The sequence below is a fragment of the Rhodoferax sp. U11-2br genome (genome assembly GCF_018619435.1).
In the GTDB taxonomy this organism is placed as follows: domain Bacteria; phylum Pseudomonadota; class Gammaproteobacteria; order Burkholderiales; family Burkholderiaceae_C; genus Rhodoferax.
Window position 1 is genome coordinate 1 of record NZ_JAHFZF010000008.1, and the last position, 57,671, is coordinate 57,671.

At 57.7% G+C, this 57,671-nt stretch carries 51 protein-coding genes and 3 pseudogenes (1 of these 54 running past the window's edge); 31 read left to right on the forward strand and 23 right to left on the reverse strand.

Annotated elements, in window-relative coordinates; all coding sequences use genetic code 11:
• Positions 1–308: pseudogene (locus KKO72_RS07110) on the forward strand (NDP-sugar synthase); the annotation flags it as partial.
• A 26-nt stretch (positions 309–334) separates the two neighbouring features.
• Here KKO72_RS07110 and KKO72_RS07115 read toward each other — a convergent pair.
• Both KKO72_RS07115 and KKO72_RS07120 read right to left on the reverse strand, forming a co-directional pair.
• Positions 335–1,243 (reverse strand): SPFH domain-containing protein, encoded by a 909-nt coding sequence (locus KKO72_RS07115; RefSeq protein WP_214936846.1) that lies wholly within the window; start codon positions 1,241–1,243, stop codon positions 335–337.
• 1 nt (position 1,244) lies between these two features.
• On the reverse strand, positions 1,245–1,691 hold the full coding sequence (locus KKO72_RS07120) for an NfeD family protein (RefSeq protein ID WP_214936848.1): 447 nt from the start codon (positions 1,689–1,691) through the stop codon (positions 1,245–1,247).
• A gap of 129 nt (positions 1,692–1,820) precedes the next feature.
• Here KKO72_RS07120 and KKO72_RS07125 point away from each other — a divergent pair, with 129 nt between their 5' ends.
• Positions 1,821–4,109 (forward strand): arginine/lysine/ornithine decarboxylase, encoded by a 2,289-nt coding sequence (locus KKO72_RS07125; protein ID WP_214936850.1) that lies wholly within the window; start codon positions 1,821–1,823, stop codon positions 4,107–4,109.
• Positions 4,110–4,181: 72 nt separating this feature from the next.
• Here the strand turns inward: KKO72_RS07125 and fabI are convergent, their stop codons facing one another.
• Positions 4,182–4,976, reverse strand: coding sequence for an enoyl-ACP reductase FabI (gene fabI / locus KKO72_RS07130; protein WP_078365611.1), 795 nt, complete (start codon positions 4,974–4,976; stop codon positions 4,182–4,184).
• A 99-nt stretch (positions 4,977–5,075) separates the two neighbouring features.
• Between fabI and KKO72_RS07135 the strand changes: the two genes are divergently transcribed.
• The 13 genes and pseudogenes from KKO72_RS07135 (at position 5,076) to KKO72_RS07190 (ending at position 21,433) form a co-directional block, all read left to right on the forward strand.
• The gene (locus KKO72_RS07135; RefSeq protein ID WP_251140512.1) at positions 5,076–6,875 is read left to right on the forward strand and encodes an extracellular solute-binding protein; all 1,800 of its coding nucleotides are present in this window, start codon (positions 5,076–5,078) and stop codon (positions 6,873–6,875) included.
• A 141-nt stretch (positions 6,876–7,016) separates the two neighbouring features.
• Entirely contained in the window at positions 7,017–8,051 is a 1,035-nt protein-coding gene (locus KKO72_RS07140) for a microcin C ABC transporter permease YejB (protein WP_214936851.1), read from the forward strand.
• Positions 8,052–8,192: 141 nt separating this feature from the next.
• A complete protein-coding gene (locus KKO72_RS07145) occupies positions 8,193–9,239 on the forward strand; it encodes an ABC transporter permease (RefSeq protein WP_371736838.1) in 1,047 nt (348 codons plus the stop codon).
• Entirely contained in the window at positions 9,236–10,849 is a 1,614-nt protein-coding gene (locus tag KKO72_RS07150) for an ABC transporter ATP-binding protein (protein ID WP_214936853.1), read from the forward strand. The genes KKO72_RS07145 and KKO72_RS07150 overlap by 4 nt, the downstream gene beginning before the upstream one ends.
• A 135-nt stretch (positions 10,850–10,984) precedes the next feature.
• Positions 10,985–11,620 carry a ribosome maturation factor RimP gene (gene rimP, locus KKO72_RS07155; protein WP_214936855.1) on the forward strand — a complete coding sequence of 212 codons (636 nt, stop codon included), beginning with the start codon at positions 10,985–10,987 and terminating at the stop codon, positions 11,618–11,620.
• Between the two features lie 17 nt (positions 11,621–11,637).
• Entirely contained in the window at positions 11,638–13,137 is a 1,500-nt protein-coding gene (nusA, locus tag KKO72_RS07160) for a transcription termination factor NusA (protein ID WP_078365617.1), read from the forward strand.
• A 79-nt stretch (positions 13,138–13,216) separates the two neighbouring features.
• Positions 13,217–13,517: pseudogene (locus KKO72_RS21360) on the forward strand (translation initiation factor IF-2 associated domain-containing protein); the annotation flags it as partial.
• Between the two features lie 68 nt (positions 13,518–13,585).
• Positions 13,586–16,144 (forward strand): annotated as a pseudogene (gene infB, locus KKO72_RS07165) (translation initiation factor IF-2); the annotation flags it as partial.
• A gap of 18 nt (positions 16,145–16,162) precedes the next feature.
• Entirely contained in the window at positions 16,163–16,531 is a 369-nt protein-coding gene (gene rbfA, locus KKO72_RS07170; RefSeq protein ID WP_078365619.1) for a 30S ribosome-binding factor RbfA, read from the forward strand.
• Positions 16,532–16,537: 6 nt separating this feature from the next.
• The gene (gene truB / locus KKO72_RS07175; RefSeq protein ID WP_214936859.1) at positions 16,538–17,485 is read left to right on the forward strand and encodes a tRNA pseudouridine(55) synthase TruB; all 948 of its coding nucleotides are present in this window, start codon (positions 16,538–16,540) and stop codon (positions 17,483–17,485) included.
• Between the two features lie 11 nt (positions 17,486–17,496).
• Positions 17,497–19,320: a translational GTPase TypA gene (gene typA, locus KKO72_RS07180; protein ID WP_180126927.1), complete on the forward strand. Its 1,824-nt coding sequence runs from the start codon at positions 17,497–17,499 to the stop codon at positions 19,318–19,320.
• Between the two features lie 134 nt (positions 19,321–19,454).
• Positions 19,455–20,330: a DMT family transporter gene (locus tag KKO72_RS07185; protein WP_256445073.1), complete on the forward strand. Its 876-nt coding sequence runs from the start codon at positions 19,455–19,457 to the stop codon at positions 20,328–20,330.
• On the forward strand, positions 20,327–21,433 hold the full coding sequence (locus tag KKO72_RS07190) for an enoyl-CoA hydratase/isomerase family protein (protein ID WP_214936861.1): 1,107 nt from the start codon (positions 20,327–20,329) through the stop codon (positions 21,431–21,433). Before KKO72_RS07185 ends, KKO72_RS07190 begins: the two co-directional genes overlap by 4 nt.
• 7 nt (positions 21,434–21,440) lie before the next feature.
• Here KKO72_RS07190 and KKO72_RS07195 read toward each other — a convergent pair whose 3' ends face one another.
• The 3 genes from KKO72_RS07195 to smpB all read right to left on the reverse strand — a co-directional run bounded on the left by KKO72_RS07195 (position 21,441) and on the right by smpB (position 23,078).
• Positions 21,441–21,866: an organic hydroperoxide resistance protein gene (locus KKO72_RS07195; protein WP_214936862.1), complete on the reverse strand. Its 426-nt coding sequence runs from the start codon at positions 21,864–21,866 to the stop codon at positions 21,441–21,443.
• Between the two features lie 133 nt (positions 21,867–21,999).
• On the reverse strand, positions 22,000–22,476 hold the full coding sequence (locus KKO72_RS07200; protein WP_251140513.1) for a MarR family winged helix-turn-helix transcriptional regulator: 477 nt from the start codon (positions 22,474–22,476) through the stop codon (positions 22,000–22,002).
• Between the two features lie 128 nt (positions 22,477–22,604).
• Positions 22,605–23,078 (reverse strand): SsrA-binding protein SmpB, encoded by a 474-nt coding sequence (smpB, locus tag KKO72_RS07205; protein WP_214936866.1) that lies wholly within the window; start codon positions 23,076–23,078, stop codon positions 22,605–22,607.
• 69 nt (positions 23,079–23,147) lie between these two features.
• On the opposite strand from smpB, the gene KKO72_RS07210 reads away from it, so the two are divergent.
• Together KKO72_RS07210 and KKO72_RS07215 are read left to right on the forward strand one after the other, a co-directional pair.
• Positions 23,148–23,585 (forward strand): type II toxin-antitoxin system RatA family toxin, encoded by a 438-nt coding sequence (locus KKO72_RS07210; protein WP_214936868.1) that lies wholly within the window; start codon positions 23,148–23,150, stop codon positions 23,583–23,585.
• A complete protein-coding gene (locus KKO72_RS07215) occupies positions 23,560–23,922 on the forward strand; it encodes an RnfH family protein (RefSeq protein ID WP_371736839.1) in 363 nt (120 codons plus the stop codon). The genes KKO72_RS07210 and KKO72_RS07215 overlap by 26 nt, the downstream gene beginning before the upstream one ends.
• A 24-nt stretch (positions 23,923–23,946) precedes the next feature.
• On the opposite strand, the gene KKO72_RS07220 is transcribed toward KKO72_RS07215, so the two are convergent.
• Positions 23,947–24,420 (reverse strand): DUF4124 domain-containing protein, encoded by a 474-nt coding sequence (locus KKO72_RS07220; protein WP_251140514.1) that lies wholly within the window; start codon positions 24,418–24,420, stop codon positions 23,947–23,949.
• A 188-nt stretch (positions 24,421–24,608) separates the two neighbouring features.
• Here KKO72_RS07220 and guaB point away from each other — a divergent pair, with 188 nt between their 5' ends.
• The 7 genes from guaB (at position 24,609) to KKO72_RS07255 (ending at position 32,572) form a co-directional block, all read left to right on the forward strand.
• A complete protein-coding gene (guaB, locus tag KKO72_RS07225; RefSeq protein ID WP_214936872.1) occupies positions 24,609–26,078 on the forward strand; it encodes an IMP dehydrogenase in 1,470 nt (489 codons plus the stop codon).
• Between the two features lie 150 nt (positions 26,079–26,228).
• Complete coding sequence (gene guaA / locus KKO72_RS07230) at positions 26,229–27,845, forward strand: glutamine-hydrolyzing GMP synthase (RefSeq protein WP_214936875.1); 1,617 nt, start codon at positions 26,229–26,231, stop codon at positions 27,843–27,845.
• 59 nt (positions 27,846–27,904) lie between these two features.
• Positions 27,905–28,540 carry an FMN-binding negative transcriptional regulator gene (locus KKO72_RS07235; protein WP_214936876.1) on the forward strand — a complete coding sequence of 212 codons (636 nt, stop codon included), beginning with the start codon at positions 27,905–27,907 and terminating at the stop codon, positions 28,538–28,540.
• Between the two features lie 73 nt (positions 28,541–28,613).
• Positions 28,614–29,684 (forward strand): tRNA adenosine(34) deaminase TadA, encoded by a 1,071-nt coding sequence (tadA, locus tag KKO72_RS07240; RefSeq protein ID WP_371736840.1) that lies wholly within the window; start codon positions 28,614–28,616, stop codon positions 29,682–29,684.
• On the forward strand, positions 29,681–30,640 hold the full coding sequence (locus KKO72_RS07245; RefSeq protein ID WP_214936879.1) for an LD-carboxypeptidase: 960 nt from the start codon (positions 29,681–29,683) through the stop codon (positions 30,638–30,640). Before tadA ends, KKO72_RS07245 begins: the two co-directional genes overlap by 4 nt.
• Positions 30,641–30,693: 53 nt before the next feature.
• Positions 30,694–31,608 (forward strand): adenylate/guanylate cyclase domain-containing protein, encoded by a 915-nt coding sequence (locus KKO72_RS07250; RefSeq protein ID WP_214936881.1) that lies wholly within the window; start codon positions 30,694–30,696, stop codon positions 31,606–31,608.
• A 115-nt stretch (positions 31,609–31,723) separates the two neighbouring features.
• Positions 31,724–32,572 (forward strand): plasmid replication/partition related protein, encoded by an 849-nt coding sequence (locus KKO72_RS07255; RefSeq protein ID WP_214936883.1) that lies wholly within the window; start codon positions 31,724–31,726, stop codon positions 32,570–32,572.
• 516 nt (positions 32,573–33,088) lie between these two features.
• Here the strand turns inward: KKO72_RS07255 and KKO72_RS07260 are convergent.
• A complete protein-coding gene (locus KKO72_RS07260) occupies positions 33,089–34,087 on the reverse strand; it encodes a DNA-binding protein (protein ID WP_214936885.1) in 999 nt (332 codons plus the stop codon).
• A 123-nt stretch (positions 34,088–34,210) separates the two neighbouring features.
• Here KKO72_RS07260 and KKO72_RS07265 point away from each other — a divergent pair, with 123 nt between their 5' ends.
• On the forward strand, positions 34,211–35,275 hold the full coding sequence (locus KKO72_RS07265; RefSeq protein ID WP_214936887.1) for a tyrosine-type recombinase/integrase: 1,065 nt from the start codon (positions 34,211–34,213) through the stop codon (positions 35,273–35,275).
• A gap of 97 nt (positions 35,276–35,372) precedes the next feature.
• Here the strand turns inward: KKO72_RS07265 and KKO72_RS07270 are convergent, their stop codons facing one another.
• Positions 35,373–35,963 carry a TetR/AcrR family transcriptional regulator gene (locus tag KKO72_RS07270; RefSeq protein ID WP_251140515.1) on the reverse strand — a complete coding sequence of 197 codons (591 nt, stop codon included), beginning with the start codon at positions 35,961–35,963 and terminating at the stop codon, positions 35,373–35,375.
• Between the two features lie 353 nt (positions 35,964–36,316).
• Here KKO72_RS07270 and KKO72_RS07275 point away from each other — a divergent pair, with 353 nt between their 5' ends.
• The 5 genes from KKO72_RS07275 (at position 36,317) to KKO72_RS07295 (ending at position 39,480) form a co-directional block, all read left to right on the forward strand.
• Positions 36,317–36,574, forward strand: a complete 258-nt coding sequence (locus KKO72_RS07275; RefSeq protein WP_214936891.1) for a DUF2000 family protein — start codon at positions 36,317–36,319, stop codon at positions 36,572–36,574.
• A 6-nt stretch (positions 36,575–36,580) separates the two neighbouring features.
• A complete protein-coding gene (locus KKO72_RS07280) occupies positions 36,581–37,555 on the forward strand; it encodes a DMT family transporter (protein WP_214936893.1) in 975 nt (324 codons plus the stop codon).
• Positions 37,556–37,760: 205 nt separating this feature from the next.
• Positions 37,761–38,090: a ferredoxin gene (locus KKO72_RS07285; protein WP_214936895.1), complete on the forward strand. Its 330-nt coding sequence runs from the start codon at positions 37,761–37,763 to the stop codon at positions 38,088–38,090.
• Between the two features lie 20 nt (positions 38,091–38,110).
• Positions 38,111–38,266, forward strand: coding sequence for a hypothetical protein (locus KKO72_RS07290; RefSeq protein WP_214936897.1), 156 nt, complete (start codon positions 38,111–38,113; stop codon positions 38,264–38,266).
• Between the two features lie 230 nt (positions 38,267–38,496).
• Positions 38,497–39,480 (forward strand): DUF4158 domain-containing protein, encoded by a 984-nt coding sequence (locus KKO72_RS07295; protein WP_214936899.1) that lies wholly within the window; start codon positions 38,497–38,499, stop codon positions 39,478–39,480.
• 768 nt (positions 39,481–40,248) lie between these two features.
• Here the strand turns inward: KKO72_RS07295 and KKO72_RS07300 are convergent.
• The 12 genes from KKO72_RS07300 to mltG form a co-directional block, all read right to left on the reverse strand.
• Positions 40,249–40,977 carry a hypothetical protein gene (locus KKO72_RS07300; protein ID WP_214936901.1) on the reverse strand — a complete coding sequence of 243 codons (729 nt, stop codon included), beginning with the start codon at positions 40,975–40,977 and terminating at the stop codon, positions 40,249–40,251.
• Positions 40,974–44,195: an N-6 DNA methylase gene (locus KKO72_RS07305; protein ID WP_214936903.1), complete on the reverse strand. Its 3,222-nt coding sequence runs from the start codon at positions 44,193–44,195 to the stop codon at positions 40,974–40,976. Before KKO72_RS07305 ends, KKO72_RS07300 begins: the two co-directional genes overlap by 4 nt.
• Before the next feature lie 2 nt (positions 44,196–44,197).
• Positions 44,198–44,830, reverse strand: a complete 633-nt coding sequence (gene lexA, locus KKO72_RS07310; RefSeq protein WP_214936905.1) for a transcriptional repressor LexA — start codon at positions 44,828–44,830, stop codon at positions 44,198–44,200.
• Between the two features lie 181 nt (positions 44,831–45,011).
• Positions 45,012–47,015, reverse strand: a complete 2,004-nt coding sequence (locus KKO72_RS07315) for a hypothetical protein (protein ID WP_214936907.1) — start codon at positions 47,013–47,015, stop codon at positions 45,012–45,014.
• Complete coding sequence (locus KKO72_RS07320) at positions 47,012–47,980, reverse strand: ATP-binding protein (RefSeq protein ID WP_371736845.1); 969 nt, start codon at positions 47,978–47,980, stop codon at positions 47,012–47,014. Before KKO72_RS07320 ends, KKO72_RS07315 begins: the two co-directional genes overlap by 4 nt.
• A gap of 59 nt (positions 47,981–48,039) precedes the next feature.
• Positions 48,040–49,950 (reverse strand): hypothetical protein, encoded by a 1,911-nt coding sequence (locus tag KKO72_RS07325; protein WP_214936911.1) that lies wholly within the window; start codon positions 49,948–49,950, stop codon positions 48,040–48,042.
• A gap of 302 nt (positions 49,951–50,252) precedes the next feature.
• Entirely contained in the window at positions 50,253–50,933 is a 681-nt protein-coding gene (locus KKO72_RS07330; RefSeq protein ID WP_214936913.1) for an ankyrin repeat domain-containing protein, read from the reverse strand.
• Positions 50,930–51,727, reverse strand: coding sequence for a TatD family hydrolase (locus KKO72_RS07335; RefSeq protein WP_214936915.1), 798 nt, complete (start codon positions 51,725–51,727; stop codon positions 50,930–50,932). The genes KKO72_RS07330 and KKO72_RS07335 overlap by 4 nt, the downstream gene beginning before the upstream one ends.
• A gap of 52 nt (positions 51,728–51,779) precedes the next feature.
• Positions 51,780–52,151 (reverse strand): PilZ domain-containing protein, encoded by a 372-nt coding sequence (locus tag KKO72_RS07340; RefSeq protein WP_214936917.1) that lies wholly within the window; start codon positions 52,149–52,151, stop codon positions 51,780–51,782.
• Positions 52,148–53,161 carry a DNA polymerase III subunit delta' gene (locus KKO72_RS07345; protein ID WP_214936919.1) on the reverse strand — a complete coding sequence of 338 codons (1,014 nt, stop codon included), beginning with the start codon at positions 53,159–53,161 and terminating at the stop codon, positions 52,148–52,150. The genes KKO72_RS07340 and KKO72_RS07345 overlap by 4 nt, the downstream gene beginning before the upstream one ends.
• A complete protein-coding gene (gene tmk / locus KKO72_RS07350) occupies positions 53,158–53,805 on the reverse strand; it encodes a dTMP kinase (RefSeq protein ID WP_214936920.1) in 648 nt (215 codons plus the stop codon). Before tmk ends, KKO72_RS07345 begins: the two co-directional genes overlap by 4 nt.
• 22 nt (positions 53,806–53,827) lie before the next feature.
• Positions 53,828–54,811, reverse strand: coding sequence for an endolytic transglycosylase MltG (mltG, locus tag KKO72_RS07355; RefSeq protein ID WP_371736841.1), 984 nt, complete (start codon positions 54,809–54,811; stop codon positions 53,828–53,830).
• 47 nt (positions 54,812–54,858) lie between these two features.
• Between mltG and KKO72_RS07360 the strand changes: the two genes are divergently transcribed.
• On the forward strand, positions 54,859–55,788 hold the full coding sequence (locus KKO72_RS07360) for a folate-binding protein YgfZ (RefSeq protein ID WP_214936922.1): 930 nt from the start codon (positions 54,859–54,861) through the stop codon (positions 55,786–55,788).
• On the opposite strand, the gene KKO72_RS07365 is transcribed toward KKO72_RS07360, so the two are convergent.
• The gene (locus KKO72_RS07365) at positions 55,764–57,092 is read right to left on the reverse strand and encodes a HAMP domain-containing sensor histidine kinase (RefSeq protein WP_214936924.1); all 1,329 of its coding nucleotides are present in this window, start codon (positions 57,090–57,092) and stop codon (positions 55,764–55,766) included. The genes KKO72_RS07360 and KKO72_RS07365 overlap by 25 nt on opposite strands.
• Positions 57,080–57,671, reverse strand: the 3' portion of a protein-coding gene (locus tag KKO72_RS07370; RefSeq protein ID WP_214936926.1) for a response regulator. Its footprint extends 86 nt past the window's final position; 592 of the gene's 678 nt are visible here — the last part of the coding sequence; its start codon lies beyond the right edge, outside the window; the stop codon is at positions 57,080–57,082. The genes KKO72_RS07365 and KKO72_RS07370 overlap by 13 nt, the downstream gene beginning before the upstream one ends.

The following is a 57,671-nucleotide window of genomic DNA, read 5'->3' on the forward strand; positions in this document are numbered from 1 at the left end:
GGGTGGGTTTGAACACCTCTATCCCGTGGGACCAGGTGACGATCCAGGGGCCGGTGTACATCGGCTCGGGGGTGCGTATCGAGCCGGGTGCCAGCATTGTGGGCCCGGCCTGGATTGGCCACGGCAGCCACCTGCGCACCGGTGCCAAGGTGGTGCGCAGTGTCTTGTTTGGCTACACACGCATTGCCGCCGACATGCGCTTTTACGAGATGATTGTGTCGCCCGACTACTGCGTAGACCGCCATGGCGACACCCTGTACCGCGGCGACGAGACTGCCCAACTGCGTTGGGGTGACGCCCGGGCCTGAGGGGCCGGGCTGCGCTTGGCTCTGAATTATTTGTTGGTCTGGATCATCTTCATGGCAGAGGCCACCAGTGCAGACACTTCGGTCATGTTGCTGGGGATGATCAGTGTGGTGGTGGCGTCGGTGGCCACTTTGCCGTAGGCGTCAACCGCTTTTTCTGCCACTTTGAGCTGCACCGCCTGTTCACCGCCGGGCAGGCGGATGGCCGCGGCCACGCGTTCAATGGCCTGGGCATTGGCCTCTGCCACGGCCAGAATGGCGGCAGCCTCACCTTGGGCGTTGTTGATGGCGGCCTGTTTTTCACCCTCGGACCGGGCAATGAAGGCCTCACGCTCACCGGTAGCGATGTTGATCTGCTCTTGGCGGCGGCCTTCTGAGGCAGCGATCAGCGCGCGTTTTTCACGCTCGGCGGTGATTTGCTGCTGCATGGCGTGCAGGATCTCCTTGGGCGGGGTCAGGTCCTTGATTTCGTAACGCAACACCTTCACGCCCCAATTGAGGGCGGCTTCGTCAATGGCCTGCACCACTTGCGCGTTGATGATGTCGCGTTCCTCAAAGGTTTTGTCGAGTTCGAGCTTGCCAATCACCGAGCGCAGGGTGGTTTGGGCCAGTTGCGAAATGGCAGTGATGTAGTTGCTGGAGCCATAACTGGCGCGCATGGCGTCGGTCACCTGAAAGTACAGGATGCCGTCCACCTGCAATTGGGTGTTGTCGCGGGTGATACAGACCTGGCTGGGGATGTCGAGCGGGATTTCCTTGAGCACGTGTTTGTAGGCCACCTTGTCGATGAAAGGCATCAGAAAGTTGAGCCCCGGTGTGAGGGTGCCGTTGTATTTGCCCAGGCGTTCCACCACCCAGGCATGCTGCTGCGGCACCACTTTGATGGATTGCCAGACAAAGATGGCGGCGATGACAAACAAGATAACAGCGATTTCCATATCAGGCTCCAGAGGTAGATGTTCGGGTTGTTTTGAGGATCAGTCGACTGCCCACCACTTCAACAATGGTGTAGCGGCCTGGGGTGGTGGCCTCACCCGGTGCAAGGGTGGCGTCCCAGCGGGCGCCACGGTAGATCACGCTGCAGCTGCCGTCGTTGTGGAAGCTGTCCACCTGCACCGTTTCGCCGATGTCGAGGTTGACATCGTGGTTGGCGTTGGCCGGGGCGGCGGCGGGCTGTGACTTCTTGAGCAGCCGCCAGATCAGGACGGAGCCACCACCGGCCAGCGCGGCCGTGACCCATTGCCCGGTGAGGGCCAGACCAAGGTGGGCGGACAGGGCCGCTGCGGCCAGGCCCAGTGCCATCATCAACAAATAAAACGTGCCTGTGACCAGCTCCAAGGCGATGAGTCCGCCTGCAGCCAGCCACCAAAGCGTCGAATCAGCCATCTGGGTTTCCTGTAGTGTTGTGACCACGCCATTTTCAGTTGAAAGCGTGGGTGGGTCATCAAATCCTGGGTTTTAGTCCTTACACTTCGCGCCAATTTGTTCAATTACGCCAGTCGCTGGAGCCCCGCCATGAAGTTTCGCTTTCCCATCGTCATCATCGACGAAGACTACCGCTCAGAAAACACCTCCGGTCTGGGGATTCGGGCGCTGGCTCAGGCAATTGAGTCTGAAGGCTCCGAGGTGCTGGGTGTCACCAGTTATGGCGACCTGAGCCAGTTTGCCCAGCAGCAAAGCCGCGCCAGTGCATTCATCTTGTCGATTGACGACGAAGAGTTCACCCCGGGACCGGAGCTGGACCCGGCGGTGGTGAACCTGCGCCACTTCATTGAGGAGGTGCGCCGCAAAAACCTCGATGTGCCGATCTACATCTATGGCGAAACCAAGACCAGCCGCCATCTGCCCAACGACATCCTGCGTGAGTTGCATGGCTTTATCCACATGTTTGAGGACACGCCCGAGTTTGTGGCGCGCCACATCATCCGTGAGGCCAAAAGTTACCTCGAAGGGGTGCAGCCGCCGTTTTTCAAAGCCTTGCTCGATTACGCCGAAGATGGCTCGTACTCTTGGCATTGCCCAGGGCATTCGGGTGGGGTGGCCTTCCTGAAAAGCCCGGTGGGCCAGATGTACCACCAGTTTTATGGTGAAAACATGCTGCGTGCCGACGTTTGTAACGCGGTCGAAGAACTGGGCCAGCTGCTGGACCACGACGGCGCCATTGGCAAGAGCGAGCGCAACGCCGCGCGCATCTTCAATGCCGACCACTGCTTTTTTGTAACCAACGGCACCAGCACCAGTAACAAGATGGTCTGGCACCACACGGTGGCACCCAACGATGTGGTGGTGGTGGACCGCAATTGCCACAAGTCGATCCTGCACGCGATCATCATGACCGGGGCCATCCCGGTGTTTTTGAAGCCCACGCGCAACCACTTCGGCATCATCGGCCCGATCCCCAAGAGTGAGTTTGAGCCGGCCACCATCAAGGCCAAGATCAAGGCCAACCCGCTGGTCAAGGAACATCTGCCTGAGGTGGATGTGGACCAGATCAAGCCGCGTGTGTTGACGCTGACCCAATCCACCTACGACGGTGTGTTGTACAACACCCAGACCGTCAAAGGCATGCTCGATGGCTACGTGGAAAACATCCACTTTGACGAAGCCTGGCTGCCGCATGCGGCATTTCACCCGTTTTATGGCTCCTACCACGCCATGGGCAAACACCGGCCCCGGCCCAAACACGCGATGGTTTATGCCACGCAGTCGATCCACAAGCTGCTGGCGGGCATCAGCCAAGCCAGCCATGTGCTGGTGCAGGACTCACAAACCGTCAAGCTGGACAAACACCTGTTCAACGAGGCCTACCTGATGCACACCAGTACCAGCCCGCAGTACAGCATCATTGCCAGCTGCGACGTGGCCGCTGCCATGATGGAGCCACCGGGGGGCACCGCGTTGGTGGAGGAAAGTATTGCCGAGGCACTGGACTTCCGCCGCGCCATGCGCAAGATCGATGAAGAGTACGGTGACGACTGGTGGTTCAAGGTCTGGGGTCCGGACAAACTGACCGAAGAAGGTATTGGCCGCGCCGACGACTGGATCATCAAGGGTGAGTCACGCACTACCAAGAATGGCATCCACTGGCACGGCTTTGGCAAGATGGCACCGGGCTTCAACATGCTCGATCCGATCAAGTCGACAATCGTCACGCCGGGCATGGATCTGAACGGCAAGTTTGCCAAGACGGGTATTCCGGCCAGCATCGTCACCAAGTTTTTGGCGGAACATGGTGTGGTGGTGGAAAAAACCGGTCTCTACAGCTTCTTCATCATGTTCACCATCGGCATCACCAAGGGCCGCTGGAACAGTATGCTGACCGCGCTGCAGCAGTTCAAGGACGACTACGCCAAGAACCAGCCGATGTGGCGCATCCTGCCCGAGTTCTGCCAGAAACACCCCAAGTACGAAAACATGGGCTTGGCCGACCTGTGCCAGCACATCCACCAGCTGTATGCGAAGTACGACATCGCCCGCCTGACCACCGACATGTATTTGAGCGACCTGACGCCGGCCATGAAACCGAGCGATGCCTACGCCCACATTGCGCTGCGCAAGACCGAGCGGGTTGAGATTGACCACTTGGAAGGCCGCATCACCGTGGGCCTGGTGACACCGTACCCACCGGGCATTCCGCTGCTGATCCCGGGCGAGGTGTTCAACAAGAAGATCGTGGACTACCTGAAGTTCTCACGCGAGTTCAACGCGCAGTGCCCGGGTTTCGAGACCGACATCCACGGCTTGGTGGAAGAGCTGGGGGCGGATGGCCAGGTGCGCTACTTTGCGGACTGTGTGAAGTCCTGAGCTGCGGCCGAGAGAGTCTGAAATTGATAGCTGCTAGCCCTTATGACATAAGGGCTAGCGCCTGATTTGGCTTTAAGCGCCGGGGGTCTCGACCACGGCCACGGCGGTCTGGCTGACGCCACAGTCCACGTATGAGATCTGCCCGGTCATGCCTGAGGACAAGTCGCTGAGCAGGAAGGCGGCGACGTTGCCAACTTCGTCAATCGTCACATTGCGCTTGAGTGGCGAGGCCGAAGCCGAAATACCCAGCAGTTTGCCAAAGTCCTTGATGCCGCTGGCGGCCAGCGTCTTGATGGCGCCTGCGCTCAGGCCGTTGACACGGATGCCTTTGGCACCCACCGCATCGGCCAGGTAACGCACCGAGGATTCGAGCGAGGCTTTGGCCAGACCCATGGTGTTGTAGCTGGGCACCACACGCACACCCCCCAGGTAGGTCAGGGTCAGCAAAGACGAAGTGTCGTTCAGGTAGGGCAGGGCCGCCTTGGCCATGGCCGGGAAGCTGTAGGCGCTGATGTCGTGGGCAATGCGGAAATTCTCACGCGTCAGGCCATCGAGGAAGTTGCCTGCGATGGCTTCGCGCGGGGCGTAACCAATGCTGTGGACAAAACCGTCGAACTTGGGCCAGTGGACGGCCAGGTCGGTGAACAGCTTTTCGATTTGGGCATCGTCAGCCACATCGCAATCAAAAATCAGTTTGGAGTCAAAGTCTGCCGCAAACTCGGTGATGCGGTCTTTGAAACGTTCACCCACGTAGCTGAACGCCAGCTCGGCGCCTTGTGCGTGGCAGGCCTTGGCGATGCCATAGGCGATGGAGCGGTTGGACAACACACCGGTGATCAACAATTTTTTGCCTGTCAGGAATCCCATTTCGACCTCTTCAATTTTTCTTGCTGCTGGAAAACACTGCAAACCGCACCCTTGAATGGGCCGACGAAACTGCAGTGACAGATGATGCAGAATTGTCGCATGCGTTGCCTTCTGTTTTTTGTGTGCCTGACTTGGATCAACCCGCTGTGGGCCGCGCACGGATACGCCCTGTGGGGCGATCTGAAATATCCGGCGGGTTTTACCCACTTCGACTATGTCAACCCGGACGCGCCCAAAGGCGGAGAGCTGCGGCTGGTCAGCAACCTGCGCGTCTCCACCTTTGACAAGTACAACCCGTTCACCATCAAGGGCAATGCACCTGCCTATCTGTCAGACCTGATGTTTGACAGCCTGCTGTCCGGTTCGACCGACGAAACCGGGTCGGGTTATGGACTCCTGGCCCAGGACGTGTCGGTAGCAGCCGACGGCTTGAGTGCCACTTTCAAGCTACGCCCGCAGGCACGTTTTCACAATGGCGACCCGGTGTTGGCCCGGGATGTGGTCTTCAGTTTTGAGGCGCTGATGGGCCCCTACACCTCGCCCGCTTACAAAACGGTGTTGAGCGATGTGGCGGGTCTCGATGTGCTGGACGAGTCCACCGTGCGTTACCGCTTCAAGAAGCCCAACCGCGAATTGCCGCTGACGGTGGGCAGTCTGCCGGTGTTCAGCCGCGCCTGGGGCATGGCGGGCGGCAAGGCCAAACGCTTTGATGAGATCGTGACCGACATACCCATTGGCAGCGGCCCCTACAAAATTGGCCCGGTGCGTTTTGGCAAAGACATCACCTATGTGCGTGACCCCAACTACTGGGCCAAAGACCTGGCTGTGCGCCGGGGCACCGCCAACTTTGACCGCATCACCGTCAAGATTTACAAGGACAGCACGGCGCGGCTGGAGGCGCTCAAAGCGGGTGAGTTTGATTTGATGCGCTTTTTCTCGGCGGGCGACTGGGCGCGCCGTCTTTACGGCAAACGTTTTGATACCGGTGAACTGGTCAAGAAGGAATACGCGCACCACTTGCCCACCGGCTTTCAGAGTTATGTGCTCAACACCCGGCGCGATCTGTTCAAGGATGTGCGGGTGCGCCAGGCGCTGGGACTGGCGATGGACTTTGAATGGATGAGCCGACAGCTGTTTTACGGCGCTTACCAACGGGTCAACGGCCTGTTTGGCAACACCGACTGCGCCGCCAGCGGCCTGCCCAGCCCTGAGGAGCTGGCTTTGTTGACGCCCTGGCGCCAGCAGGTACCCGAAGCGGTGTTTGGCCCGATGGCTCTGCCACCCAACACCGACCCGCCATCTTCGTTGCGCGCCAACCTGCGCCAGGCGCAGGCCTTGTTACAGGCTGCTGGCTGGACCTACCGGGATGGTGCTTTGCGCAACGCCCAAGGACAGGCCTTTGAGATGGAGTTTCTGGACAGCAACGAAGGCAGTGTGCGGGTGGTGTCACCCTGGGCGCGAAACCTTGAAAAACTTGGCATCACACTCAAATTCCGGCCGGTGGACTTTGCGCTGTACCAGCAGCGGCTGCAGAAATTCGAGTTCGACATGAGCTCCATCGCTTATGCCGGCACCAACAACCCTGGACAGGAGTTTGCTGACATGTTTGGCTCCAAGGCGGCTGACCAGGAAGACTCTGGCAACATGACGGGCATGAAAAACCCCGCTGTAGATGCCCTGATCAGCCAGATGACCGCAGCCAAAACCAAGGCGCAGCTCTTGCCCGCCTGCCGCGCGCTGGAACGGGTGATCACCCACAGCCATGTCTTGATCCCCCAGTGGTCTGCCAACACCCACCGCATGGTGTTCAACAGTTGGCGGCTGGCTCAGCCCGCCACGATGCCGCCTTATGCCCAGGGTGAAGGTTGGGCGATTGACACCTGGTGGGCTAAAAGATGAACACCCCCGTTGCTTGCTCGCTGCGCGTAGCCGCATCCCCCCTCAAGGGGGCAACACCGGTGGCCCGGCTAAGCCGGTTCCACGGTGTTTCTGGCTTTTGCACTGTGGCTGTCCTGCACCAACTGATGGCACGGTACTGATATGTGGCTCTACATCCTCAAACGCCTGTTGTTGATGGTTCCCACGCTGTTGGGGGTGCTGTTGATCACTTTTGTGGTGATCCAGTTTGTGCCCGGTGGACCGGTGGAGCAGTACCTGGCCGAGGCGAAAGCTGGCGTGGGCAAAGGTGCTGTGGCCGAGGGCGGTGGCCTGAGTTACCGTGGCGCGCAGGGGGTGGACCCCAAACGTGTTGAGCAGATCAAGGCGTTGTACGGCTTTGACAAACCTGCACACGAGCGGTTTTTTCAGATGCTGGGCCAATTTGCCCGTTTTGATCTGGGGCGCAGCTTCTTCCAGAACAAAAGTGTGGCAGACCTGATCTGGGAGAAGCTGCCGGTGTCGATCAGCTTGGGGCTGTGGACGTTTTTTATCAGTTACCTGATTGCGGTGCCGCTGGGGGTGGCCAAGGCGGTGCGTGCCGGCTCCAAGTTTGACCTGGTAACCACCTTGCTGGTGCTGGTGGGCTACGCGATACCCGGCTTTGTGCTGGGGGTGGCGCTGCTGGTGATTTTTGGTGGCCAGTTGCAGTGGTTTCCGCTGCGCGGGCTAACCAGCAGCAATTGGGATGAACTGAGTTGGGGTGCCCGGGTGGTGGATTACCTGTGGCACATCGCGCTGCCGGTCACTGCGATGGTGCTGGGCAGTTTTGCGGTGACCACCATGCTGACCAAAAACGCGTTTCTGGAAGAAATCCGCAAGCAATACGTGATCACCGCCCGCGCCAAAGGCCTGAGCGAGCGCCAGGTGTTGTGGAAACACGTGTTTCGCAACGCGCTGATTCCGATCGTGACCGGCTTTCCAGCGGCCTTCATCGGTGCGTTTTTCACCGGCTCGCTGTTGATCGAAACCCTGTTTTCGCTCGACGGCCTGGGGCTGCTGAGTTACGAGAGTGTCATCCGGCGTGATTACCCGGTGGTGCTGGGTACGCTTTTTTTCTTCACGCTGATTGGTCTGGTGACCAAGCTGATTTCAGACCTGTCTTATGTTTGGGTGGACCCGCGTGTCAAGTTTGACTAAGCCCCCTGTTGCGGACTCACTTTGTGTAGCCGCCTCCCCCCCACCGGGGGGCAACACCAGCGGCCTGGCAAAGCCAGTTCCGCGGTGTTTCTGGCTTGATGCTGCTGGAGTTTCATCCATCGTCCGAAAGGGCAACTGCTCTTGAATACCCCTGTCTCAACCACTTCTCGAGGACCATCGGCGCGCGCCTGGTTGCGTTTCAAGCGCAACCGGCTGGGCTTCGGGAGCCTGATTGTGTTCTGTACGCTGGTGCTATTTAGCCTGATGGCCGAAGTGATCAGCAATGACCGACCGCTGCTGGTGTCTTACCAGGGCGAGTTCTATGTGCCGGTGCTCAAGGACTACTCCGAGAAGACCTTTGGGGGCGACTTTGAGGCCAGTACCGACTATCTGGACCCGTTTATCCGCGAGCGCCTGAGTTCCAACGGCAACTGGGCGTTGTTTGCCCTCAACCCGTATGGTCCCAAAACGCTGAACTATTTTGCCAAAGCGCCCAACCCGTCCGGGCCAACGCGCGAGAACTGGCTGGGCACCGATGACCGGGGTCGCGATCTGCTGGCGCAGCTGATCTACGGTTTTCGGGTCAGTGTGTTATTTGCGCTGGCCCTCACGGCGATTGGCACCGTGCTGGGCATCATCACCGGGGCGATCCAGGGGTTTTTTGGTGGCAAGACCGACCTGGCTTTTCAGCGTTTTATCGAGATCTGGGGATCGATGCCCGAGCTGTACCTGCTGATCATCTTCAGTGCGGTGTTTGCGCCCAGCCTGGCGCTGCTGCTGGTGCTGCTGAGCCTGTTTGGCTGGATGGGACTGTCAGACTATGTGCGCGCCGAGTTTTTGCGCAACCGCCAACTCGATTACGTGCGCGCTGCGCGTTCGCTGGGGGTGAGCAACTGGCACATCATCACCCGGCACCTGCTGCCCAACAGCATGACACCGGTGGTGACGTTTTTGCCGTTTCGCATGAGTGGCGCGATTTTGGCGCTGACCTCGCTCGACTTCCTGGGCCTGGGTGTGCCGCCGGGCACACCGTCTCTGGGGGAGTTGCTGTCCCAAGGCAAAAACAACATCGACGCCTGGTGGATTTCGCTGTTCACCTTTGCTGTGCTGGTGGTCACGCTGCTGCTGCTGACCTTCATGGGCGACGCACTGCGCGACGCGTTGGACCCGCGCAAGGCCGACGTATGAGCAGCAACACCACACCCTTGCTCAGCGTACACGACCTGTCGGTGTCGTTTGGCGACCACACGGTCGTGCACAACATCAGTTTTCACATCAACGCTGGTGAAAAGCTGGCCTTGGTGGGGGAGTCTGGCTCGGGCAAGACGGTGTCGGCGTTGAGCCTGCTACGCCTGGTGGCTAATGCCAAAATCACCGGACGGGCCTTGTTTAATGGGGGTGATTTGCTCTCATTACAAGAGCGCGAGTTGCGGATCATCCGGGGCCAGGACATCGCCATGATTTTTCAGGAGCCGATGACGGCGCTGAACCCGCTGATGAGCGTGGGCGACCAGATTGCCGAGGTCATTGCCCTCAAACAGGGGCTAGCCCAGGTGAAATGTGCGCAGCTAGCTATTGATTTGTTAGCGGAAACCGGCATTGAGGAGCCGCAGCGGCGCTACCAGGCCTACCCGCACCAGCTCAGCGGCGGGCAGCGTCAGCGCACCATGATTGCGATGGCGCTGGCCTGTCAGCCCAAATTGCTGTTGGCGGATGAGCCCACCACCGCGCTCGATGTGAGCCTGCGTGGCCAGATTCTGGACCTGCTGGACCGACTGCAGCGCGAGCGTGGCATGGCGGTGCTCATGATCACGCATGATCTGAACCTGGTGCGCCGGTTTTCCGACCGTGTGGTGGTGATGGAGCAGGGGCACATCGTGGAGCAGGGCGCTACAGCGGCCTTGTTTGCGCAGCCGCAACACCCTTACACGCAGCGTCTGATGGCGAGCCGCCCAGAGCGTGATCCGCTCGCCAACAAGGCGGTGGCCAGCGACGCTGCCCCCGTCATGGTGGCCCAAGGCCTGCGTGTGACTTACCCGACACACTTGCCGGGCCTGAGAGGCTGGTTCAGGCGCGGCGAGTTTGTGGCGGTGCAGGGGGCCGACTTCAGCTTGTTGCCTGGCCAGACACTGGGGGTGATGGGAGAGTCCGGCTCAGGCAAGTCCACCCTGGCCTTGGCGGTGCTGGGTTTGCTGCCTAGCCAGGGCCAGTTGAGTGTGGCGGGCGGCCATTGGGGCACCACCGGCGCGGGCGACAAAGCCTTGCGTCGGCAGATTCAGGTGGTGTTTCAGGACCCGTTTTCGTCCCTGTCTCCCCGCATGACGGTGGAAGACATCGTGGGTGAAGGTTTGGGTGTGTTTGAACCCCTGATGTCACCAGAGCAACGCCGTGCACGTGTTGTGCAGGCGCTACACGATGTGGGGCTGGATCGGGACACCACGGGCTCGCTCAGCACCTTGCTGGGGCGTTACCCGCATGAGTTCTCGGGTGGCCAGCGTCAGAGGCTGGCGATTGCGCGTGCGCTGATCATCCAGCCGCAGGTTCTGGTGCTGGATGAACCCACCAGTGCCCTCGATGTGACGGTGCAAAAACAGGTACTGCAACTGCTGCAGCGGCTGCAACGCGAACGTGGTTTGAGCTACCTATTGATCACCCACGATGTGGCGGTGATCCGCGCCATGGCACACACGGTGCTGGTCATGAAAACAGGGCAGGTGCTTGAATCGGGGCCGGTGGATGCCGTGCTGAGCCAGCCAAACCACGCATACACCCGGATTTTGGTGCGTGCTGCGGATTAAAGCGTTAAAAATCAAAGCTTTTCAGACATTTTTCAGGTACAATCCGTCGCTTCACGACCAAACGGGCGAGTCACTTCCGCCCGTTTTTTTTGGTCGATTGTTTTTGGGTGCATTGCGGCTTTATCTGGGGTTTTGGTGGCGCTAAAAGAAATCGTTGAACAAACTGTCATTGGCTTAGGTTATGACCTGGTTGAGATTGATCGCTCTGCCGGTGGTTTGCTGCGCGTCACGATCGATTTGCCCTGGGTACCGCCGGTTGATGGTGTGACTGCTTCGGAGCAGTTCGTCACGGTGGAAGATTGTGAAAAAGTCACCCGCCAGCTGCAGTTTGCGCTGGAGGTGGATGCCATTGAGTACAAGCGGCTGGAGGTCTCCTCGCCGGGGATTGACCGGCCTCTGCGGCATCAGCAGGATTTTGAGCGTTTTGTGGGGCAGGTGATTGACATCACCCTTAAGGCGCCCTTGGGTGTGGCTGCTGCTGGACAGGTGAGCGCCAATCGCAAAAAATTTCGGGGTGTGCTGGAGTTGGCTGAGCAGATGCTTGGTGCTGAGGTGCCTGGTGTGGGTTGCTGGCAGATTGTCTGGCGTGATGAGCCAGAGGTGAAGCCGGGAGTCAAAGTCAGCAAAAAGCGGCCATTGGCGCCGCTGCAAGCCCTGGGTTTTACGCTGGATGAGCTGCGGGATGCCCGTTTGGCGCCCATCGTCAGCTTCAAGGGTCGAGGACACGCTGGTGGTGCTGGGGTTGGTGGCGAAGAATTTGAATCGAATTGAAACAGGAGACTCATGGCATGAATCGCGAAATGTTAATGTTGGTGGACGCCATTTCACGTGAGAAAAACGTGGAGCGTGACGTGGTGTTTGGCGCGGTTGAGGCGGCGCTGGCCCAGGCCACAAAGAAGCTTTACGCGGGTGACGTGGATATTCGTGTGTCCCTGAATCGTGATACCGGTGTCTATGAGACGTTCCGGCGCTGGCACGTGGTGCCTGATGAGGCGGGTTTGCAATTGCCTGACCAGGAAATCCTGCTGTTTGAGGCGCTTGAGCAGATTCCTGACATCGAGGTGGATGAGTACATTGAAGAGACCATCGAGTCGGTGCCGATTGGCCGTATTGGCGCGATGGCTGCCAAGCAGGTCATTCTGCAGAAAATCCGTGATGCCGAGCGCGAAATGTTGCTCAATGACTTCATGTCGCGTGGCGATAAGATTTTTGTCGGCACGGTTAAACGCATGGATAAGGGTGACCTGATTGTGGAATCTGGTCGTGTGGAAGGCCGTTTGCGACGTGGCGAGATGATCCCCAAGGAAAATTTCCGCACCGGAGACCGCGTGCGCGCCATGATCATGGAAGTGGATCTGACCCTGCGCGGTGCGCCCATTGTGTTGTCCCGTTCGGCGCCTGAGTTCATGGTTGAACTGTTCCGCAATGAAGTGCCTGAGATTGAACAGGGTCTGCTGGAGATCAAGTCCTGCGCCCGTGACGCTGGTTCACGCGCCAAGATTGCGGTGCTCTCCCATGACAAACGTGTTGACCCCATTGGCACCTGTGTGGGTGTGCGTGGCACCCGTGTCAATGGCGTGACCAATGAGCTCGCTGGTGAACGTGTGGACATCGTGCTGTGGAGTGAAGACCCGGCCCAGTTTGTGATTGGTGCACTGGCACCCGCCAATGTGACTAGCATCGTAGTGGACGAAGAGCGTCACGCCATGGATGTGGTGGTGGACGAGGAAAACCTGGCGATTGCCATTGGCCGGGGTGGTCAGAACGTGCGCCTGGCGTCCGAGCTGACTGGCTGGAAGATCAATATCCTCGACGCCGCTGAATCGGCTGAAAAGCAGGCTCACGAAGTGGACGCCAGCCGTGCCTTGTTCATGGAGAAGCTTGATGTGGACGAGGAAATTGCCGACTTGCTGATTGCCGAAGGTTTCATCAGCCTGGAACAGGTGGCCTATGTGCCGCTTGAAGAAATGCTGGAAATTGAGAGCTTTGACGAAGACACCGTCAACGAGTTGCGGACCCGCGCCAAAGATGCTTTGTTGACGATGGAAATCGCCAACGAGGAAAATGTCGAGAAGGTGGCAACCGAGCTGGCTGATCTGGAAGGGCTCTCTGCGGAACACATCAGCAAGCTGGCCGACAATGGCATCCATACGCTGGATGACTTTGCCGACCTGGCGGTCGATGAACTCACTGACATCACGGGGCAATCTGAAGAGGCTGCGACCGCGATGATTATGAAAGCACGCGCGCACTGGTTCTCCGGTGATGCAGCGTCTCAAGCGTCTTGAATCATGAATACAAAGTTTCAGTAAAGGCTGGCTGCCGCCCTTCGGGTGGCTTCAGCCGAAACTAAAGGTTACCCCACAAATGTCCAGTATGACCGTCGCCGAGTTCGCAAACGAACTCAAAAAATCTCCCGACACCTTGCTCGAGCAACTGAAGTCGGCTGGCGTGGCTAAAGCAGCCCCGACTGACACCCTTTCAGAGGCTGACAAACAGCGCCTGTTGGGGTTTCTTCAAACCGCCCACGGGACAGCATCGGCTGAGCGCAAAAAGATTACCCTGGTCAAGAAATCGACCACCGAAATCAAGCAAGCTGATGCCACCGGCAAGGCGCGCACCATCCAGGTGGAGGTGCGCAAGAAGCGGACCTTTGTGCGTCGTGACGAGCCACTGGAGACGACGGGAGTCGCTGCGCCACGTGAGGAACAAGACGACACACCGGACAACACCGAACCATTGATTGATCAGGCCGAATTGGCCCGCCGCGAAGAAGAGGCACGCCGTCAGGCAGAACTGATTCGCCGCCAGGAAGAAGAGCTGGCAGAACGCCGTCGTCAACGTGAGGCGCAGGAAGCTGCTGCGCGTGAAGCGGCAGAAAAGGCGGCCGCACAAGCTGCTCTGGAACTGGCTGCTCGTCAGAAGGCGCAGGCTGAACAGGCCGCCAAGGCGGCTGCGCCCACGGCAACACCTGTTGAGGCCGCCAATGCGCAGTCCAAAGCTGTGGCCGTTGAAAAAGCCGCTGCCGAACAACAATTGCAAGCGCAGGCTCAGGCCAAAGAAAAAGCCGCTGCCGAGTCGCAGACCCGCGCTGCCGAAGAAGCCGCGCGTGCTGTTGATTTGAACGAACGTCGCCGCAAGGCCGAAGCCGAGGCTGCAGCCATCCGTTTGATGATGTCTCAGCCTGGCAAGAAGCTGCCACCCAAAAAGGAAGAACCACCCAAGCCTGCGCCCGAAGCGGCCAAAGCCGGCATCAAAGGTACCCTGCACAAACCTGCGGGCAGCCCTGCGGCCAAACCCGCCACACCGGCTGCGCCAGGCGCAGCTGCTGCTGGTGCAGGCAAAGAAGTGAAGTCGGCCAAGCTTTCGAGTAGCTGGGCTGGCGATCCGGCCAAGAAAAAAGGCATTCCGACCCGTGGAGATACCGGTGCTGGTGCTGGTCGCAGCAGCAACTGGCGCGGAGGCCCACGTGGCCGTCGCGGCATCAATGACCGTGATCGTGACGACCATCACACCCAGGCTGCCCCGGTCGAGGCGCGCGTGCTGGAAGTGCATGTGCCTGAAACCATCACCGTGGCCGAGTTGGCGCACAAGATGGCGGTCAAGGCCTCTGAGGTGATCAAACACCTGATGAAACTGGGCCAGATGGTCACCATCAACCAGCCGCTGGACCAGGACACCGCGATGATTTTGGTCGAAGAAATGGGTCACAAGGCCATTGTGGCGGCGCTAGATGATCCGGAAGCCTTCACCGATGATGAAGTCTCCCTGCAACAAGCCGAGTCCCTGCCGCGTGCACCTGTGGTAACCGTCATGGGCCACGTTGACCACGGCAAGACCTCCTTGCTGGATTACATTCGCCGCACCAAGGTGGCCTCGGGTGAAGCCGGTGGCATCACCCAGCACATTGGCGCCTACCATGTGCAAACCGCCCGTGGTGTGGTGTCCTTCCTGGATACCCCGGGGCACGAGGCGTTTACCGCCATGCGTGCCCGTGGTGCACAGGCCACCGACATCGTGATTCTGGTGGTGGCTGCGGACGACGGTGTCATGCCGCAAACCAAAGAAGCCATCAAACATGCCAAAGCGGCTGGTGTGCCAATTGTGGTGGCGATCACCAAGGCCGACAAACCCGATGCCAACCCGGAACGTGTCAAAAACGAGCTGGTGGTAGAAGATGTGATTCCCGAAGATTTTGGTGGTAGTTCGCCGTTTGTGGCGGTCTCGTCCAAGACGGGTCTCGGTATTGACGAGTTGCTGGAACAAGTGTTGTTGCAAGCCGAAGTGCTGGAATTGAAGGCCCCGGTGGATGCCATGGCCAAGGGCCTGGTCATCGAAGCACAGCTGGACAAGGGCCGCGGCCCGGTGGCCACTGTGTTGGTGCAAAGCGGTACGCTCAAAACCGGCGATGTGGTGCTGGCCGGCCAAACCTTTGGCCGCGTGCGGGCCATGCTGGACGAAAACGGCAAAACCATCAAAACGGCAGGCCCGTCGATCCCGGTTGAAATCCAGGGGCTGACCGAAGTGCCCCAAGCCGGTGATGAATTCATGGTGTTGTCGGACGAGCGCCGGGCCCGTGAAATCGCCACCTACCGTGCCGGCAAGTTCCGCCACACCAAACTGGCCAAACAACAAGCCGCCAAGTTGGAGAACATGTTCACCGACATGACAGCGGGCGAGGTCAAGATGGTGCCGATCATCGTCAAGGCCGACGTGCAGGGTTCGCAAGAAGCTTTGGCGCAGTCGCTGCTCAAGCTCTCCACCGACGAAATCAAGGTGCAACTGGTGTACGCCGCTGTGGGTGGCATCAGCGAGTCCGACGTCAATCTGGCGATTGCGGCCAAGGCGGTCATCATCGGCTTCAACACCCGTGCTGATGCCGGTGCGCGCAAACTGGCCGAAAACAACGGCGTGGACATCCGCTACTACGACATCATTTACGACGCCGTGGACGACCTGAAACTGGCCATGTCGGGCATGCTGACACCGGACAAGAAGGAAGAAATCATTGGTACCGCCGAAATTCGTCAGATTTTCAAGGTCTCCAAGATTGGTTCCATCGCGGGTTGTATGGTCACCTCCGGTATTGTTCGCCGCAGCGCGCGTTTGCGCCTGTTGCGTCAAAACACGGTCATCTACACCGGCGAACTTGAATCGCTCAAGCGTTTCAAGGACGACGCCAAGGAAGTGCGCGAAGGCTTCGATTGCGGCTTGAACATCAAGAACTACAACGACATCCAAGAGGGTGACGTGCTGGAGTTCTTCGAGATCCGCGAAGTGGCGCGTACGCTGTAAAACTGACAAGAGATCAACGTGCGTCAAAAAGCAGCTGCTCCCAACCGCGCCTTCAAGGTGGCCGACCAGATCCAGCGGGATCTGACCGAACTGATCGCGCGCGAGTTGAAAGACCCACGTGTGGGCATGGTGACCTTGCAAGGTGTGGAGGTCACTCCCGACTACGCCCACGCCAAGGTGTTTTTCAGCCTGCTGGCGGGCGACGTGAAAGCGTGCACAGAAGGTTTGAACCAGGCGGCGGGTTTTCTGCGCGCCGGCCTGTTCAAGCGCCTGCATATCCACACGGTGCCCACGCTGCACTTTGTTTATGACCAGACCCCTGAGCGTGCTGCGGACATGAACGCGCTGATTGCGCGCGCAGTGGCTTCCCGGGTCAAGGACGACTGACCTCATATGAATGCGCCACGAGCACGGGTTGCCAGGCGCCCCGTGCATGGGGTGCTACTGCTGGACAAGCCATTGGGCTGGTCCAGCAACGATATTTTGCAGAAGGTGAAATGGCTGTTGCGCGCCGAAAAGGCGGGCCACACCGGCACGCTGGACCCTTTGGCCAGCGGGGTGTTGCCCCTGTGTTTTGGCGCAGCCACCAAGTTCAGCCAATTGCAGCTGGATGCGGACAAGACCTATGAAGCGGTGATGTGCCTGGGTGTCAAAACCAGCACGGCCGATGCGGAAGGGGATGTGATCGAAACCCGACCTGTGGCGGTGTCGCCAGAGGATGTGGTGCGGGTCGCGGCGCAGTTCACCGGCCCCATCAGCCAGGTGCCGCCGATGCACAGTGCGTTAAAGAAAGATGGCAAGGCGCTGTACGAGTATGCCCGCGCCGGGATCGAGATTGAACGGGCGCCGCGCCAGGTGCAGATTTATAAGCTAAACATGGCTCTAGCCCTTTCAGATAAAGGGCAGAGTGCTATTGATCTGGAAGTGAAATGCAGCAAAGGCACCTATATCCGGACCCTGGGTGAAGACCTGGGTGAGGCCCTGGGTTGTGGTGCACATCTGAGCGCCTTGCGCCGGGTGGCAACCGGTGGCTACACCGCTGCCCAGTGTGTCACGCTGGCGGCGCTGGAAGCCATGACTGAGGAAGATCGGCTGGCCTGCTTGTTGCCGGTGTCGTCCTTGTTGCCGGATCACACCGTGGTCATGTTGGACAACGAGAATGCCGCCAGGTTTTCAAGCGGTTTGCGGCGCCGGGGCTCTTGGCCGGATGCAGCGCAGGTAGCGGTTTATGCAGAAAATGGCCAGGTGTTGCTGGGGACAGCACAGGTGGTGGCCGGTGAATTGGTCCCCGGGCGCTTGTTGAGCCCGATTGAAATTGAACAGATGACTCAAGCTATTTAAGAAAGTGAACCATGGCTCATAAACAAATCCGAAACATTGCGATCATCGCCCACGTTGACCATGGCAAAACCACCATGGTTGACCAGTTGCTGCGCCAAAGCGGCACCTTTGCCGAGCACGAAAAAGTGGTCGACACGGTGATGGACAACAACGCGATTGAAAAAGAGCGTGGCATCACAATTCTGGCCAAAAACTGCGCGGTGACCTGGCAAGGCACCCACATCAACATCGTTGACACCCCCGGACACGCCGACTTCGGTGGTGAAGTGGAACGTGCTCTCTCCATGGTGGACGGTGTGGTGCTGCTGATTGATGCCCAGGAAGGCCCGATGCCACAGACCCGTTTTGTGACCAAAAAGGCACTGGCCCTGGGTTTGAAGCCGATTCTGGTGGTGAACAAGGTGGACAAACCCGGTGCGCGTCCGCAGTATGTGGTGAATGCCGCGTTTGACTTGTTTGACAAATTGGGTGCCACCGATGAGCAACTCGATTTCCCGGTGGTGTACGCCTCGGGTATCAACGGCTGGTCCTCGCTAGAAGAGGGCGGCCAGGGTGAGCAGTGGGGCCCCGACATGTCGGCCCTGTTCGACACCATCCTCAAACACGTGCCGCACCAGCAGGGTGACCCAGCGGCACCACTGCAGTTGCAAATTTCTGCGCTCGATTTCTCGACCTTTGTCGGTCGTATTGGCGTGGGCCGCATCAGCCAGGGAACGATCAAGCCGATGATGGACGTGGTGGTCATGGAAGGCCCGGACGGCAAGGCTGTCAAGGGCCGTGTCAATCAGGTGCTGACCTTCCAGGGCCTGGAGCGCGTGCAAGCCACCGACGCCGGTCCTGGCGAGATCGTGCTGATTAACGGTATCAATGACATTGGTATCGGCGTGACCATTACCGACCCGGCCACCCCGGCGCCGCTTCCCATGCTCAAGGTCGATGAACCGACGTTGACGATGAACTTCTGCGTCAACACCAGCCCATTGGCGGGTCGTGAAGGCAAATACGTCACCAGCCGCCAGATCTGGGATCGCCTGCAAAAAGAGTTGCAACACAACGTGGCCTTGCGCGTCAAGGAAACCGACGAGGAAGGTATTTTTGAAGTCATGGGCCGCGGCGAACTGCACTTGACGATTCTGTTGGAAAACATGCGCCGCGAAGGTTTTGAGATGGCTGTCTCCAAGCCACGCGTGGTGATGAAGATGGTTGATGGTGAAAAATACGAGCCCATTGAGCTGGTAACCGCCGACATCGAAGAGCAGCACCAGGGTGGCGTGATGCAGGCCTTGGGCGAGCGCAAGGGCGATCTGGTCAATATGGAGCCAGACGGCCGTGGTCGCGTGCGCCTGGAATACCGCATTCCGGCGCGTGGCCTGATTGGTTTTACCAATGAGTTCCTGAACTTGACGCGTGGCTCTGGCCTGATCTCGAACATCTTCGACAGCTACGAGCCGCATAAAGGCGACATCGGCGGCCGCAAAAACGGTGTCCTGATTTCCATGGATGCGGGTGAAATTTTCACTTACGCGCTTGGCAAACTCGATGACCGTGGCCGCATGTTCGTCAAGCCTAACGATCCGGTTTACGAGGGCATGATTGTTGGTATCCACAGCCGCGACAACGATCTGGTCGTCAATGCCACGCGTACCAAGCAGCTGACCAACTTCCGTGTGTCGGGCAAGGAAGATGTTGCCAAGATCACGCCGCCAATTGAATGCACGCTGGAATACGGTGTGGAGTTCATCGAGGACGATGAGCTGGTCGAAATCACGCCCAAGTCAATTCGACTGCGTAAGCGTTATCTGACCGAGGGCGAGCGCAAGCGCGCCGGGCGCTAAAGCTTGTAGGCAATCGCAAGGTCGTTGTTCTTTGTGCTTGCGGGAATACGAGGGCGTTGTCAGTCCCGCTTCGGCGGTGATGGCAGCGCCTTTTTTACGTTTGAGGCGTCTCTTCTGATGTAGGAAGGCGATTTTTGAAACTCTCGCATAACCGTGCAGTGCTGCTGATGGTTGCGGTGACCCTGATGTGGTCTATCGCAGGTGTGGTCACACGCCATCTGGAGCACGCCCAGAAATTTGAAGTCACTTTCTGGCGCAGCCTGTTCACAGCGCTGTGCCTGCTGGTGTTGCTGCCCTTGCTGCAAGGGCGTGCTGTGTTTGCACGCATGCGCCATGGCGGCACTGCGTTGTGGGTGTCAGGGCTGTGCTGGTGCGGCATGTTCACCTTCTTCATGCTGGCCATCATGCTCACCACGGTGGCCAATGTGCTGGTGACGATGTCGCTGACACCGCTGCTGACCGCGCTGGCTGCGCGTCTGTTCATCGGGCACCGCATCCCGGCGCGGACCTGGTTGGCCATTGCTGTGGCGGGTTTTGGCATTGCCTACATGTACGCCAGCCAGTTGGGGCAGGGCATGAGTCTGGCGGGCACGCTGGTGGCGCTGTGTGTGCCGATCTCGGGTGCGGCCAACTGGACCGTCACCCAACATTCCCACGCCCAGGGGCATGATGTGGACCTGATTCCTGCGGTGCTGATTGGCGCGGCGTTGTCGGCGCTGATCACGCTGCCGCTGGCTTGGCCGTTTCAGGCCTCGGCCCATGACCTGGGTTTGCTGGCCGGACTTGGTCTGGTGCAACTGGCGATCCCGTGTACGCTGGCGGTGGTCTGCACCAAGGTGTTAAAAGCCCCTGAGGTGGCGCTGCTGGGTTTGCTGGAGGTGATTTTTGGCATCTTGCTGGCCTGGTTTGGCGCGGGCGAGGTGCCAGGGCATGATGTGTTTGTCGGCGGCGCACTGGTGATTGGGGCCCTGGTGGCCAATGAAATAGTGGCTTGGCGGGGCAGGGCATGAGTGCGCTTGCCAGCGAGGTTCTGGCAGAAGTGCGTGGCCAGGTGGGGTTCATCACACTGAACCGACCCGCCGCACTCAATGCCTTGACGCTGCAGATGATCCGAGAATTGACCGTCTGCCTGCTGGCCTGGCGCGACAACGATCAGGTGCAAGCCGTGGCGATTCGCGGCAGCAACAAGGCCGGGCCGTTTGGTGCCTTTTGCGCGGGCGGTGACATCCGCTTCTTTCACCAGGCGCTATTGTCGGGCGACCCCAGTCCTGAGGATTTTTTCACCGAGGAGTACACCCTCAACCACCTGATCCACACCTACCCCAAGCCCTACATCGCGTTCATGGACGGTGTGGTCATGGGTGGTGGCATGGGCATAAGCCAAGGCGCTTCACATCGTCTGGTGACCCCGCGAACAAAAATGACCATGCCCGAGACCACCATAGGCCTGTTTCCGGATGTGGCGGGCGGTTATTTCTTGAGCCGTTGCCCTGGGCATGTGGGCGAATGGCTGGCCCTCACCGGCAACACGCTGACAGCGGACGAGGCCGTGGCGCTGGGCTTGGCCGACCACAACATTGGGGAGGCGCAGCAGGCCGATGTTTGGCACGCGTTGGCCCAGCTTGAGTCGCTGGATCATGCGAGTCTGGGTGCTTTGATTGCTACATATTCAGTAGCTACTAGCCCTTTTGATGCAAGGGACAGAGGCCAAATCGACCACTTTTTTGGTAAGGATTCTGTGTGCGGCATCGTGCAAGCGCTGGAGGCTGACCCTGGCGACTGGGCACAACACACAGCCCAGCAGCTGCGCCAGCGTTCACCCTTGATGCTGCATGTGACGCTGGAACAGATCCGCCGGGCCCGTCAGATGGCGCTGGCTGACGAGTTGCGCATGGAGCGCGACATGGTGCGCCATTGTTTCTTCCCGGCGCACCTGGGCCGCTCTGCGGCCCAGACCGAGACCGCCGAGGGTGTGCGCGCCCTGGTGATTGACAAGGACAAACACCCCAAGTGGCATCCCGAGCACATTGAAGATGTCACGCCCGACATGGTGCTGCCTTTTTTTGACAGCCCCTGGGCGCGACACAGCCATCCGCTGCGGGATTTGACCTGAACTGGGCTCAGGCCAGGGTCAGACGAACGTCGATATTGCCGCGCGTTGCGTTGGAGTAGGGGCAAACGATGTGGGCTTTGTCGACCAGCGCCTGGGCGGCGTCGCGCGGCATGCCTGGCAATGAAATCTTCAGGTCAACCTCGATACCAAAACCATTGGGAATAGCCCCAATACCAACGCTGCTCTCGATCGACACATCGGCGGGCAGGGCAATCTTGTCACGTGCGGCGACGAACTTGATGGCACCGATAAAACACGCGCTGTAGCCTGCAGCAAACAACTGTTCAGGATTGGCGCCTTCACCACCCGCACCACCCAATTCCTTGGGTGTGGTCAGTTTGAGATCCAGCTTGGCATCAGGAACAACGGTTCGGCCATCACGACCTCCGGTGGACGTGGCATGTGCGCGATAGAGAACTTGTGCGATGGACATGGTGAAACTCCAGTAAAAATTTAACAACTTGGCGACTTTGTGGTCTGTTGATGCGCCACGTCAACAGAAATAGATAGCTATTAAATAGCGTGCTATATATAAACTTTAAAAACTTGGTTCTTTGTTGTGTTGCTCACTGTGAGCATGCATTTTTGAACAGCCTCTTTCGCAAGATCAGCAAACTGTCTCGCAAGGCCATCAGTTCATCAGGGGTGCTTTCGGTGGCACAGAACACACCCAAAGCCATTGTTTTGGCGGGCTCCTGGAGCTCACGACCTTTTGACGTCAGGCTGATGATCACCTGGCGTTCGTCGGCTTTGGCACGAACCCGTTGCAACAGCTCCTGCTTTTCCATGCGTTTGAGCAGCGGTGTCAAAGTCGCCGAATCCAGGAAAAGGCGCTCACCAATTTCGGAGACCGTCATGGCATCACGCTCCCACAACACCATCAGTACCAAGTACTGTGGATAGGTGATGCCCAAGGGTTGCAAGGACTTGCGATAGACCTTGTTCATCCCCAACATCGTCGAATACAAGGCAAAACACAACTGCTCACTCAGAAGCAGCGACGGCTCAGGCTGAATTGGCAAAGGCGGTGTGTGTGAAGGCATGGCTGAATTATACATAGCGCACGATTTATTAGCAAGCGACTTCATCAAAATAATGAAAATGAACACCGCTGATCCAACAGCAGATCTTCGATGGCTCAGCGACGGTTAAAACCATCGCTCACCCGCGTTCAGCGCTGGCGTGACTTCATGGCGCGTTCCACTTCACGCTTACCTTCGCGATCCTTGATAGTGTCGCGTTTGTCATGCTCGGCCTTGCCCTTGGCCAGCGCCACTTCACACTTGATCTTGCCGGTTTTCCAGTGCAGGTTGATCGGCACCAGCGTGTAACCTTTTTGCTCCACTTTGCCAATCAGGCGTTTGATCTCTTCCCGGTGCATCAGCAGTTTGCGGGTGCGTTGTTTGTCCGGGGTGATGTGGGTGGAAGCGGTGCCCAGCGGCTGGATCTGCAGGCCGATGATGAACAACTCGCCATTGCGAATGACCACGTAGCCGTCGGTCAGCTGCACCTTGCCTTCACGCAGTGATTTAACCTCCCAGCCTTCGAGCACGATGCCGGCTTCAATCCGTTCCTCAAAAAAATAGTTGAACGCTGCTTTTTTATTGTCAGCAATGCGGGTTGCGGTGTCGGGTTTTTTGGCCATGAGGGGAGAGCTTGAGTGGGAGTGAATGCGAACCAGGCTTGACTACAATCCCGCGCAAACCTCCATTCTATGAAAACTGTTAAAAAGTCCGTTTTAATTTGGTACAGCCCCGCCGAAATGTACCGACTGGTGGTGGATGTGGACGCCTACCCCCAATTCTTGCCTTGGTGTGACAAGGCCCGGGTGGTCAACCACGAAGAAAACGGCATGCTGGCCGAAATTGGCATCGCGTTTGGCGGCATCCACCAGACCTTCACCACCAGAAACGCCCATGTGGCGGACCAGCAGGTGATCATCAAACTGGTCAATGGGCCATTCTCCAAGCTGGAAGGTGAGTGGAACTTTGTGCCCCTGGGCGTAGATCAGCGCGCCTGCCGGGTGGAGCTGGTCTTGCAATACGGTTTTGACAGCACCCTGGGCAAACTCATCAGCCCGGTGTTTGACAAGATTGCCAGCAACATGGTCGACGCCTTCATCAACCGTGCCAAACAGGTCTACGGCGAGTGAGCCAGTGATACGGGTGTGTGTGGTGTATGCGCCAGCGGCGCGTGAGGTCTACGAAGTGGCTCTTTGCCTGGCTGAAGCCAGCTGTGTAGGGGATGCCTTGCGGCACAGTGGACTGCTTCAGCACTTTTCAGAACGCGATCCACACAAGATGGTGCTGGGTGTATGGGGTCGCAGAGTCGGCTTAACACACGCTCTGCGTGACCAGGATCGCGTGGAGATCTACCGTCCGCTTCGGGTGGATCCCAAAGTGGCGCGTCGTGAACGTTTTGTGAAGCAGGGGGCACGCGCCGCAGGCCTGTTTGTCAAAAAACGCCCTGGCGCCAAAGCGGGTTATTAAATCCAGCGCTGTTGCGCTGCCAGATCACTTGCAATCGGCATCAATGATGGCCTGAATACGTTTTGACTCAGCCGCCCGGGTGGCATCGTCGATGATCTCGCGTTCACCCTGTTTGTTGACATGTGCGATGCGTACACCTGAGTCGTAGCTGGTCTTGGCCTGTTTGGCGCGGGTGCAGTTCTCGGTCTTGGCTTTGGCCAGTTTGTCTTCTTCGGCCTTGCGTTTGGCAGCTTCTTCCTGCTCGGCTTTTTTCTTCTTGTCAGCCAGCTCTTTGTCGACACCGCTGATTTTGGGTGCGCTGCTGGGAGTAGCTGCTGGCAAGCCAGCGGCGGCCTCCGGACTGTCTTGGTTGGCCAGCGTTGGCGCGACCCGCGCTCCCCCAGGGCGTTTGAGGATGTTTTTGTCAGGGATGCTGGGTGGTGGTGCGCGGTCGCTGAACACCTTGCGGCCATCCGCGTCCAGCCATTGCCATTGCGCGATGGCTGCTGTGGAGAGCATCAGTGCTGCAACAACTGTAAAAGATCTGGCGAATGGGTTCATGGTGCGCAAGTTTATGCCAGTCAGTAGCCTATGCCTGGTATTCACGCGTTTTATCGCAACACTGTGTTCTTCAGTCGGTGGCCGTAGAGGCAACCAGGGTCGCGCCCAATCAGGCCAGATACAATTGACGATTTGGAGCTTAAACCATGCGCCTGATTGGCAAAGCGCTCACCTTCGACGATGTTTTGTTGGTGCCTGCGTACTCCCAAGTCCTTCCCAAGGACACCTCGCTTTCCACCCTGTTTACCCGCAACATCGCTTTGAACCTGCCCCTGGTGTCGGCCGCCATGGACACGGTGACCGAGTCGCGTCTGGCGATTGCCATCGCACAAGAGGGTGGCATCGGTGTGGTGCACAAAAACATGACCGCCCAGCAACAGGCCGCCAAGGTGTCCAAGGTCAAACGGTACGAGTCCGGCGTGTTGCGCGACCCGGTGGTGATCACCCCTGACCACACGGTGCGTCAAGTCATGGCTTTGTCGGAGCAGCTGGGCGTGTCAGGCTTCCCGGTTATCGATGGTGGCAAGGTGGCTGGCATCGTCACAGGGCGTGACCTGCGCTTTGAGACACGATATGACCTGCCGGTTAGCCACATCATGACGCCGCGCGACAAACTGGTGACCGTGCCCGACGGCACCACGCTGGCACAGGCCAAAGTGCTGCTGAACCAACACAAGATCGAACGTTTGCTGGTTGTCAATGACGCATTTGAGCTCAAGGGGCTGATCACCGTCAAGGACATCACCAAACAAACCAGCTTCCCCAATGCTGCGCGTGACGCCCATGGCAAACTGCGTGTGGCCGCTGCTGTGGGCGTGGGTGAGGGCACCGAAGAACGCGTGGAGCTGCTGGCCCGTGCCGGGGTTGACGCGATTGTGGTGGACACCGCACACGGCCACAGCAAAGGCGTGATTGACCGGGTGCGCTGGGTCAAACAAAATTTCCCGCAAGTCGAGGTCATTGGCGGCAACATTGCGACCGGTGCCGCTGCGTTGGCGCTGGTTGAAGCCGGTGCCGATGCGGTCAAGGTCGGGATTGGCCCGGGCTCCATCTGCACCACCCGCATTGTGGCGGGTGTGGGTGTACCGCAGATCATGGCCATCGACAGTGTGGCTACCGCGCTCAAAGGCACCGGTGTGCCGCTGATTGCCGACGGTGGCATCCGTTTCAGTGGTGACATTGCCAAAGCCATCGCGGCTGGCGCCAGCACGGTGATGATGGGTGGCATGTTTGCCGGTACCGAAGAGGCACCCGGTGAAGTGATTCTGTTCCAAGGCCGCAGCTACAAGAGTTACCGCGGCATGGGCTCCATTGGTGCCATGCAGCAGGGCAGTGCTGATCGCTATTTCCAGGAGTCCAGCAGCGGCAATCCGAACGCTGACAAGTTGGTGCCCGAAGGTATTGAAGGCCGCGTGCCCTACAAGGGTTCGATGGTCGCCATCGTGTTCCAGATGGCCGGTGGTTTGCGTGCCAGCATGGGCTACTGTGGCTGTGCCACCATCGAAGACATGCAGAACAAGGCCGAGTTTGTCGAAATCACCTCGGCCGGTATCCGTGAAAGCCATGTGCACGATGTGCAGATCACCAAAGAAGCGCCTAACTACAGGGCGGACTAAGCTCACCCCCCGGCTTGCCCACTGCGTGTGGCCGCTTTCCCCCTTGCAGGGGGCAACACCAGTGGCCCGGCAGAGCCGGTTCCACGGTGTTTCTTGCTTGGGGCACGCGCACTGGACACATTTATTTCACTCTTTCGGCCTCTGATTGTTATGCACCAAAAAATTCTCATCCTTGACTTCGGCTCTCAAGTCACCCAGCTGATTGCGCGGCGCATCCGCGAAGCGCATGTGTTTTGTGAGGTCCACCCTTGTGATGTGAGTGACGAGTGGATTCGTGACTATGCGCGCGATGGCAGCCTCAAAGGCATTATCCTGTCGGGCAGCCATGCCAGCATCTACGAAGAAACCACTGACAAGGCACCCCAAGTGGTGTTTGAACTGGGTCTGCCAGTGCTGGGCATTTGTTATGGCATGCAAGCCATGGCGCACCAGCTCGGTGGTGTGGTGACCAGTGGTCACCAGCGCGAGTTTGGCCATGCCGATGTGCGGGCACATGGCCACACCGCCTTGCTCAACGGCATTCAGGATTACAGCACGCCCGAAGGCCATGGCATGTTGCAGGTATGGATGAGCCATGGCGACAAGGTCACCGAGCTGCCACCGGGCTTCAAGCTGATGGCCAGCACCGACAGTTGCCCGATTGCTGGCATGGCCGACGAGGAACGGCGTTTTTACGCGGTGCAATTCCATCCCGAAGTCACCCACACCAAGCGTGGTGCAGCGATTCTGGAGCGTTTTGTGCTGGACATCTGCGGCACCCGCGCCGACTGGATCATGGGTGACTACATCTCCGAGGCGGTGGAAAAGATCCGCGCGCAGGTCGGTGACGAAGAAGTGATTTTGGGCCTGTCCGGTGGTGTTGATTCTTCGGTGGCTGCTGCCCTGATCCACCGCGCGATTGGAGACCAACTCACCTGCGTGTTTGTCGATCACGGCTTGCTGCGCCTGAATGAGGGCGACATGGTGATGGACATGTTTGTCGGCAAGTTGCACGCCAAGGTAGTGCGTGTGGACGCTGCCGACCAGTTCCTGGGTCACCTGGCCGGGGTCAGCGAGCCGGAGGCCAAACGCAAGATCATCGGTCGCGAGTTTGTTGAGGTTTTTAAGGCGCAAGCCCTTGCACTAAAAGCATCAGATGCTTCAAAAAAAGGAGCGAAGTGGTTGGCCCAAGGCACCATCTATCCGGATGTGATTGAGTCCGGTGGCGCCAAGAACAAGAAGGCCGTGGTGATCAAGAGCCACCACAACGTGGGTGGCCTGCCCGAGCAACTGGGTCTGAAGCTGCTGGAGCCCCTGCGCGAGCTGTTCAAGGACGAAGTGCGCGAACTGGGTGTGGCGCTGGGCTTGCCCTACAACATGGTTTACCGCCATCCGTTCCCCGGCCCGGGCCTGGGTGTGCGGATTCTGGGCGAGGTCAAAAAAGAATATGCCGACCTGCTGCGCCGGGCTGATGCGATCTTCATCGAAGAGCTGCACAACTTTGTGGATGAGGCCACCGGCAAAACTTGGTACCAGCTCACCAGTCAGGCCTTCACCGTGTTCTTACCGGTGAAAAGCGTCGGTGTCATGGGTGACGGCCGCACCTATGACTATGTGGTGGCGCTGCGTGCGGTGCAAACCAGCGACTTCATGACCGCAGACTGGGCCGAGTTGCCCTACGCGCTGCTCAAAAAGGTGTCCAGCCGCATCATCAACGAAGTGCGTGGCATCAACCGCGTCACCTACGATGTGAGCAGCAAGCCACCGGCCACCATCGAGTGGGAATAAGCAGCCCGGCCTAGTGCATGTGGCGTGTTGCGGCGGGGGTGAGCTGCAATAATCGCTGCATGTATGTGCCACCGCAGTTCGCTTCCACCGACCCCTCGCATGCCAGCGAGCTGATCCGCAGTTACCCGTTCGCCAGCCTGATTTCGGTAGATGACAAGGGCCTGCCCTACATCACGCCGCTGCCATTGCATTTGCTTGAAGAGGAGGGGCGTTGGCTGTTGCTGGGCCATTGCGCCCGACCCAACCCGCACTGGCGTTACCTGCAGGCGCGCCCTCAAGCGGTGGTCAGCTTCATGGGGCCACAGGCCTACATGAGCCCGAGTGTCTACCCGGACCTCGCGCGGGTGCCCACCTGGAGTTACCTGACAGTGCAGTGCACCGTTCAGGCGCGACTGATCGAGCACTTTGATGACAAGGACCGCTTGCTCAAACACCTGATCCATGAACACGACCCCGCTTACGCGCAGCAATGGCGCGGCTTGGGTGAGGACTTCCAGCACAAGATGATGGCAGGCATGGTGGCGTTTGAGCTGGAGGTGATGGATTGGCAATGCAAGCTCAAACTCAACCAGCATCGGCCTGAATCACACCAGGCGCTCTACAGCACCTATGCCGCAGGCACAGCAGACCAGCGTGTGCTGGCGGACTGGATGGTGCGTCTGGGGCTGATGGGTGCGATCCGGGAGGAGACCTGATGGCTTGCATGCCCCTCTTGGGCGCAGGTGGACGCCGCCTATCCCTTGCGCCGTGATAACACCTGGATCAAACGTGTCTGAGACAGCCGACATGGCCTGGATGGAGGCTGCGCTGGCCCAGGCACAGGCCGCCGGGGCTGCGGGTGAAGTGCCGGTGGGTGCAGTGGTGGTGCGTGACGGCCACATCATTGGTGTGGGGCGCAATGCCCCGATCGCCTCGCACGACCCCACTGCCCATGCCGAGATCGCCGCCCTGCGTGCGGCCGCACAGCACCTGGGCAACTACCGACTCGATGACTGTGAGTTGTTTGTCACGCTGGAGCCTTGCACCATGTGCGCGGGTGCCATGTTGCACGCCCGCCTCAAGCGGGTGGTGTTTGGTGCCCCCGACCCCAAAACCGGTGCAGCGGGTTCGGTCAGCAATGTGTTCACCCAGCCCCAACTCAACCACCACACTCAGGTGCAAGGCGGTGTGCTGCAGGAGACTTGTGCCAAGCTGCTGCAAGATTTTTTCAAACACCAGCGCACCCGTCAGCAATTACAAGCCGCTCAGGCGGGCAGGGCCTTGCGTGAGGATGCCCTGCGCACACCAGAGCGTTGTTTTGCTTCACTGACGGCTTGTCCTGCACCTTCGTTCTATCTCAGCGACTTGCCCAGTCTGGCTGGCTTACGCTTGCATTTTCTGGACACGGGCGCTGCTCAGGCCAGTGGTACCCAGCTGTGCCTGCACGGGGTGCAGGAGTGGAGTTACGCCTGGTGCAGCCAGATTCAACAAGCCTCTGCTGCCGGGCAACGTGTCATCTGCCCGGACCTGATTGGTTTTGGCAAGAGTGACAAACCCAAAAAGAAGGCTTTTCACACCCTGGGTTGGCACGCCCAGGTGCTGTTGGAGTTGATCCAGCGGCTGGGTCTGCCCGCCGTGCAGTTGGTGGTGGCCGAGTCGGCCTTGTCGCTGGCGCACAAACTCCAGATGATGGCGCCCCAGAGTGTGGTGGGCATCGTGGTGGCACAAACCGATGCACTCGGAAATGAGGCTTTGTACGCACCTTATCCAGATAAAGGCCATCTCGCCGGTCCACAGGCGTTTTCTTCGCTGAAAATCCTGCCTAGCCCATGTGGGTCGAGCCCAAGCCACTCCGTATGAAAAAACACATCTATATTTACTCTCCCTCTGGCGCTGTGCGCGACAAGGCGGCCTTCAAACGTGGCATCAAACGGCTGCAGAGCCTGGGCCATGAGGTGGAGGTGGACGAGTCCGCCCTGGCCAGCCACCAGCGTTTTGCGGGCGACGACGCCACGCGCCTGGCCGCCATCCACCGTGCCGCAGACAGCGGTGCCGACGTGGCGTTGATGTCTCGCGGGGGTTATGGCTTGACGCGACTGCTGCCCGATATCCGCTACAAAAAGATTGCCAAAGCCATCGACAAAGGCATGCAGTTTGTGGGCATCAGCGACTTCACCGCGTTTCAGAGCGCGGTGCTGGCCAAAACCGGCGCTGTCACCTGGGCCGGCCCGGCACTCGGTGAGGGGTTTGGCGCGCAGGACGGGCCAGACGACATCATGGAAGCCTGTTTTGACGACCTATTGTGTGGCCAAGGGGAGGGCACCGGCTGGCGTCAGCTGCGTCAAGAGCCTCAGTCTGATACAGAAATGGTAGCTATCAGCCCTCATTCCAAAAGGGCCGGAGGCACATTTGACATAGAAGATGGGATGTTGTGGGGCGGCAATCTGACGATGCTGGCATCCTTGCTGGGCACGCCTTATTTTCCCAAGGTCAAAGGCGGCATCCTGTTTCTGGAGGATGTGGCGGAGCACCCCTACCGCATAGAACGCCTGTTGGCCCAACTGCTGTATGCGGGGGTGTTGAAGCGCCAAAAAGCCATTCTGTTGGGCCAGTTCACCGATTTCAAACTCACACCCCATGACCGAGGTTTCAAGCTCGCCAGTGTGGTGCAGTGGCTGTCGCAGCAGGTGAGTTGCCCGATCCTGACCAACTTGCCGTATGGGCATGTCCAGACCAAGGTGCTGTTGCCGGTGGGCGCCAAAGCCGATCTGAGTGTCGATGGGCGTGATGTGCTGCTGGTGTGGGGCCATGTTTGATCGGTCATGCACATGACCTAAACTCGCTGCCTAGCCACCGGAATTCAACAGGTATGAGTGTCCAATCCACCGTCGTTTTTGCTGACCTGTTTGGTAGCACAGGCGTTTTCGAGGCCTTGGGCAATGCCAAGGCCACCGAATTGGTCACGCAGGCCACCGCATGGGTGGCCCAGCGCTGCAGCGCCCAGGGGGGCAGGGTTGTCAAGTTTCTGGGTGATGGTGTGCTGATCATTTTCACCGACAGCACCAAGGCCGTTCTGGCAGTGATGGACCTGCAGCGCTCCTACCAGCAGTTGCTGGGTCGTATGCCACCCAAAGCCTACATGCCGCTGCGTATTGGTGTGGCCCGTGGTGGTGTGGAAATTGTGGACGACGACTGTTACGGCGACGCTGTCAACATTGCTGCGCGCTTGAGTGAGCTGACCGGTCCTCACCAGATCTGGGTCAACAGTGACGCCATCGAAGACGGTTTTGATGTGCCAGACGAGCGTTTTCGCATGCTCGGGCCCATCCACATCCGTGGTCGGGCCGAGTCCTGCAAGGTGTACCAGGTCGAGTGGCAAGAGAACCAGGGCTCGGAGTTGTTGACCATTGCCGCCGGTGAGGCCTTGTCCAGCCGCTTTGCTGGGCGGGATGCTCTGGGTGCGCACATCGAGTTGTTCTGGCTCGACAAAAAGAGGGTGTTCAACGCATTTGACCTGCCTATCCACATCGGACGAACCCACCAGGTGGAGTTTGTCGTGAGTGATGCACGTGTGTCCCGCACCCATGCACGCCTGGACTGGCGCAATGGCAATGTGGTGCTGGTGGACCTCAGTTCTTACGGCTGCTGGATCCGGTTTGCCGGTGGTGGCGCCGACCTGTTGCTGCGCCGCGAGGAGTGCGTCCTGCATGGCCGTGGTGAAGTGGCCTTGGGAACGCCGTTCAGCGACCCCAGTGCGCCAGTGATTGGTTTTCTGGTGATCTGAGGACGCCAACGCAGGGGTGTTTGCCGGGTTCGCGCAAACGGCTCAAAAAGCAGCGGGCACTGCCTACAATGCGCCCCCCTTATCCAACAAAGAACCTGGCCCAGACGCCCCACCCATGAACATCATCGTCAACGAAGAACTCAAAGCCTATATCGACCCCTTGACCCCGGAGGAATACAGCTCGCTGGAGCGCAGCATTCTGGCCGAGGGCTGCCGGGATGCCCTGGTGTTGTGGGGTGAGGTGCTGGTGGACGGCCACAACCGCTATGCCATTTGCCAGGCGCATGGCCTGCCGTTTCAGACCATCCAAAATACGCTGTTCAAAAGCATGGAAGACGTCCACCTCTGGATGATTGACCAGCATCTGGGGCGGCGCAGTGTGTCTGACTTCCAGCGTGGTGTTCTTGCACTGCGCAAACGTGAAATCATTGCGGAGCGACGTGCACGCACCCAAGCCCCCGCACCAGCAACGGCCGATTCGGAAGACACCAGCAGCCCGCCTTGGGACGACGCAGGATCTGGACAGGAACTTGCCACCGTGCCACCGCTGGCCAGCCGGGACGACATCGCCAAAGCGGCGCGCCTGAGCAGCAACCAGGTGGTGTTGATTGAAAAAATCCGCAACCAGGCCACACCCGAGGTGGTGGCCGCGCTGAAATCCGGCGCGATCTCTCTCAATGCGGCCGCCGCAGTGGCCAGTTTGCCTGCGCAAGAACAGGTGGCTGCAGCGGTGGGTGGTGCCGATGAACTCAAACAGGCCGCCAAACGCGTGCGCGAGGCCAAGCGCCCACCACGAGTGGTTTCAGCCGATGCAGGGGATCAGCCAGAGGGGGCCGCAATTGATGCAAGCCCAGGCGACGACGTGCCAGCGCTTAAAAAGCGTATCGCCCAGCTGGAAAAAGAAAACGATGCCTTGCGCAAGCAGGTGCTGAATCTACTGGAAAAAAGCAGTCGCAGCGCTTGATGGGTTGGAGCTCAGTCAGTCTCAAACACCTGGGACGGCTCAAGGGTTTGCGCCAACGAGCCGCTGGTGAGCTGTGAACAGGGTGGCCAAGAGTTTGTCTTCAGTCAAAACCTACCGAAAACCTTCGGTAGGTTTTGTTTACAAAATTAGAAGCAGTATTCATAACTTAACATAATGCACATCGTATCTACTACGGTGCCAAGAAAGTGAACCCCGCTATCAGGCGCCGCTCACACAAGTAAAAATGATGCCACTTTGCAAGTAAATCTGATGCTATCGGCCAAGCACCTAATAAGTGCTTTCTTGCACGACACGTATCAGGTAAACCTGCACTCATGACACGCCCATGTGACGTGCAGTTTTTATATACCCATTCTCATGAGAATTCAAGCTTATTCCGATGTCGTGCCGGGTGGCATTGTCCCCGACATTCGGTGATGTGGATGCAACATTCATTCAGTCTTCTCGTCGGGTCGAGGGTTGGCCTTGATCCCTGAGAATTTCGCAGAATCACACCTAACTGCTTGTTTTATTTGAATTTATCTGATCTTTGGTTTTGCTTTTGTTTCGGCGCTTGAACTGAGTTACAGCTGGTGGCCTAGTCTGAACTGCCATCATGGCTTGCAACTGCTTCAAGACATCGGCATTGGTATCTGCCTGGGCATTGAGTAAGGCCCGCAATTCTTCTGCACGTTCATTGGCAGCAGCCAAAGCTTGATGCGCGATGCGCAGTTCTTCATCTGTATTTCGTAACCTTTGCGTTAACTCGTTTGTCCTCGTCTCCAAAGCGTTGGTGGCGTCTAGGGCACGCTGCTGCAACTCAGTTGCCTGAGCCTTTGCCCGTTTTAGCTCCTGTCGTTCTCGGTCGATCTCCGCCATCAGACGACGCTCATTGGCCAGCGCTCGCTCGTCAGAACGCAAGCGTTCCTCTACGTGATGTTTGGATTTTTCGTCAAATGCCTGGCGCTCGGCTTCCCGTTGTTGCTCGACGGTCGACAGCCTGGCTTGAACTTCTGCGATCTTGTTGTCTCGCTCTGCAAGTATCGTTTGCAAATAGCGCAACTGGTTCTCCAACGCACTGATTTGCTTTTGAGAAACCTCGTGCGCCCGATCAGCAGCGGCTAGACGCTCTACAAGGACAGCCTCCTGTTGTGTGAGCGTTGAAGCCTGAAGTTCGACAGCGGCGCGTTCAGCCGCCAATGTCTCACGGTCCTTCGCAAATGAACTTTCCACGTCCTGGCGGGCCTGAGAGAGCGCTATTTCCCAGAGCTTGGCGGCACTGGACTGTACTGTCGCAGGCAACCCCGGCATGTCCTTTTCTGTCCCACTTACGCCAAGGCGTGGTCCCAAAGTTGCGAACCAAGCTTCCAGCATTGGGCTGACAGTGTTTGGAGAGCCACGTCCAAGGTGTTGTCGGACGCGCTCGATGGTCGGGCGCAGGCCCTGAGCGATCAAAGCATCTGCCGCTACCCACACGTCGTCTTGTTGAACACCTCGCGCACTTTTCAATTGCATCACCCTACTCCGGCTGTTATATTTACAAACGATAAGAGATTGTTATCGTGATCTATCATTGATTTGTGTAACACATCATACATAACATGTATGAATTAGTCATAACTCTGCCTGGATTCAACCATGCGTTTGCCTGTTCTTCAGAAAATTCCGGCTTTGCAGCCCACCGAGCTCAGCGACGTGACCGAGCGCGCCGTCGAAGAGTTGCTGCGCGAAGGTGAATCACAAAACACCCTAATGAGCTATCGCAGTGCATTGCGTTACTGGGCCGCCTGGTACGGCCTGCGTTATGGTGTGATGATTCAGTTGCCGGTGGCGACGCCATGCGTGCTGCAATTCATCGTTGACCATGCCGAACGAACCACCCTCAAAGGGTTGGTTTCGGAACTACCCGTTGAGTTTGACCAGGTGCTGGTCCAGGGCGGCTACAAGGGAAAGCTCGGTGCCATGGCACACAACACCTTGGTGCACCGCATTGCCGTGCTGTCAAAGGCCCATCAACTGCGACAACTCAAAAATCCATGCCATGACCCCAAGGTGCGCGAACTGCTGTCGCGTACTCGCAAGGCCTACGCCAAGCGTGGGGCTATGCCGCAGCGCAAAGATGCCCTGACAAAGGAGCCGTTACAGGCCATTCTGGCGACGTGCGACGATAGCTTGCGTGGCCAGCGTGACCGCGCCTTGCTGCTCTTCGCCTGGGCCAGCGGTGGACGCAGGCGCTCAGAGGTAACAAGTGCCGAAATTCAGTTTTTGAAGCGCGTGGGACCGACCGACTTCATCTACACCTTAGCCTACTCCAAGACCAATCAATCCGGTACAGATTTGCCGGAAAACAGCAAACCAATAGTTGGAGCTGCGGGCAAAGCGCTTGACGACTGGCTACAGACCAGCAAGATTGCAGAAGGACCTATTTTCAGGAGAATTCGAAAAGGTGGACACCTTGGTGAAGCGCTCTCCCCGGCTGCCGTGCGTGCCATCGTCAAGGATCGATGTGCCGTGGCAGGAATTGAAGGTAACTTTTCTGCCCACTCGTTGCGGTCTGGCTTTGTGACGGAAGCGGGACGCCAGAACATACCGCTGGCTGAAACCATGACGATGACAGGTCACCACAGTGTGGCCACCGTGTTGAGCTATTTCAGGGCACAGTCGACATTAATGAGCAATGTGGCCAACTTGCTTGATCTGTGACCAAACTGAGCAAATTGAGGATTGGCGGGGACACGTGTAAAACACGATGCGTGTTGTATACATGCCGCCTACTGTCGTTCCGATAGTAAAACCTTACCTATGGATTGTTTTGATGAAGGGGTTGCACAAGCAAGTCGATCAAGCTTTCACTTAGGTCATGAAGCCGTTTAGGTTCATGATAAATCCGCTCCATCACTGCAAGACCCCGAGTGAACGCAATGACCATCTTGGCGATTTCGTCGGGCGGGTCGGCAAGCGAAGAGTTTCGTCCGTCGCGCGACAGCGCTTCAGCAACCAAGGCTTCCAAGCTCTCCAGCAGGATGCGAACACGATTTTGCATCCTTTCTCCGATCGCGTCGCTCTCCACGGCGGTCTTCGTGGTGAAGCACCCGCGCGGCGGAGTATCGGCAGTCATGCTTGCAATTGAAACGTCGAAAAATTGTTTCAGAGCAAGACGGGCCGAAGGCGCATCAAGTGCAGCCCGAGACTCCGCAAGAACGCGCGTCGCGTACCGATCAAAGGCAAGTTCAAAGAGATGCTCCTTACCTCCGTATGCGTGGTACAGGGAGCCGCGCTGAACGTTTACAGCGGCGGCTAAGTCGGCCATTGAAGTTGCTTGCCAACCCCTGTTCCAAAACACCTCCAGAACCTTTTCCAGAACGGCATCTTCATCGAATTGTCTGACCATAACCATATAAGTAGCTACCCCTGCAAAAAATGGTTGACACGTTCGTCAACATTGACAACAATAACAACGTTGACTAATGTGTCAACGTTGACTTGGATGTCAATTGTAGTCTCGATCAGTGATTTTGCAATTGGACATAACTCGACTGTCCCGCGCCAAGATGCCTGCCGCTCCTTGCCAAAGTAGCGGTAACTAGGAATGTGGCAATGGGAAAGGCTTATGTTTTTGCCGTTTCACTGATGGGTCAATGGTGTTTTATTTCATTTTTTAGAAAGCGAAACTCATGATGAATGGTCAAACTATTACCTCAGAAGAAACGGCTCAAATCAGCCTGAACTCCCAGGCGGCATTCGATGCGCAGATACCCTTTCATCATTCTTGATGCCAAAAATAGCAATCAACTGCAGACGCTTGTTGCTGATGTGATCGAGAAATCAAGTGTGTCCTGTAACGTATTTACTACGTCGATGATCGGAACCTCTGCCGAAACTCAAATTAAAGAGACGCTCGAAGCCGTCGGTGAAGGGCTCAATTTTGTTGTCGTTGTCATATTTGGATCACGTGCGGATGTGGAACCGCTGACAAAGAAATTTTCACTGTCCAAGGAGTAGATCAACATGAAGCCCAACAATTTGAATCAGCGCCTGTCCGGTGAACATGCTGTCGCCAGAGCGACGAGAGAGGGTTGGGTATCAGTTCTGATCGCTGCAACTCTATGGGGGACCACTGGCGTAATATTTCACGCGTTGGGCACATCGTCGGACGGAGCAAATGCTGTTTCGATCAGCTTTCTTCGCCTTGCGTTGTCCGTTCCGTTCTTTCTTGTGATAGCCCGTTTGCACGTGGGTACGTGGCTAACTCCGTTGGCACCCCGTAGCCTGGTTGTGCTGATCGTACTTGGGCTCGCCATGGCGTTTTACCAACTGACATACGTGATGGCCATCGAGCGAGTCGGTGTAGCCATCTCCGTGCTAATTAGCATTTGTGGAGCCCCCATCTTCGTCGCTCTGATTTCAGTACTAGCTTTAGGTGAGCGACTCAAGGCGCAAACGATCATCGCGCTGGTCGTTTCAATCGTTGGGACTGTATTACTCGTTGGCCTACCAACCGAGATCAATTCGGATACCAGCCGATTCTGGATGGGAGTTGCAATCGCCATTGCGTGTGGCGTTTGCCAAGCGTTCTACGTCCTTGCTGCACGATCTGCGGTTGGAGTCTGTAGCCCTATGCATGCGGGTGGTATCAGTTTCGCGTTTGGCGCACTCGCATTGCTTCCCTTTGGGCTCTATGAAGGACTGCAACTTACCTATTCTGTCAGCGGGTGGGCCATGTTGCTATATGTTGCGGCAGTACCGACAGCTCTCGCGCAAACACTATTTCTCATAGGTATCAGAGGTACCGGGGCAGTTGGTGGTGCAATAGCAAGCCTGCTAGAGCCATTGGTAGCGACGGTGTTGGCCGTGATCTTGCTGCATGAGCGAATGACGTGGTTAGGGATGCTCGGCGCAGCAATTTTGTTGAGCGGAATTGTGCTTATCCAGTGGACACCTATCGAACGCACGAAGGAGTCAAAGCTAATCATGGAAGATTAAAACGCATGCGCATTTGCTTCTTTGTCCCGGTAAGAAATGAGGCACTCCCGCTGGTCAGACGACTAGGGCTGCGCTGAATAAGTGGTTGTTGCGGAAAATGGTTTCTTATAAATCAATGGCTTACAGATGTCGTTTTCAAAATTTGGGTGCTTATTCAGCATTGCCCTAGATGCAATTTAGAGCTTGAAATCAAGGAGGAACAGCAATGAGCATTTATGAAAGACATGTGTTCTTTTGCACAAACCATCGAGAAAACGGCGCCGCCTGCAACCACCACGGTGCAACAGATCTGTGCGCCTATGCAAAGAAGCGGCTCACTGAGGCAGCACCGGAATATGCCAAAAGGGTGCGCGTCAACCGTGCTGGTTGCCTCGCAAGGTGCCAAGATGGCCCTGTTATTGTGGTTTATCCCGAAGCCGTGTGGTACACCTACATAGACGCCATTGATATTGACGAGATTGTCAACGAGCACTTGATAAACGGGCGATTCGTTGAGCGCTTGCGCATTGACGAGTCCTTTCAATTTCAGAAGTAGCATTGGGACGCAGCTTTATCGTGGTGGCTTCTGAAGCGCGCTTCCTGGCAGGGGACGGAGCCGAAGCCACCATGATCGAGGTGGTCAGGTCGGTTCACCGGGGCAACGACATCATGGGAGAGATCGGTGTGGCCATCGTGCTGCGCTACGCTTCGTACCTGGGTAAAGACAATTGAAATTCATGCGGCTAACCAAGTTGGGCTCCAAAAGCCCCATATGAATAACCTCTCGTCGGTTAGATTGGGGGCACTACATACTTGATGCAAAAACTAGCATTACGTCCAGACCCGGCGCCAACCATACCAGTTACAACGTCAATTAGGAATAGGTCAGGCGCCCAACCCACTCAGGCCACAGCTGAGCCGTAACGCCTCCCATGTAACAGGCCAATCAGATATCAAGTCCGATGAGCAGCATCAACGAAACGGCCTACCCCCAACTGAGTTCGGAGATTGTTGAGAAAGAGCTGCTCGCTTTTTTTACGCCGACGCAGCAGGAGCTTGGCTTCATTGCTTACAAATACAGCAGGACCACGACCCAGGCATTGATCGTCATCCAGCTCAAGGTGCTGCAGCGACTAGGCTATTTCATAGCGCTCGCCAATGTCCCCAGGAACATCATTGCGCATGTCTGCAAGCACCTGCGCATTCCGGAATTCCAGCCCCATTCATTGCGGAGCTACGATTCGTCTGGCAGCAAGTCGATCCACCAGCGCTTGCTGCGCAACTATGTTGGGGTTCGCACTTTGGGTTCTGAGGGGCAGGCTTGGCTCAATGAGCAAGCATCCAAGGCGGCCAAGACCAAACAGGAGTTGCCGGACATCATCAATGTACTTCTGGAGGAGTTGCTCCACCACCGCTACGAGTTGCCAGGCTTTGTGACGTTGTCGCGCGCTGCAAACCGAGCCAGAACCAAGGTAAACGATGACATTCAACGCCAAATCACGTCCACACTGAATGATAAGCAACTTGGGCAAATTGATCGTCTGTTCATTACGCAGGCAGGGCGCAGCCAATGGGAACAGTTCAAACGCGAGCCCAAACAACCCAATGTTCGGGAGGTTGTGAGCTTTCTGACGCATATTGAAGCCGTCCGCAAATTGGCCGACGGCCTGCCCAAGCCCGAGGATATCCCGGTCTCCAAGCGGACACAGTTCGTGCTCGAAGCCAGAGCGCTGAATGTTCGCGAGATGATGGCACTCAAGCCAATAAAACGCTATGCACTGGCTGTCTTGCTCATTCCCTTACCCTTTAAAGTCGCTCTAATACTGTCATCTGCACCTTTGACAAGGCCTATCGCCAAACTTGTCAGCGTAGGTCGAGCCCTTAAAGACCCTAATTCGTCAAGAATACTTGCCACCGCAATAGTCGCGGCCATATCACCCGACTGAGAACCTCCTACGCCGTCACAGACTAAAGCGAGTGTATAAACTTCTTCGTTGTACGCGCGAACTCGTGCGACCGCAAAACGATCCTCGTTCCGGCTACGCCTAACCCCAAGATGGGCACCCACCGCGATACCAAGTTCGTCAATGCTGACAGGGGCAGTGACGGACCAATCTTTACCGACTAGCTCCTCGAACACAGCCGTGTACAGCGAATTGCTATCCAGATAGGGAGGATTTTTATTCAACATATTGGCTATGTTACACATCCATCGGATGCATGGCAGAAATAGTTCGGCTTGTGCCACGCGTAAGTTTGCCGTTTCGGGTTAATCGAAAGAGCACCATTGGTATGGTCAAGCTTGCCTTTGGCGTCCAGGTGATGGACCTGCCGACCAGCCTGTAGGCGCAGTGCGATTTCCGAGCGGGCCTGGACTGCGATGTCACATGGCTGGAAGCCAAACTGGCGAAGCTCGGGACCGGCCGTGCACCTGGGTCGGCAACGTGAACGGCTGCTTCGGTTCCGCGATAGTGACCACTCAGGGTCTTGTATTCAACCAGTCGATGCAACAAGTTAGCTGAATCGTTCAGCAGCCATGCTCAAAGACCGAAAGAGTGTTTGCATCGATTGGCACTGAAACAGAGATTACCTCTACCGGCAAAAAGAATCCGGGCGGAAGCAGCGGCTTGGCGTGTCGACACCTTACCATTTGATCCTGACGAGTGGCATGTCATCAGCCCCTGGAGAAACTGATGCGGATGCCCAGGCATACCTCAACAGTCATGCCATGAGTGGTAGATGTCGATAGGAGTGGCCGCTGTGCCGTCCGGCCATGAAAAGATGCGCTGGTGGGTGCTGAGGTAGAGGCCTGGGCAATGTTGGCTTTTTGCCTCGATTACACATGACAAAGCGGAAGGCTCACCAAGACCGACTCGGTTTTTTGGTGCCGCAAGTGACTCGGCAAGATGGCGGGTGATGCAGAATTTATCCCGTGCATAGCCGATCATGATGCCCTGCTCCATGGCCGATGCATACGCCCCGATCACAAAGCGTTCGATTCCTGAAGTCTTCTTTCCCACAGCACAGTAATGAGCATGCATTGGATGCTTACGGCCTACGGGCTTGCATTCGGCGAAAAGAGAATCTTGCACCCGATTATGGGTTTGACAAAGCTCCCGCTGAAGGCGGAAGACTAGATCAGGCTTTCTACCCTTACTTTTCTCGTCATGATTGGCTGTGGCGCTCTCACGAGTCACGCTGCGAATGAAACTGAGATCAAGATCGTTGCTGTCGTCACACATCAGCCGGTTCTCTAGAATGTCCTCCAACCAAAATGTGATGTCGTCTTCATCTGCGTTTGCCAAATCACGACCATCAGACCGGATCAGCGCAAAAGCCCGCACCAGTGCCAGATGAACGGCGGCGATCCATCGCTCCTGAAGTCGTGGATGCGGTACACGGTAGGTGCGGGTGCTGGCACTGGTAAAGAAACCTGGGCTCATTTGCGAGTGGGCAAGGGAAAGCACTGCTTAAGATGTTCCTCGGCGATGTGCAAGGCGCAAAGATGGGCACGGCTTCGGGTCCAGAACCGGCGTTTGTTGAGCAACCCGATGATCAAACCGCCCTCGGGCAGAGGCATCACCAAGCGAGTGGCGGCACTGGCGCTCGCTTCACCGACGATGCTGGCGATGAGCTTTTCTGAGGGCGCCCATGTGTCGCCATCCAAGAGTAGCGTGACAAAAGCCCAGGGTTGTTGCCAATCCCCCTCCAACCGGGGCACGAGCCCGGCCTTGACTTTCTGTCCCACCGCCTTGAAGAATGGCTGAATGGCCTGCTCCAACGTACGGACGAAGGTTGCTGCTTCATCTGGTGGCACGGAGCGCATGGCTTGCTCACGCACCACGGCGTAGGGACCATTGAAGGTGACGGTGTCAGTCACCACTTGTCGCTCTGCTTTAGATAGGTCAAACAAACCGCCGACAAACGTATCAAGAGCATCCCAGTTCTTCTCGCCCTGGTTGAACGTACTTACTTGGGCATCAAGCATGTTGGCAAGACGCCCTGCTTCTTCCCGTTGCTCCTTAGTCAGTTTGTCGATGTTGGGGAACGGGAAGGAGTCGATGTCTGACTTGTCCAAGATGCGCTTTCGAGCACCCATTTGACCGCTTCGCATGAAACTGAAATGCTGGAATAGTTGGCTATGAGCGATGACATGCAGCAGCGCACACAAGAGATCGGGATCTTTATGCCAATAAGCCGTGTACCCAAAAAAATTCTTTGAGAACGCCATCTTCCGCTGAGGGAGACGATGAGACTTAGAGCTGTCACGCGTTTCACCAGGTCCACGGCGGATGCAGATAACAGGACTCCGAAAGTTGGTTTCTTCGTATGTACGGTAAGGTTCTTGATCTCCATGCCGTTCACGGTAGGTCGGATAGGTCCCGTTGTTGAGCAGGTCTGGCTCTTCGCCATCAAAAACCTCCAGATCAATCAGCCACTCAGGACACTGGCGAGGCTTGAAGGGCTCAATGTCCAATCCACGGCAACTCGCTGGGTCATCGGATTGCCAAAAACTCCCAATCGATTGCTTTTTCGCAATCCGACAGAGCTTCTCCATTACCTGGACATCCAAGATGCTGCCGATAGCAAGCGCTTTGCAGAGCCACGGAGTGTCTAGAACAGACTGTGCGGTGATTTGATAGGCGGATTGGTAATCTAGCCGAAACTCACCACGCCGAGCGAGCTCATCCTCTCGCACGGGGGTTGCGAGATGAAACGCCTGTGTTTCCAGATCAGGCTTTGCATTCTTGCTCCAAAGCAAAATCCACGGCTGATCATGCCCTCCCCAAACAGGCGTTTTCTCTAAATCTGACCCGTTCAGAATGCCCGACACCTGCATGGCCTGGAACCACGCGTTTCTCGCGCTGATGCCCGTAGGGGTTTGTTTGAGGACAAATCGAGCATCTATCGCAAACGCCACAATGCCGCCTGGCCTAGCCCATTCAGCAGCCCGCCAAAGGAATGGTAAATCTGGCACACCTCCCGGGTTGCGATAAGCGGCCGCCACCTCATGCAAACCACGGGCTTTGAGAACACGGCGGGCAGTTTCAGTACCCGCTTCATCCAGCAGTGCCTTGCGTAGCATGAAATCCTCTTTCCTCTCGGTTTTTGCCTTCTTCAAGACGCTCCAAGGCGGATTCCCCACAACCACATCAAAGCCACCATTGAAATTTTTGCTGTCCACTGCCTCGCCCAAGCTGCCTAAAACGAAACCAGTCTGCGTGCGTTCTCTTGCGGTGCGTTGATCGAACAGAACCAGCCCTTGCAGTGCCTTGGTCGCATGATGGGCAGAGGGCGGCGTAGTAATCTCGTTCAGTTCGATGACCGTGATATATAGGCCCAGGGCGGCTAACCGGAGGGCCGACTCACTCACGTCAAATCCGCGAATCTGATTGTGCAGAATACTTTCGATGACTTGCTTGCTCGGGCGGCGAACGTTGTTTCCCAGGCGCTCCCTATCAGCAGCCCAACGGTGGCGAACCAGTTCCCTCAAGGAGAGCACCAAAAACACACCCGCGCCACAAGTGGGGTCGAGAATCTTTGCTTGATGGGCTGGTGTTTCTAAGCCGGCTAGCGCTTCATCCACAAGCAATTTGGCCAAGGTGCGCGGCGTGTAATGCACCGAGCGGGCCTTGGAGTCCATTTCATCTACCCGGTGACTGAAGTTCTCATATACCTGACTGAGCACACCAATCGGAATGTGGCGGAAATTGAGTTGGTGCCAGTCAATGCCCGTCAGCTGCTGCTGCAGGATACCCTCCACATTTTCCCAACCGCGAAGAATAGCTTCCAGGTGCAGGAAGATGCAATTATCGGATTGATCGCCAGCGTTCTTGTAAACATCGGCATAAGCCTTCGTTCGCTTCGCTTCCGATGCATCTAGCGGCAGCGGATCAATGAGTGGCAGAAGATCGCCGTTGAATGTGACGTCCAGCCAGTTTGAAGTCTGCGCGGCTCTAGCGGGTGTGGAAAAAACCCGCTGCAGGCGGTGAGCTTTCGGATCACCTTTAGCCGCTGGGCATATCTCATTGATCAGATCATCCGTCACGATCCGTCGATCAACAAGGAAGCGGAAGAACAGCGCCCGCCCCGTCATGGAAAGAACCGCAAGGCCATCCAATTTTTTAATGAGTACCAGCTCGGTCACCGCCTTATCCAGCAGGCTACTAATTTCTTCGAAGACCGGGTCAGAGGCTTTAGGCTGACCTTTCAGTTCTGTCAGTGTGCCGGTGGCGATCTGGTGAAAAAGAAATGGTGCACGCGGATCGGCGATTCGAACTGTCGTCCCAAGGCCGTTATCGTTCAGAGTCTTCCGATCCAAATTGAGTGGGTAAAGAACCAACTCTCCTGGCCGCACAATCGCCAGAACCGCATGGTCTCCACGGTTTGCCAGTCGCTGCTGCAGGTTGACGCGCTCTGCGAAATCGGGTTCACCTGATGCTGCATCTATCAAATACATGACCGGCTTGCCTTGGAACTCCGCTACGGCATCAGGCAGCCGACCCGCTTCCCGTTGCACCTGATCAGAGAGCAAGTCTAGGTATGAAACATGATCCGGCAACTGCTTCTGGTTATCTCGGAGCGAGACAATGCTCGGGCAACCGAAAACACTAACCGATTCGGCCAAGCGTTGATCTCTATTTGAAAGTTGAGTCGACATGGTCAGGTGAAGCAGCGAATGGTGCCAACCAGCACACCAGCCAGTCGGAAAGATTTTTCTATTTGCTCCGAGTCAACGAGTCGGTCTGGGTAGGCTGGGTTCTCTGCCTGTAGGCGCAACCCGAGTTTCGTCTTGAAGACTCGCTTTAGCGTGGCGTCCTCATCCAGTACAACGGCGGCAATATCTCCATCGGAGAACTCCGGGCCAGACCGGAGGACGGCAATGTCGCTATCGAAAATACCAGCATTGATCATGCTATCCCCCTTCACATGAAGGGCAAAAAGGCTGTTCCCTTGAAACAACGCCCGAGGAAGTAGCAGAACTTCCTCGGCTTCTTCCATTGCAAAAATTGGCAATCCTGCTGCGATTCGTCCAACCAGAGGTACTGCGACAGTCTGAGCCGAACTGTCGGCTCGCATCGGTCCGGTCACTCGAAGCGATCGGGGGCTTCCTGGGGTGCGGGCAAGTCGGCCCTTTTTCTGGAGTGCCGTGAGGTGTTGTTGGGCAGTTGACGTGCTCGACCAGCCAAAATGCTGTGCGACCTCTCTAATAGTAGGGGGCAACCCGCTCTGTGCTGATGCTTGCTTTACGAAAGCAAGAACCTTGTCTTGGGTGGTTGTGAGGGATATCGCCATCTGAACAATAATACCGTAACGGCATATGGTACTCCTGCCAATTAAAGATTGGCCAGATTTCACTGATAAATCGAGCTATCGACAGATGAGTGCGGGCAACGCTGGTATGGGTAGGGGATCGGCCTGCAGAATCAGAGACAGCGCCTAGCCTTGTAAAGCGGTGAGGATCGGCGGAATTCCACTATTGCTTCGGGGTGCGAGTTCCCCGTGTCCTGTGCCAACTGGATACATCCAGCTTCAATGCTTGCGCGTCAAACATCTTTATTACCTCAGTTTGCATTGGGGGCAACCCGCACACTTCTTCTCCGTTAGCCTTGCTTTCGGCAATACCCCACATCCCCATTTCACGAGCAATGAGTGATGTTGACCAAAAACGTTCGGTTCCTTGCCCGCGCGCCTGCATAACGTGCCATTGGGCACAGCGTGTCGCACCGATCAAGGTTGGCGGAACCGTCTGCATCACCTCTGGGTTTGCCATTCGTTTTGCGTGGTTGGCATCATAGGTCTGTCGATAGTGAATGACCGCTCGGCGAAGACCGCACAACGCATCTCTGGCAGTAGGTCCCTTGGCCTGGACGAGGCCGTTGACCACGCGTGCAACAAACAGATCACCGCTCTTGAAAATCCAGCAATGGGTAGGCTGTCCGGTATGCAGAAGCGCCACCTCGCGCACATCCTCATCTGAGGGATGGGCTCCATTCTCGACCTGCCAACCGTCGTGTTGACTCCAGTTCAGACAAAGCGCTTCAGCTAGGTCATCCAATCTATTCTTGCATTCGTGCCGAGCGTTGGCCCAAGCTTCACAGCGTTGCTGTTTCATGGTCATGCCCGGGGTGAACCGAGTGGTACCTGCATTCCGAATATACCCAACGAACTCAGTACATTTCCCCTTCGGACGACAGAACCAAACAACACAATCGGCAAAAGCGGAGCTTCCATTGCTTTCGTCGTTAATAACCCAGTCGGCCCAACCCTGGGCAATCGAGCGATCAGTTTGCCGTATCGCTCTCGCCCAGGCTTGTCGAGCCTCTAGTGCGGTCGCATGCTGGATAACCCAGCGAAGTGCTGGACCGGTGATGGAAAGACCTCCAGGGATAAAAGTGCTCCCCACGCTGTCAAGCAACTCAATTCGGGTCTTTTGCATGGATGGTGTAGCAAAATCGAGTGCCTGTTCTGCTGGTCGATTTGGCCAACGCCGGGTTATTGCCCTAGGCTCCAACTGACGTGTCCACAGCATTTCTGCAAATGCGACGCGTGCCTTCGCACGTTTAGCCATCGTCTTCGCAAAAGCGGCCGGATCGAACGTGCGCATTAGTATTTTGATCAGCCGGTCGGGATTTGCCAATCCATGTCGACGCAGATGACGCCCCATAGATTTATATACAGTACATTGATCCGATTCAGGCCATGTCGGCTCCACGTTCTGTTTGATCACCGGTTTAACTTCCTGCAGGCAGCCGCTCGCTGCTCTATAAACTGACCAGCACTTGGCTTCACCTGCGTCCCGCCAAAACACAGGTTCGGCGTCAAAGCAAGCTGGATAGTTGATCGCGTTATCGTGGCACCACCGTGCAGTGAGTGCGAGTTGAATGTGTGCTGGCAACAGTCGCTCGAACGAAGGTGAATATCGCACGCAGTCTAGGTGTTTTACCCATTGCGCCACTGGAATCCAAGCTGCTGTTTCCGCAACCTGCATACTTGGTTGTCTGGCTTCCTGTGCAGTTACAAACTTGGTGTAACCGCATCGACACTGCCGCTGGACTATGGTCAGTCCGGTCAGCCTCATCTTGAATTTTTCATGGCATTTCGGACACTCTTCGATGAGAGGTTGGGCATGGATGGGACACCGTGATATCAGCCTGATGTTGCCTAAAAGGGTATGAAACCCTGACGCTATGCATGCCGGGCACCAGCGAAGCTGCGCCACCATACAGGAGCGACTCACAGCGGGAGGGAACTGCTCCAGCATCGCAAACTTCGATAACGCTTGCCTTGACTCTCCGAGAGCCAAGGCAAGGATTTTCGCTTCGCGAACAGCGCAATCCTTCCCGGTAGACGCTTTGGACATGTATAACTGCCGAATATCTCCTGACCGCAAATCATTCAACCAGGTCGCGCGCAACAAGGTGTGCCACATTGATGTATACGGCAGAATGGTGCCGGGGTACCAGGTCAATGGTTTCATGACTTGTTGCTGTTCGCTGACCGCCTAACCAAATGCGCCGTAGCAGTAACCAATGCCAACAACTGGCGATGCCCGCTCTCCGTCACAATCTGTGACAAGCTTTCTGGGGAAGTCACGTCGCGCCAATCAGCGCCACCTGCGATGCGCAACAAAATGTGCCGACAGCAGTGCGCGATGGTTTTCATCGGAAATTCAAGTGGACCTGGGTAATTTGGCGGTATTCCAGCCACTAAAGCGGCGTGTAACGCCTGCACGTGGCTTTCGAGTCGAAAGCCAGCGGCCCACGCTTGTGTTGCGACACCTGCGGTGAATGACAGGCCTGACTGAGCTGGCCATTCCGTCCCTTCGTCGTAGCCTGCCATTACGCAGGCAAGCTCATCTAGGCCAGCAATACCATGAAAGCGCTCACTAGAAAGCATGAAGCGTGCAGCAACGTGTGCACCACCCACCATGGCCAGTGCCATAGGCTCATCAAAGAACTGCAGCGATGCAATCGAGAATACGCACAGGCGCAGGTTTTCTTTTTCCAACAGGCTGTGCAGCTCTACCAGCCACAACCATTCGCGCTGCGTCATGCCTTGAGCTTCGTCAATGATGAGGATCAGAAACCGCCCGCCTCCTCGACGCGCCAGTGAATACCAACGTTCCAGCAGCATATGCTGGCGGCTCAGAGGGCTGCGCGTGGCTTTTGCCAACGGATGTTTGCTCGCGTGAAGCAGACTAGCGTAGAAACGTCCAACCGAATTCGCTCCACCGGCGTCGGTGTGACTCCAGACTACCATTGGCAGCGTATTTTGAAAACGTTCGCTCAAGAGCGTCTGAACCCAGTGATCCACTGCGCTGGATTTTCCATAACGCGAAGGTCCATAGATAGTGGCGCCCTCTACTTGATTGTCGATCCAGAATGCCAACTGGTCTACCATCCGTTGTATGGGTGGCGTATACAGTGAATAGTCGCGTGTCACCAAAGGGTGGTCCCGGGGGACGTGGGGCGGCACCAGTGGGGCTGGAGACTGAAGTCCAGTCACCATGTCTTTGCCTTCGGCAAGTTGCGCGCTGGCCTTGGCCCCGACTCGCTTTTGGCTAAAGACGTTCCGGAAGCTACGGCCTTGGTGGCAAACTCGTTGCGCCCGTCGTTGGGCGACGCCATATCGCTATCTACCGCGGCAACGGGTTCGGTGGCAGCATGTTGTTCCTCATGTAATTGGGCCGCAAGAATGCGACGTACATTCAGATAGGCAGGATGTACAGGCAGTTTGCCGCCATTGACTTCAGCAAACCGTATCAACTCTTCCACGGCGTCGCATTGTGTAGTCAGGTGCAGCAATCTGCGCCTTTCTAGTGCTCGAATCGACTGCCGGATGAACAGGCTGTGGGGCGTCCGATGCCAAGGAGGTGCAGCCCGCACAACACCTAGGAACAGTCCCTTGCTGTCTGACACCGTGGCAAACCGCGCATCGTCTTCGTCTTCGATTTGAAGCCAGCAATTCTTGCCGACCAAATCGGTTCGCAATGCCAACCATTCGGCGGAATAGCGTGCAGTAGCGAAATTGAAATACGGCCGCCTACCGGTTTCGACACCTCCCAACACCGTGCACAGGCGGCGCACGCCTACCATGCGGCGTACGGCGTCAGGATCAGCTCGCCTGACCGCAGTGTCAGGCGGGACCAGGAATTGCAACTGCGACAGCGGCGAGCGGTAACCCAGTCCAGAATGCGGCGTTGCGTTGTAATTTGCGATCAACGCAGCCAGTAACTCTTCGGCATACTCCACTTGAAAACCAGTCGCCTCTGCAATCGCTGTCGGGTCAGAGCCACGCTTGTCGGCAGGTTTACTGCCAGTGGTAGGTGCCAGTCGGTGAAAACCACCCTTTGCCAAGTGTTCAAAGAATGCCTCAATATACGGGCGGTCGTCTTTGCTGCGTCTGCTGGTGTAGCTTTGGTCATCCTGCGGTTTCAAGATTCGGCAATCCACAACCTCCTTCAGCGTGTTTTCGACGCGGTCACAAATGTTGGCAAGCGCTCCATCAACACTGAACTCATTCCAGCAGACACCGCTAAGATGGGGAGCCACATTAGACGGCATTCCTGCGCCCTCTGTGTAAGCGATGTCACTAAAACTGATCCTAGGTGGCGCCCAGACTGACAACGCGTGTTTGACTGCACGCAATACATCCTCAGCCCCGCATTCACGGCGCAAGCTAAGGTGATATCCCAGCACAGCTCGGCTTACCACTTCAATTAACACGATGACCCAAATGCGGTGAATTTTGCGCATCTCGACCCCGCCGTGGGGCGACGGGATCGCAACGACCATCCGCGCGTCCAGCTTGTGCGCGTCACATTCAACCCGGTCGAAGGGCTTCATTGGCGGTCGATTGACGCCATCTCCTGCAATCGATTTGCGACGGGCTTCTTCGCCACCAAGCAGCAAGCGCTGGCGGGCTGGGTTTTCTTCCAAGACGCGGTCAATGTAGGCGACAATCGTGACGTAGCCCAACTTTTCCACGTTGAAGGGCCACTCGCCGCGCTGTTCGTAACCAAGTTCACGAAGTTGGTCGATCAACCAACGAAATATTGGCTGCTTTCGCTTGCCGGGCCCTTGTAGTCCGCGTGCGCTTTCCAGGATCCGCGCACGGAAACGCTGCTCTAGGCTACGACCTTCAGGAGATGCAAAAATCCATTGCAAGGATCCAGCCGTTCCGGCGCCGTCTTCGCCGACACGAGGCTTGGTCTTTCGTCGATACTCCGCGATGCGCAGAAAAGGCAGAGCTCCACGCCAGCCGTAGAGACACCCGTCGTCATGTGGCGCCAAGCAACGTTCAACGATCAGTCGGTAAACGTTTGAGCGAGACATCCCGGTTTCTCGTCGAACCTCCGCTGCAGATGCGCCGCTCAGGTACAGCTCAATACTTCGCCGCCGCAGCATGAACATGCCGCGCTCCTTCGCAGGCAACGCATCGGGGTCGACTCGCACCCAGGTCTTCGTGTCAATGTGTTGCGCTGTAGCTGGCAATTGACTAGCAGAACGTGATCCAACCCGAGTCGATATGGCCATAGGACCCTTCCGAAACGAACAGTTAGCGTCAAATTTACTTGAATTGTGTACTTAGCGTCAATTGTTCTTGTAAAAATGGCATTACTTTTCAACCAGTCAATATGCCCTGTTACCTCTTAGCGGGCTGTGCTGGATAGCATCATTTTTACTTGTGTGAGCGGGCGCAGGACTTGCGGCAATCACCATGTTCCCTTGGATTGACTGCGGCGCACGAAGTTTGAGAGCAATTGTGCCGAATCTGTTCGACTGGCCTGGGTGGCAAAGTCCAGTGCGCTCAAGCCAAGCTCGTTGACCAATGACGGGTCTGCGCCAGCTTCCAGCAGCAACTTGACGGCCTCCGGCGTGCCGTAACGTGCGGCCATCATCAGCGGTGTGCTGCCATTGGGTGAGCCTGCATCGATGTACGCGTTTTCTTCAAGCAGCAGGTTCATCACTTCGAGATGCCCATGGGTGGCGGCGTAATGCAAGGGTGTCCAGCCGGTTTTGTTGACGTCGGCATCCTTCTCGATCAGCATCCGGCACATCCGCACATCGCCTGCCAGGGCTGTCAGCATCAGCGGGCTCTCGTCAGCGGCATTGCGCACTTCGACCTTGGTGCTGGGCCAACGGATCAGCGCCTCGGCCACCTTCAGCGATTCTGCTTGGATGGCCAGGATCAGCCCAGCCCGACCTTTGGGGTCCACCGTGTTGGGGTCAAACCCTCTTTGCAACAAGGCCGTGACCGTACCCGCATCGTCTTGCCTGACGGCGGTAAAAAAGTCGTCGTACGAACCTGCTTGAACCGATGAAAATCCAATAAAAACAAATAAATAAACTATTTTTTTAAAGTAGCTTCTGATGTTTGAAATGTGGGTACTCATGCGGCGATCACTCCGGTAAAGAGTTGCTCAAAGTTCCGGCTGGTCAGCTTGGCGATCTCGTCTGTTGTGACACCACACACCTGCGCCAGTTGCTGCGCCACATAAGGTACATAAGACGGGTTGTTGGTTTTGCCGCGGTACGGCACGGGGGCCAGGTACGGGCTGTCGGTCTCGATCAACAAACGATCCAGCGGCACCTTGGCCGCCACATCACGGATGCTCTGTGCACTCTTGAACGTCAGGATGCCTGAAAACGAGATGTAAAAACCCAGGTCGAGTGCCGCCTTGGCCACGTCCCAGTCCTCGGTAAAACAGTGAAACACACCACCCGCGCTACCCGCCGAGCCGTCTTCGCCCTCCTCTCGCAGGATGGCCAACGTGTCATCGGATGAGCTGCGTGTGTGGATGACCAGGGGTTTGTGCAATTGGCGCGCGGCGCGAATGTGCAGACGAAACCGTTCGCGTTGCCAGTGCATGTCGGCCTGCGTGCGACCGTTCAGTCGGTAATAGTCCAGCCCGGTTTCCCCGATGCCCACCACGCGCGACAAGTTGCCCAAATGGATCAGGTCGTCCAGAGAGGGTTCTTGAACACCTTCGTTGTCCGGATGGACCCCCACGGTCGCCCACAGATGGGGGTGTTGCAGGGCCAGTTGGTGCACGTTAGGAAACTCTTCGAGTGTGGTGCTTATACACAGCGCACGCGTCACCTGGGCGTCTGACATGGCCTGCAGGATGGTCGGCAGGTTTGACACCAGCTCGGGGGAATTCAAATGGCAATGGGAATCCGTGAACATGCGTCTGTCAATCGGTCAAGGTCGGAGCTGCCCACAACCTGGGGCAGACAGCTCAGATGGTTTGTGTCTGGCGGTCAGAGGCCAGTTGGGCACCCAAAATCTCTTCGATCTTGAGTTTGAGGGCTTGTGCGTTGTCGTCTTTGGGAAAGCGGATACCAACGCCCTGGGTGCGGTTGTAGGCCGCCTTGGACGGTGTCACCCAGGCGACTTTGCCTGCAATCGGGTAACGCTGTGGTTCGTCAGGAAGGGAAATCAGCACATACACCGCGTCGCCCAACACATAGTCGCGGGTGGTGGGAATGAACATGCCGCCCTCGGTGAACAGCGGAATGTAGGCCGCGTACAGCGCAGACTTTTCCTTGATGGCCAGCTGGATCACACTGGGACGTGGTGTGCCCGGAGCAAGGGTGGTGGTGGCGTTCATGGTTTGGAGTTTAGAGCCAATTGCGCTTGGCTGACCAGTGCTTCCTGCATCAGCCCGGGGTTAAACGGATGCTCCACCGTGCGGCGGGTCTGTGCCAGCGACTTGGCCCAGTCGCTCAGGCTGTGCCAGGAACCCGATGTGGGCAGGTCAGCCACCTCAAAATAACGCGGTTGGGCACCACTTTTGAGTGCCAGCAGGTCGTGGCACAACTTGTGCAGCGCATCGACCGTCTGCGCCCCTGTCCAGTCCTTGAACACCGCCACCTCTCCGCGCAACACCGCTTTGGGCAGAAGCCGCCAGCGATCACTCACCGGGGCCATCAACAAGGCATCGGCTGGGCGGCCACCCGAGGCCCGCAACATCACGGTGGCCTGGGGCGCAGGCACACCCTGGGCCTGCAGCCAGCGCAGGGCGGTGTCGTGATTGGGCCAGACCATGGTGTGGCCCAGGCAGCGGCTGCGGATGGTGGGCAGCAGCAGGTGGGCAGCGTCGGTGGCCAGCACAAATTTCACATCCCCGACAGGCTCCTCCAGGGTCTTGAGCAAGGCATTGGCGGTGAACACGTTCATGCGTTCGGCCGGAAACACCAGCACCGCCTTGCCCCGGCCACGGGCGCTGGTGCGTTGTGCAAACTCCACCGCGTCGCGCATGGCCTCCACGCGGATCTCTTTGCTGGGCTTGCGTTTTTTGCTGTCAATCTCGGACTGTGCTTTTTCTCCGAGCGGCCAGCCCATGTCCAGCAGCACGGTCTCAGGGCACAACACACAGAGGTCGGCATGGGCATGCACATCGATGGCATGGCAGCTGGCGCACACGCCACAGGCACCAGCTGGCCCGGCTTGGTCACACAGCCAGGCACGTACCAAGGCCAGTGCCAACTCGTATTGGCCCAGACCCGAGGGTCCGGCCAGCAGCCAGGCGTGGCCACGCTGCGTCAGCAGGCTGTGTAATTGGGCCGTGATCCAGGGGGCCACGGTCTGGCTGGGTGTTGTCTGGTCTGCAGACGTCATGCCAGCCAGCCTTGGTGTTGCATCACTTGCCGCACTTCTTGCCAGACAGCCTCACGTGCCTGGTCGGCGTTGATGCGGGCAAAACGCTGCGGGTCGGCCTGCAGGCGCTGGGCATAGCCATCGCTCACACGTTTGAAAAAAGCGGCGTTCTGTGACTCGAACTTGTCGGGCACACGGGCTCCGGCTAGGCGTTGGGCGGCAATCTCGGGGTCCAGCTCAAACCACAGTGTGACATCGGGTTGACGCAGAAAAATGCCCTTAGGCCCTTGTGTGGTCTGGATCATCTGCTCCAGATTCAAGAGTGTTTTCCAGTCGTAGCCGCGCCCCCCCCCCTGGTAGGCGAAGGTGGCGTCGGTGAAGCGATCGCTGATGACCACCTCGCCGCGCGCCAGGGCAGGCTCAATGCGTTGCTGCAAATGGTCGCGCCGCGCGGCAAACACCAGCAGCGCCTCGGTCAGTGCGTCCATGGGGTCGTTGAGGATCAGGGTGCGCAATTTTTCAGCCAATGGGGTGCCACCTGGCTCACGTGTCAAGGTGACCACCCTGCCCTGCGCCTCAAACGCGCGCGCCAAAGCGTCGATGTGGGTCGACTTGCCTGCGCCGTCGATGCCTTCAAAAGTGATGAACAGTCCGTGATGTGTCATGAAAAAAGAGTGTTGGCGCGGTCTAGCGCCCAAGCTGGTATTTGGCCACCGCGCGGTTGTGCGCGTCGAGGGTGTCGCTGAACTGGCTGCTGCCGTCGCCCTTGGCGACAAAGTACAGCGCCTTGCTGGTGGCGGGTTGCGCGGCCGCCAGCAGCGCCGCCTTGCCGGGCATGGCAATCGGTGTGGGTGGCAGGCCAGCACGGGTGTAGGTGTTCCAGGGGGTGTCGGCCAGCAGGTCACGGCGGCGCAGGTTGCCGTCAAATTTGTCACCCAGACCGTAAATCACGGTGGGGTCGGTCTGCAACATCATGCCGATGCGCAGGCGGTTGGTGAAGACCGAGGCAATCATTGGCCGGTCGCTGGCCAGGCCGGTTTCTTTCTCGATGATGCTGGCCAGGGTCAACAACTCGTCCGGGCTTTTGAGGGGTGAGTTGCTCGAACGGGTTTGCCAGGCGGACGCCAGGTGTTTGTCCATCGCGTGCAACGCGCGCTTGAGCACCGCCAGGTCACTGCTGCCCTTGGTGTAGGTGTAGGTGTCGGGGTAAAAACGCCCCTCGGGCGCGAGACCCGGACGCTCCAGCTTTTGCATGATCACATCGGCCCCTAGCCCTTGTGTATCCTGGGTCAGCTGCTCTGCTTTCTGGAGTGCTTGGCGGAATTGTTTGAAGCTCAGGCCCTCCACCAGGGTCACCGCACGCAGGGCTTCTTCACCACGCACCAGCTTGGACAACAAGCTGCGCGGGCTGACTTCACCCTGCAACTCGTAGCTGCCGGCCTTGATCTGGCGCGATTCACCAGACAGGCGAAACCACCAGTACAGCAGTTGCGGCGAGGTGGCCACACCGGCATCCACCGCGTCCTGCGCCACACCACGCGCACTGGTACCGGGCTCGATCGACAAGTCCACCACGGGCGCGCGCAAGGCCAGCGGCTGGTTGATCCACCACACCCCCAGGCCTGCTGCGCCCAGAATCACCATCACTACGAAACCGATTAGTCGCTGCACAACCCCGCTGCCTTCCCCACATTGAACACCGCATCATAATGCGCGGCATGCAACAACAACTTGACGGCGTGGCCCGGCTGACACATTCAGGGCTGATACGTGCACAGGGCGAAGATGCTGCCAAATTTCTGCATGGCCAGTTCACCCACGACTTTGTGCTGCTGGGTCAGAACCAGGCCCGGCTGGCGGCCTTTTGCAACGCCAAAGGGCGTGTGCAGGCCAGTTTCATCGGCTTCAAACGCAGCAACAGCGACATTCTGCTGGTGTGCAGCCGTGATCTGCTGGCGACCACCCTCAAGCGCCTGTCGATGTTCATCCTGCGGGCCAAGGTCAAACTGACCGATGCCAGTGAGGACTTTGCGCTCTATGGCCTGGCGGGCTCCGCACTGCAGAGTGCTACGTCACACATAGCAAACTACCCAGACAACACCTGGGCCAAGACCGATTTGAACGAGGCATCTCTGGTCAATCTGTACCCCGCCGACGGTGTTCCGCGTGCCTTGTGGGTGGCCCCTGTGGCCCAGCCAGCACCCGCAGGCCAGGCCTTGTCGGAGGCACTGTGGGACTGGAGCGAGGTGCGCAGCGGCATCGTCACCGCGAGTCAGCCGATTTTTGAAGCCTTTGTGCCGCAGATGCTCAACTACGAGTCGGTTGGTGGTGTGAACTTCAAAAAAGGCTGTTACCCCGGCCAGGAGGTGGTGGCGCGCAGCCAGTTCCGTGGCACGCTCAAACGCCGCGCTTACCTGGCCCATGCAGAGGCGCCGCTCAAGGCTGGTGACGAGGTATTTTTGCCGACCGACGAAGGTCAGCCCTGCGGCACCGTGGCGCAAGCCGCGCCTGCACCTGTCGGTGGTTTTGATGCCATCGTGTCGATGCAGATCAGTGCCTTTGAGGCCGGTGGTGTGCGTCTGGGCACGGTGGACGGGCCGACGTTGACCCTGGCAGCGCCGCCCTACCCTTTGCTGGCCGACATCTGAGCCGGGAAAGCCACCCGCACCAACAAGCCCGGCCCAGAAGCCGGGTCTTCCAACACCAGGCTGGCCCCGTGCTTTTGCACCACCTCCAGCACAATCGCCAGACCCAGGCCCGCGCCGTCCACGGCGGCGTTGACCCGCACAAACGGCAGCAACATGCGTGCACGCAGCTCCGGTGCGATGCCCGGGCCGTGGTCACGCACCAGCAGGGTCACACCTTGCTCATCACCTCGCAGGCTGACCTCGACCACCGCATCCGGCGGTGAAAATTTCAGCGCATTGCCCAGCAGGTTGTCCAGCAGCAGCCGCACATCGTCCGCGTCCGCCTGAACCAACGTGGCACCGTGACTGTCCAGCGCAAACTCGATGCTGCGCTGACTGGCCAGGGTGGACAGCCCCACCATCGCGTCCTGAGCCAGTGATTGCAGATCAACCGCCACGCTGGGCCGGGGTTTGACACGGGCTTCCAGGCGGGCCAGGGTCAGCATCTGCTGCAGCAGATGCTGGGTGCGTTGTGCGCCCAGCTTGAGGCGGCTGGCTGCCTGGCGCATCTGGGCCGGGTCCTGGCTGCCTAGCAGGTTGTCCACCTCCAGGCTGATCGCGGTGATCGGCGTGCGCAGTTCGTGTGCGGCATTGGCAATGAAGCGTTTGTGGGCTTTCAAGCTGGCATCGAGTTGCTGCAGCAGACGGTTGAGGGTGTCCACCACGCTGGCTAGTTCGGTCGGCGCCTCGGGGATCTCCAACGGTGCCAGCGAATTGGCATCGCGCCGGCTCAGCTCATCGTCAAGCTGGCGGATCGGCGCCAAACCTCGCCTGAGGGTGAAGTTCACCAGCCACGCCCCCACCAGCACCACCAGCATTGACGGCAGCAGCACTTCCAGCACCGCGTTCCAGCGCAACTCGTCACGCAGGGACTTGGCGTGCATCACCTGCACCGTGCGCTGGCCGTTGCTGATGGTGAACACTTTCAGCGTCACCGCGTCCGCCTGGTGACCACTGCGCACCAAGGACAGGCCCGGTGGTGTGTCCAGATCCACGTCGATCTGCTCGCTGGAGCGGTACAGCAAGGTACCAAAGGCATCCCATACCTGCACATCCAGGTGCAAGGCCGGGTCATCGTCCCAGGTCTGCTCGGTGCCCTGCAGGTCGCTCAGGATCAAGGCGCGCGCCACCTGCTCCAACTGGTAGTCCAGCATGTCGCCCTGCTGACGGTGGACCTGCATACGCACCACCAGGCCCAGCACCAAGCCCACCAGCAACATGCCCAGCAGCAGACGGACTTTGAGGCGTTTTTCTAACGAGAACATGCGGGTTCGTCGCGCGGAACAAAGTAGCCTACGCCGCGGATGTTGAGGATGCACTGGGCGCCCAGCTTGCGGCGCAGGTTGTGGATATTGACCTCCAGCGCGTTGCTGGCCACCTCTTCGCCCCAACCCAGCAGGCGTTCTTCGAGCTGGGCGCGTGACATCGGCATGCCCGGGCGGCGCATCAACAACTCCAGCAAGGCAAATTCACGCGCAGACAGGCTCACAACCGTGCCATCTTGGGTGACCAGTTTGCTGTCCGGGTGCAAGGCCAGCGTGCCGCTACGCAGCACCGGGTCGGCCCGACCGGATCGGCTGCGGATGGCTGAGCGCAGGCGCGCGGCCAGCTCGTCGATTTCAAAAGGTTTGAGGATGTAGTCATCGGCCCCCGCGTCCAGCCCCGCCACACGTTCACTCAAAGCGTCCCGGGCGGTCACGATCAGGATCGGCAGGCCATGGCCACCGCTGCGCAGATCGCGCAGCACCTGCATGCCGTCGCGCTTGGGCAGGCCCAGGTCCAGCACCACCGCATCAAAGGGTTCACTGCGGGCGCATTGCAGGCCCAGGTCGCCGTCGCGCACC

What these genes read in the sequence shown, in the direction of transcription:
- KKO72_RS07115 (WP_214936846.1), bottom strand. Translation starts at nt 1,243, where the DNA reads ATGGAAATCGCTGTTATCTTGTTTGTCATCGCCGCCATCTTTGTCTGG.
- KKO72_RS07120 (WP_214936848.1), bottom strand. Translation starts at nt 1,691, where the DNA reads ATGGCTGATTCGACGCTTTGGTGGCTGGCTGCAGGCGGACTCATCGCC.
- KKO72_RS07125 (WP_214936850.1), top strand. Translation starts at nt 1,821, where the DNA reads ATGAAGTTTCGCTTTCCCATCGTCATCATCGACGAAGACTACCGCTCA.
- fabI (WP_078365611.1), bottom strand. Translation starts at nt 4,976, where the DNA reads ATGGGATTCCTGACAGGCAAAAAATTGTTGATCACCGGTGTGTTGTCC.
- KKO72_RS07135 (WP_251140512.1), top strand. Translation starts at nt 5,076, where the DNA reads ATGCGTTGCCTTCTGTTTTTTGTGTGCCTGACTTGGATCAACCCGCTG.
- KKO72_RS07140 (WP_214936851.1), top strand. Translation starts at nt 7,017, where the DNA reads ATGTGGCTCTACATCCTCAAACGCCTGTTGTTGATGGTTCCCACGCTG.
- KKO72_RS07150 (WP_214936853.1), top strand. Translation starts at nt 9,236, where the DNA reads ATGAGCAGCAACACCACACCCTTGCTCAGCGTACACGACCTGTCGGTG.
- nusA (WP_078365617.1), top strand. Translation starts at nt 11,638, where the DNA reads ATGAATCGCGAAATGTTAATGTTGGTGGACGCCATTTCACGTGAGAAA.
- truB (WP_214936859.1), top strand. Translation starts at nt 16,538, where the DNA reads ATGAATGCGCCACGAGCACGGGTTGCCAGGCGCCCCGTGCATGGGGTG.
- typA (WP_180126927.1), top strand. Translation starts at nt 17,497, where the DNA reads ATGGCTCATAAACAAATCCGAAACATTGCGATCATCGCCCACGTTGAC.
- KKO72_RS07190 (WP_214936861.1), top strand. Translation starts at nt 20,327, where the DNA reads ATGAGTGCGCTTGCCAGCGAGGTTCTGGCAGAAGTGCGTGGCCAGGTG.
- KKO72_RS07195 (WP_214936862.1), bottom strand. Translation starts at nt 21,866, where the DNA reads ATGTCCATCGCACAAGTTCTCTATCGCGCACATGCCACGTCCACCGGA.
- KKO72_RS07200 (WP_251140513.1), bottom strand. Translation starts at nt 22,476, where the DNA reads ATGCCTTCACACACACCGCCTTTGCCAATTCAGCCTGAGCCGTCGCTG.
- smpB (WP_214936866.1), bottom strand. Translation starts at nt 23,078, where the DNA reads ATGGCCAAAAAACCCGACACCGCAACCCGCATTGCTGACAATAAAAAA.
- KKO72_RS07210 (WP_214936868.1), top strand. Translation starts at nt 23,148, where the DNA reads ATGAAAACTGTTAAAAAGTCCGTTTTAATTTGGTACAGCCCCGCCGAA.
- KKO72_RS07220 (WP_251140514.1), bottom strand. Translation starts at nt 24,420, where the DNA reads ATGCTCTCCACAGCAGCCATCGCGCAATGGCAATGGCTGGACGCGGAT.
- guaB (WP_214936872.1), top strand. Translation starts at nt 24,609, where the DNA reads ATGCGCCTGATTGGCAAAGCGCTCACCTTCGACGATGTTTTGTTGGTG.
- guaA (WP_214936875.1), top strand. Translation starts at nt 26,229, where the DNA reads ATGCACCAAAAAATTCTCATCCTTGACTTCGGCTCTCAAGTCACCCAG.
- KKO72_RS07235 (WP_214936876.1), top strand. Translation starts at nt 27,905, where the DNA reads ATGTATGTGCCACCGCAGTTCGCTTCCACCGACCCCTCGCATGCCAGC.
- KKO72_RS07245 (WP_214936879.1), top strand. Translation starts at nt 29,681, where the DNA reads ATGAAAAAACACATCTATATTTACTCTCCCTCTGGCGCTGTGCGCGAC.
- KKO72_RS07250 (WP_214936881.1), top strand. Translation starts at nt 30,694, where the DNA reads ATGAGTGTCCAATCCACCGTCGTTTTTGCTGACCTGTTTGGTAGCACA.
- KKO72_RS07255 (WP_214936883.1), top strand. Translation starts at nt 31,724, where the DNA reads ATGAACATCATCGTCAACGAAGAACTCAAAGCCTATATCGACCCCTTG.
- KKO72_RS07260 (WP_214936885.1), bottom strand. Translation starts at nt 34,087, where the DNA reads ATGCAATTGAAAAGTGCGCGAGGTGTTCAACAAGACGACGTGTGGGTA.
- KKO72_RS07265 (WP_214936887.1), top strand. Translation starts at nt 34,211, where the DNA reads ATGCGTTTGCCTGTTCTTCAGAAAATTCCGGCTTTGCAGCCCACCGAG.
- KKO72_RS07270 (WP_251140515.1), bottom strand. Translation starts at nt 35,963, where the DNA reads ATGGTCAGACAATTCGATGAAGATGCCGTTCTGGAAAAGGTTCTGGAG.
- KKO72_RS07275 (WP_214936891.1), top strand. Translation starts at nt 36,317, where the DNA reads ATGCGCAGATACCCTTTCATCATTCTTGATGCCAAAAATAGCAATCAA.
- KKO72_RS07280 (WP_214936893.1), top strand. Translation starts at nt 36,581, where the DNA reads ATGAAGCCCAACAATTTGAATCAGCGCCTGTCCGGTGAACATGCTGTC.
- KKO72_RS07285 (WP_214936895.1), top strand. Translation starts at nt 37,761, where the DNA reads ATGAGCATTTATGAAAGACATGTGTTCTTTTGCACAAACCATCGAGAA.
- KKO72_RS07295 (WP_214936899.1), top strand. Translation starts at nt 38,497, where the DNA reads ATGAGCAGCATCAACGAAACGGCCTACCCCCAACTGAGTTCGGAGATT.
- KKO72_RS07300 (WP_214936901.1), bottom strand. Translation starts at nt 40,977, where the DNA reads ATGAGCCCAGGTTTCTTTACCAGTGCCAGCACCCGCACCTACCGTGTA.
- KKO72_RS07305 (WP_214936903.1), bottom strand. Translation starts at nt 44,195, where the DNA reads ATGTCGACTCAACTTTCAAATAGAGATCAACGCTTGGCCGAATCGGTT.
- lexA (WP_214936905.1), bottom strand. Translation starts at nt 44,830, where the DNA reads ATGGCGATATCCCTCACAACCACCCAAGACAAGGTTCTTGCTTTCGTA.
- KKO72_RS07315 (WP_214936907.1), bottom strand. Translation starts at nt 47,015, where the DNA reads ATGAAACCATTGACCTGGTACCCCGGCACCATTCTGCCGTATACATCA.
- KKO72_RS07325 (WP_214936911.1), bottom strand. Translation starts at nt 49,950, where the DNA reads ATGTTCATGCTGCGGCGGCGAAGTATTGAGCTGTACCTGAGCGGCGCA.
- KKO72_RS07330 (WP_214936913.1), bottom strand. Translation starts at nt 50,933, where the DNA reads ATGAGTACCCACATTTCAAACATCAGAAGCTACTTTAAAAAAATAGTT.
- KKO72_RS07335 (WP_214936915.1), bottom strand. Translation starts at nt 51,727, where the DNA reads ATGTTCACGGATTCCCATTGCCATTTGAATTCCCCCGAGCTGGTGTCA.
- KKO72_RS07340 (WP_214936917.1), bottom strand. Translation starts at nt 52,151, where the DNA reads ATGAACGCCACCACCACCCTTGCTCCGGGCACACCACGTCCCAGTGTG.
- KKO72_RS07345 (WP_214936919.1), bottom strand. Translation starts at nt 53,161, where the DNA reads ATGACGTCTGCAGACCAGACAACACCCAGCCAGACCGTGGCCCCCTGG.
- tmk (WP_214936920.1), bottom strand. Translation starts at nt 53,805, where the DNA reads ATGACACATCACGGACTGTTCATCACTTTTGAAGGCATCGACGGCGCA.
- KKO72_RS07360 (WP_214936922.1), top strand. Translation starts at nt 54,859, where the DNA reads ATGCAACAACAACTTGACGGCGTGGCCCGGCTGACACATTCAGGGCTG.
- KKO72_RS07365 (WP_214936924.1), bottom strand. Translation starts at nt 57,092, where the DNA reads ATGTTCTCGTTAGAAAAACGCCTCAAAGTCCGTCTGCTGCTGGGCATG.